We start from the raw sequence: 57,671 nt of genomic DNA, 5'->3' as shown, positions 1-57,671 counted from the left end.
GGACCCAGCATTGCCCGACAGCATTAATAGAAGAATTCATTGCGGAAAGTTTGCGGCAACCGCCCTTGGAGTCCCTAGATGTTTTTATTTCATATTCTCGCGCCGATTCGGATTTAGCCAGAAAGCTCAATAACGAACTGCAACTACAGGGAAAAACTACATGGTTCGACCAAGAAAGTATTGCCTCGGGTTCAGATTTTGCGCGAGAAATCGAGCAGGGAATCCAATCGTCGGATAATTTCTTATTTATTCTGTCCCCCCAGGCGGTAAATTCACCCTATTGCGCGATGGAAGTCGAGTATGCAGCCAAGTTGAACAAGCGGTTTGTGACGCTGCTGCATCGCGCGGTAAATTCAGCTCAATTGCATCCGGAGTTAGCCAAAGTCCAGTGGATAGATTTCAATCAAAACGATGGGGATTTCAATGCCAATTTTAATCAATTGGTCAGAACCCTGGATACAGACAGAGAACACTTACAGAATCATACGAAATGGTCTCAGCGGGCCTTGGAGTGGCAGCAAAAAAATCACACGAAAGATCTACTATTGCGCGGGAGTGAATTGGCGATCGCCGAAGTGTGGTTGAAAGACATTCAAGCACAAAAGAAACAGCCGGTCGCGACGGAGTTACAAAAGACATATATAGCCAAAAGTAGCGCCGAAAAACGCAAAAGTAAGATGCTATTAAGGGGAGCGGTCGTGGGGGCGCTCTCGATCATGACACTTGCCACTATTGCCACAACACTTGGGATAATAGAGGCGCAAAAGAAAACTGCAATTGCCAAGTTAGAGGAAAATGCTGGCCGCGTACAGACTTTGCTCGATGCCGATCCCGTAGAGGCACTGATTCTGGCGATTAAAGCCACAGGTGAAAGCCAATCTGCATCGCCCGATGTTCGCCGGGAGACGTTTGCCCACGTGCAGTCTAGCTTGCGCGATGTCGCCGGAGATGCCAGAGAGCGCAATCTCCTGACAGCAAACGCAGAGGGAGTGGCCTCGTTAGCGTTGAGTCCAGACGGCAAAACCCTCGCGAGTGCGGGTGAAGACGGGACGATTCGCCTGTGGGATACGGACGGCTATCCCATCGGTCAACCGATGAACCCGTTACTCAATGGGCTTACACCCCCCCTCGATTCCGTGGCCTGGAGTCCAGACGGCAAAAAGATCGTCAGTGGCGATGATAAGGGCAGGATTCGCTTGTGGAACATCTCTGGTAAGCTCATGGGCCAAGGCTTCAAAGGGCATCAAGGCCGTGTCTCGTCAATCCGATTTAGCCCCGATGGTAAAACGATCGTCAGTAGCGGCTCTGACGGGACGATTCGCCTGTGGGACACTTCGGGCAATCCCGTCGGTAAACCCTTCCAAGGGCATAAGGGTGGGATTCGATCGATCGCATTAAGTCCCGATGGCAAAACCATCGTCAGTGGCGGCGATGACAAGACAATTTGTTTGTGGACTCGTCAGGGTCAACTCATTGGTCAACCTTGGACGGGGCATGAGAAGGAGGTTGCGTCAGTGGCCTGGAGCCCCAATGGTAAAACCATTGCCAGTGGCGGGGTAGACGGGACGATTCGTTTGTGGAACACCTCGGGGAAACCTATCGGTCAACCCTTCAAAGGCCATGAGGGTGCGCCGATAGGGTCACTCGCATTTAGTCCCACGGGTAGAGCCATTGTCAGTGGGGGGACGGATGGAACCATTTCTCTTTGGGATCTGGGGGGGAATCCTCTCCTGAGTCATCCCCTCATCGGGCACGTGGGTACAGTCTCGTCCGTGGCCTGGAGCGCCGATGGCAAAACCATTTTCAGTAGCGACGATATCGGGACGATTCGTCTGTGGGATACAGGCGGCTACCTCATCGGTCAACCCTTCACCGGGCACGAATTTGGAGTATACTCAGCAGCATTTAGCCCCGATGGCAAAACCATTGTCACTGGTAGCTTTGACAAGACAATTCGCCTCTGGGACACGAATGGCAATCCCATCGGTCAGCCCTTTAAAGGACATACAGATGCGGTCTTTTCAGTGGCATGGAGTCCAGACGGCAAAACCATTGTCAGTGGTAGCGCGGACAAGACGATCCGACTGTGGACTCGCAAGGGCAATCCCATCGGTCAACCCTTTAAAGGACATCAAGGTACAGTCGAGGCAGTGGCCTGGAGCCCCGATGGTAAAACCATTGTCAGCGGTAGCGATGACAAGAAGCTCCGCCTGTGGAATACTTCAGGCAAGCCGATCGGTCAACCCTTTGAGGGACATACAAAGTGGGTCATGTCCGTGGCCTGGAGTCCGGACGGCAAAACAATCGTCAGCGGTGACTATGGCGGGAAAGTTCGCCTGTGGGATACTTCAGGCAATCCCATCGGTCAACCCTTCAAAGGGCATAAGGATGGGGTCTACTCGGCGGCCTGGAGCCCGGATGGCCTCACGATCGTCAGTGGCAGTCGGGACAATACAATTCGCCTGTGGGATACTTTAGGCAATCCCATCGGTAAACCCTTTGTAGGACACGCCAATTCAATCTACTCGGTGAAATTTAGCCCGGATGGCAAAACCATTGCCAGCGGTAGTTACGATAAGACCATTCGCCTGTGGGACACGGATGGCAATGCCATCGGTCAACGCCTGAAGGGACATACGAAAGCAGTCACTTCAGTTGCGTTTAGCCCGGACGGTAAAACCATTCTCAGCGGCAGTATCGATCGCACGCTTCGCCTATGGCGCCTTGGCACTTGGCAAGATTGGCTGAAGATGGCGTGCAACCGAGTAATTTTACATCCCGTTTTAGTCGCGCCCCAAACGCAGTTTGGTGAGGATACGGAAATCCTCTCCGTGGCGAAAGAGGCGGGGAAAACTTGTCAAAGGCTGGCCTGGAACCCGGAGGAAAACGCCCAGTTTTTAGTCAATCGAGGTCGATCGAGCGCGCGGCAAGGCGATTTTGGCCTAGCCATGGAGACGTTCCAACAGGCCCAGAAATTATCGCCCACGATTAAGGTGCCAGCAGAGAAAAAGGTTAAACGGTGGGCTGCTGAAGGTTCGATCGAACAAGGGGAAAAGCTAGTCAAAGAGGGTAAAGTTCAGGAAGCAGTGGATGCCTTCTTGAAAGCAAAGCAGTTCGACGCAACTTGGAAGATCCCTCAAAAGTCTTGGAATACCCTGTGTTGGTACGGTGCGCTGCACGGAGGGGCAAAGACCGCGATCTCGGCGTGCGATACGGCGGTGGCACTTGCACCGGGCAATATCGACTTTCGAGATAGTCGTGGGCTGGCCCGGGCGCGGATGGGGGATACGGCAGGGGCGATCGCAGATTTTCAAGCGTTTATCAAGGGTACGGATTCGCCCGACGAAAAAAAACAGCGGCAAGGCTGGATTGATGCCCTGAAGAAGGGTGAGAATCCGTTTACGGAGAAGGAACTCGCTAAGTTGTTGGGATGAGTTCAGGGGGAACAGTTATCAGTTATCAGTCAACAGTGAATTGAGTTGACTGTTGGCTGTTGACTGTTGGCTGTTGACTGTTGACTGTTGACTGTTGGCTGTTGACTGTTGGCTGTTGACTGTTGACTGTTGACTGTTGGCTGTTGACTGTTGGCTGTTGACTGTTGACTGTTGACTGTTAGATGAAGTCAAAAAAGTTCTCACCAACTACGTCAAGAAGCAACCTGAATTCCCTGGGATGAACCTGTTGTAGAGCCCAGCCTACCAAAAGGATTTAATTGACTTGAAATATGCCTGACAAAACTCACCCTCAATCCGGCTTATAGCAAGGCCGAAATCTTGAATTCCTACTTGTATTCATCCACGCCCCATTTACCTATTTCTGACTATGAAAACCAATTTTGACGCTTTTATCTCTTACGGACGAGCAGATAGTCTAGCTTTTGGCAGAAAGTTATACGAGAGATTGAAAGAACAAGGGTTGAATATTTGGTTCGACCAAAACGATATTCCCCTGGGAGTCGATTTCCAAAATCAAATTGACGACGGCATAGAGAAAGCGGACAACTTCTTATTTATCATCGCACCGCATTCGATCAACTCGGCTTATTGCGGCAAGGAAATCGAACTGGCGATTAGGCGCAACAAACGGATAATTCCCTTACTGCACGTCGAAGAGGTCGATCGAACTCTGTGGCAGCAGAGAAAACCCCAGGGAACCGACGAGGAGTGGGAAGCCTACAAAGCCAAAGGATTGCATTCGAGTTATAACAATATGCACCCGGCTATAGGCAAAATCAACTGGGTGTATTTTCGCGAGGGAATTGATGACTTCGAGAAATCTTTGACCGGATTACTTGAATTATTAAAGCGCCACGCCGATTATGTAGAAAAGCATACGGAATTTTTAGGCAAAGCTTTAGAGTGGGAACGGCAGCAAAAACAACATCGATGGTTGTTAATTGGCGATGAGAAAAAGCAAGCAGAAGCTTGGTTAAAAATTCGTTTTAAAGATGAACAGCGGCCTTGCGTTCCGACGGACTTGCATTGCGAATACATTACTGAAAGCATCAAGAATGGCAATAACTTGATGACTCAGGTGTTTATCTCTTATTCCGAGCACGATCGCGAAACAATGGAGAAAATTCGCAACAGTCTGAGGCGAAAAAGTTTGACCGTTTGGACGAATACAACCGATATTCAAACCGGAGAAGAGTTTCAGAGTGCGATCGATCGCGGCATCGAACAAACCGATAATTTAGTCTATCTGCTATCGCCGGACTCTGTAGAATCCGAGTATGTTCGGAAAGAATTAGACTATGCCGTATCGCTGCACAAGCGAATTATCCCCGTTTTAGTTCGATCGACGCCACCAGACTCGATACCCAAGGCATTGCAGGGCGTGCAGTATATCGACCTCACCGACAACGTAAAAGAAGACGATTACTTGCTCGATGAAAGTCAACTGCTGAAGATTTTGCATCAAGATGAGGCTTACTATAACGAGCATAAAGTTTTGTTGACCAAAGCACTGAAGTGGGAGCGACAGCACAAGAATCCCAGTATTCTGCTGCGAGGCTATAACTTGCGAAGTGCCCAGGCGTGGTTGAAGGTGGCGCAGAAACGATCGCAGCATCCACCTACGCCTTTGCAAGAAGAATTTATTGCTGAAAGTTTGCGGCAACCGCCTGCGGAGTCCCTCGATGTGTTTATTTCCTATTCTCGTGCGGATTCGGATTTAGCGAGAAAGTTGAACGAGGAACTGCAACTTCAGGGAAAAACGACCTGGTTCGATCAGGAAAGTATTGCATCGGGTGCAGATTTTGCCCAGGAGATTTACCAGGGAATTCAAGTCTGCGATAACTTTCTATTTATTCTCTCACCCCGATCGGTCACTTCTCCCTATTGTGCGGCGGAGGTTGAGTATGCCGCTGGGTTGAATAAACGGTTTGTCACGGTGCTGCATCAGCCGATCGCTCCAGCCGAACTGCATCCAGAGTTAGCCAAGGTACAGTGGATTGATTTCAATCAAAACGATCGGGATTTTAATGCCAATTTCAACCAATTAGTGAGAACGCTCGATACCGACAGAGAACACTTACGCAATCATACGAAATGGTCTCAGCGATCGCTCGAATGGGAGCAAAAAAAGAAGACAAAAGATTTATTGTTGCGGGGAAGTGAATTGGCAGTTGCCGAAGTTTGGCTCAAGGAGACTCAAGCACAAAAGAAACAGCCCGCCGCGACGGAGTTACAAAAGGCATATATTGCCAAAAGTGGGGGGCATAAGCGCCAAAATCGGCTGTTGCTAACCGGGGCAGTTGTGAGTGTGATGGGGGTAGTGACGGCTCTTTGGTTGAACGCTGAAAAAATTGCCACCATTGCGACGCTGCGGGAAAATGCCGCCCGCGCTCAGTTATTGCTCTCGATCGATCCATTGGAAGCAGTCATGCTGGCGATTCAAGCCACAGGCGAAAGCAAATCGTCATTATTTACATCACAGACTGTTCTGCCCCAAGTGCAGTCTAGTTTACGAGATGCCAGCGAGGATGCCAGAGAACGAAATCTCTTACAAGGGCACGAGGATGCGGTCTTGTCCGTGGCATTTAGTCCGGACGGCAAGACGATCGTCAGTGGCGGTGAGGACAAGACGGTTCGGCTGTGGGACACCTCTGGCAAAGCGATCGGTCAGCCCTTCAAAGGGCATGAGGGTCAGGTCAGGTCCGTGGCATTTAGCCCCGACGGCAAGACGATCGTCAGTGGCAGTATGGACGGGACGGTTCGGCTGTGGGACACCTCTGGCAAAGCGATCGGTCAGCCCTTCACAGGGCATGAGAATTGGGTCAGCTCAGTGGCATTTAGTCGGGACGGCAAGACGATCGTCAGTGGCGGCTTAGACAGGACGGTTCGGCTGTGGGACACCTCTGGCAAAGCGATCGGTCAGCCCTTCAAAGGGCATGAGGGTGAGGTCAACTCAGTGGCATTTAGTCCGGACGGCAAGACGATCGTCAGTGGCAGTGATGACGGGACGGTTCGGCTGTGGGACACCTCTGGCAAAGCGATCGGTCAGCCCTTCAAAGGGCATGAGGATAAGGTCAGGTCCGTGGCATTTAGTCCCGACGGCAAGACGATCGTCAGTGGCAGTATGGACGGGACGGTTCGGCTGTGGGACACCTCTGGCAAAGCGATCGGTCAGCCCTTAAAAGGGCATCAGGGTTGGGTCACGTCCGTGGCATTTAGTCCGGACGGCAAGACGATCGTCAGTGGCGGTGATGACAAGAGGGTTCGGCTGTGGGACACCTCTGGCAAAGCGATCGGTCAGCCCTTCAAAGGGCATGAGGGTTGGGTCAGCTCAGTGGCATTTAGTCCGGACGGCAAGACGATCGTCAGTGGCAGTTCGGACGGGACGGTTCGGCTGTGGGACACCTCTGGCAAAGCGATCGGTCAGCCCTTCAAAGGGCATGAGGATGTGGTCAGCTCAGTGGCATTTAGTCCGGACGGCAAGACGATCGTCAGTGGCGGTTACGACGGGACGGTTCGGCTGTGGGACACCTCTGGCAAAGCGATCGGTCAGCCCTTCAAAGGGCATGAGGCTCAGGTCACGTCCGTGGCATTTAGTCCGGACGGCAAGACGATCGTCAGTGGTGGCTTAGACGGGAGGGTTTGGCTGTGGGACACCTCTGGCAAAGCGATCGCTCAGCCCTTCAAAGGGCACGAGGCTTGGGTCTGGTCCGTGGCATTTAGTCCCGACGGCAAGACGATCGTCAGTGGCGGTGATGACAAGACGGTTCGGCTGTGGGACACCTCTGGCAAAGCGATCGGTCAGCCCTTCAAAGGGCATGAGGATGGGGTCTTGTCCGTGGCATTTAGTCGGGACGGCAAGACGATCGTCAGTGGCGGTTACGACAAGACGGTTCGGCTGTGGGACACCTCTGGCAAAGCGATCGGTCAGCCCTTCAAAGGGCATGAGGGTCGGGTCTTGTCCGTGGCATTTAGTCCGGACGGCAAGACGATCGTCAGTGGCGGTTACGACAAGACGGTTCGGCTGTGGGACACCTCTGGCAAAGGGATCGGTCAACCCTTCAAAGGACATGAGGATTCGGTCACGTCCGTGGCATTTAGTCCCGACGGCAAGACGATCGTCAGTGGCGGTGAGGACAAGACGGTTCGGCTGTGGGACACCTCTGGCAAAGCGATCGGTCAGCCCTTCAAAGGGCACGAGGGTTGGGTCAGCTCAGTGGCATTTAGTCCGGACAGCAAGACGATCGTCAGTGGCAGTTCGGACGGGACGGTTCGCCTGTTGCCCGGTGGCAATTGGGAAGATTGGCTGGAGGTGGCGTGCAACCGATTAATCGCGCATCCAATCTTAGTTGCGCCCCAAACGCTGCTTTTTGGGGATACGGAAATGCTCTCCGTGGCGAAAGAGGCGGGGGAAACCTGTCAAAAGCTGGCCTGGAACCCTGAGGAAAACGCCCAGTTTTTAGTCAAGCGAGGTCGATCGATCGCGCGGCAAGGCGATGTGGGCCTAGCCATCACGACCTTCCAACAGGCCCAGAATTTCTCGCCCAGCATTAAGGTGCCAGCAGAGGACGAGGTTAAACGGTGGGCTGCGGTCGGTTCGATTGCCCAAGGGGAAAACCTAGTCCAAGAGGGTAAAGTTCAGGAAGCAGTGAAGGCCTTCTTGAAAGCAAAGCAGTTCGACGCAACCTGGAATATCCCTCCAGAGTCTTGGCATACGCTGTGTAAGTACGGTGTGTACAAAGGGGCAAAGATCGTGCTCTCGGCGTGCGATACGGCGGTGGCACTTGCACCGGGCAATGTCGAGGTTCGAGATAGTCGTGGGCTAGCCCGGGCGCTGACGGGGGATACGGCAGGGGCGATCGCAGATTTTCAAGCGTTTATCGAGGCCACGGATTCGGCAGAGGACAAAAAACAGCGGCAAGGCTGGATTGATAGGCTGAAAAAGGGTGAGAAGCCGTTTACGGAGGAGGAACTCGCTAACTTGTTGCTATGAGGACATGGGGAACAGTTATCAGTTATCAGTCAACAGTGAATTGAATGGTTGTTAGAGTGAATGCTCGATCGCATTGTTAGGATTGAGCTCGCCACTCAACCTCATTTTCAATACCCAATAGCTAGGTTGCCGATCGAGCTATTTTTCTATGTAATATCAAATCCGTTAGCATCGGAATAGTAAATTTGAGCCAACAGTCAACAGTCAACAGTCAACAGTCAACAGTCAACAGCCAACAGTCAACAGTCAACAGTCAACAGTCAACAGTCAACAGTCAACAGTCAACATCATTCCGGTGTAACCGGAAATGATACAACGTTGTATTTTTTCCATGCCAGAATCTTTCTCGATCGAATTTTCCAACGGCCTGACGGCAAAAGCTCTCTATTCTCAAGCCAATGCCGACCTCACCTTAACTCTAGAGCAACTGGGACTCTCTAGTCCGCGTCCAGTCTTCGTGGTCGTTGGCGGTGCCAGTAAACTCAGCGAACTCGATCGCCAACGGCTGCGATCGCTCTTTCTCACGGTTCTGGCTGCCCTCGCCGAGTCTTTAAATGCCTGTGTCGTCGATGGCGGGACTGATGCTGGCGTCATGCAAATGATGGGGGAGGCGCGATCGCAAATGGGTGGAACCTTTCCCCTGATTGGCGTTACCTGCGTCGGTTTGGCAACATTACCCAACCAGCCACCTCCTGCAGAAGATGCCTGTGGCTTAGAACCCTATCACACGCATTTTATCCTGGTTCCGGGTTCGCAATGGGGGGATGAGTCTCCGTGGATGGCGCACACCGCCAGTGTCCTATCCGGTGGTTTGCCCTCTGTGACCATTTTAATCAATGGGGGCGAAATTACTTGGAAGGATGCAGCCCAGAGCGTGGAAGCACAGCGCCCGATCGTGGCGATCGCAGGCAGTGGAAGGACGGCGGATATTTTGGTGGCGGCGTTGCATGGAACGGTGAAAGACGAACGGGCCTCGGCCCTCGTGGATTCGGGCCTGCTACAAGCGGTGGATCTGGATAACCCCAAGGCGTTAGACCGCGTTCTCAAGCAAATTGTAGCAACTGGTAGTGGCGCGTCAAGCTTAAACCTGTAGGGTGTGTTGACCAAAGGGAAACGCACCAGCCTTGAAGTTGCAGGTCAAAGTTTTGAGTTTTTGAATTCATCGGCGGCAATTGACTTTTATTGGGCGATCGTGTTTTGGGCTGAATAGCGATCGCTCAAATCTTGTGTTTTAAATTGTCTGCATCTGGCATTGCTGGCAGATTTGGAATTTGTAACCGCAGATGCAAGCAGATAAACGCAGATAAACGCAGATAAATAGAGATATATTTGATATTATCGGTATTTCTCAAAACCTATGACTCAAGCTTTACCTAAACTCGTAAACTTCGAGGAGTTTGTGGAGTGGCTGCCTGAAAATTCGGCGGTTCGCTACGAACTGCATAATCGAAATATTATTGAAATTGTACAACCAGTAGGCGAACATCAAGAAGTTACAGGCTTTCTTACTGTCGAAATTGCTGTTCAAATCGATCGTCTGGGATTACCATACGGTATCCCCAACCAAGTGATTGTTAGGCCTCCTGAAAAAGATTCTGGTTATTTGCCTGATGTGTTGGTGCTGAATCGGGGAAATCTGGTGAATGAAACTTTGTGGCAAAAACAATCTGTCCTCTGTTTGGGTGCGTCGATACCTTTGGTAATTGAGGTTGTGTCAACCAATTGGCGCGATGATTACTATTTGAAATATGCTGATTATGAGGAGATGGGTATCCCTGAATATTGGATTGTGGATTATGCTGCTTTGGGTGGACGTAATTTTATTGGCAATCCTAAACAACCGACTATTTCTGTGTGTAATTTGGTTGATGGTGAATATCAAGTCCTCATGTTTCGAGAGAACGATCGGATTGTGTCGCCAACTTTTTTTGATTTGAATCTGACTGCAAATCAGATTTTTGGAGCTGGTTTAGTGTAAGCTAATATTTTGAAGATTGGGATTTTTTAACCGCAGATGCACGCAGATAAACGCAGATGAGTAGAGTTAGATGTTAACTGGGCAGGGAGATTTTAGGCTGCTATTTTTGACCGAATACGTAAAAAGTGGTGATGTCGTTCCAAATTCCTTGTTCGGTTTGCAATGCTTCTAGTTCTGCTTCAAATTCAGCCTTGGCTTGGGCTAATTGCTCGGTAGAAAGTGTTGATAATGGCGGCGGATATTGTCCGGAGGCGGGATGGGAACTTCCTGTCCACATGGCTTTGGCTTTTTCTAAACTGATATAGCTACCATCTTGCTCTATTTTAACATCTACATCCTCAAATCCTGCTTGTTGGAGCAGTCTGTGGCATTTTTCAACGGTGCCTGTGGGTTTGCTCATATTGAATGAAATGCTGTATTTTTCGGCTACTTTCTGCGTCACAACTCCGCCCACAAAAGCGGTGTCGGCGAAGGCATGAATGCCGATGATTCCCCCTGGTTTGAGAAATGTGTGCCAGTGAGTGAGGGCTGCGTGCAGGTCCGACATCCAAATGAAGGCTGAAGAGCAAAAAATACGGTCGAAAATATTACCTGGAAAGTCGAGATTTTCGGCATCCGCTAGCAAAAATTCTGTGTTGTTGAGACTTAATTCTTGAGCTTTGTTTCTGGCTATATCGAGCATTCCTGCCGAAATATCTACGCCAATAACCCGTCCTTCAGCGCCCACAATTTGAGCGGCTGCGATCGCCACATGGTCGGTTCCAGTTGCAATGTCTAAAACCTGCTGTCCCCGACTAACTCGCCCGTATTCAACGAGACGCTGAGCAATCTGCAAATGCCAATCGCTATTGTCATAATTTTGGCTTCTGCAGGTGTACAAGTCTGCGATTTCTTGCTTGTATTTGTCTAATTTAGGTTGGTTGCTCATCTAGGTTTTTTCTGTTGCAATTCACAGGCGAGACGCTTCTATACCAAGAATCAGGAGTCAGGGGTCCTATCGTTTACGGTTGTGTCTGAATGATTTAACCACAGAGGACGCTGAGTATGCAGAGGAAGAGAGAGATTAATAATTCTGATGCCAAGGGATTTGATATCGGAAGTCAGAAGGAGGATGCTTAACTATTAACGGTTTCAGCAATCCTCAATGTCTTAACACGGGCGATCGCATTTGTTATATAGCAATCCTTGCAGGAGTCGTAAATTTTTTACCCCACCCCAGCCCTCCCCGAACCCGCGGTCCGGGAGTAAGAAATTCACAAATGATTTAGGATTGCTATAGCAATCCGCGATAGCGAATAAATACCAACATCACCGCCCACGATCCTAATGCTACTTTGACTGCAACCAGGATATTGAGCAAGGGGAGAATGCCACCGCTGAAAAGTGTGCCTAACTCTCCGTGGGGTAACTCATATCCTGACAGAGTGATAACCGACAATACAATGAAAACAAGTACCGAAACCTTCTCCAAAGTCGCTGCGTGCCAGCGCTGGTAGATTTCTTGCATCCACTGCGGTGATGAGGTAATCGCCACCAAGCCGATCGCAGTTCCCCCCGCTACACCCGCGGCAAAACCACCCCCTGGACTTAAATGCCCGCGAATTGCTAGTTCGATACCCACCAAGGCGGCAATCGTCGCTCCCAATCGCGCCAAAATAATCGATGGTTGATCGGTAAACTGATATATGGCGCAGGACGGCTGTTCATTTGCTAGCATAAAACTTGCACCCAAGATGGCGATCGTAAATACCACGACTTCAAAGATCGTGTCGTACAGCCGATTTCGCAAAATGATACCGGAAACCGCATTGGGTACTCCACTATCTTGAACAACCAATTCGACGATCGAACTTTGCTGCGATAAGTCCATTGTTGGATTGGCGATTAGCAGCATTTTCACAAACAGCGCTATCCCTGATAAAAAGTAAACCCACTTCATCAATGCTTGTCCTCTGCGTCTGGTGTATTTACATAGGTTAGGGTTGTCCCTGGTGATGAAAGTTCGGTTTGCATGATGTCGTAGACACGCCGAACTCTGATTGCGGTGTTATAAAGTTGCGCTTCGCCGCTGTGTTCTAGTTGGTCTTGTGGCGCACAAGCTGCATGGACTTCTTTTTCGAGCAGCGCCCGCTCCAATGCCTGTGCACTCGCATAGGGAACGAGTTCCAGGCGCATGTGGCGTTTCTGAAAAACTGTGCGGATGTCATCTATCAGTTGCTTAAAATGACCTGCGGTTTTGTCGTTTGGTATAGCATCGCCCTCTGTCCCCTCTTCGATTACACCCAGACGCAGCACGAGGGATGAACGCACCGTCACTGCATAAAGTGTAATCGCGAGCAGGGTGCCCATCAAGGCTTCGGTCAAGCCCACATCCCCCGCGCCTAAAATTGTATACACCAAGGCGGCGATCGCTCCCAATACCCCCCGCAGTACCAATGCGTGGTATGGATTGACCTGAAATACCACCATACCAGCAGCTAAGGGTAGCAGAGCGACGAGGACATAAATGTAGCTATTATCGTTCATAGTCACTCCCTGTTTTGGAACAATAGGCCAACACATATCCCAGCATTGTGTTCCAGATTGCTAAGCAAATGAGCGCCAGAATCAGCAGGGGCCATTTATTGGGTATTTTCAGCAGCAATCCGACGACGATCAACATTGACCCAAGCGTATCTGCTACCGAAAGACTGTGCAGTTTATACAAAACCGATCGCGTCCCAAGTAGGTAAGAAGTACCCCAAAACCAGAAAAAAATCCCTATACCGATGCAGGTATAGCTCAATACATCTATTACGATCATGCTTCAGTGATACGTTTGATTATTTGTGCCAACAACATCAAGCCAGCATTACCCACACTGAGGATAATCGCCGCCACCACACCGATCATCCAATCATCGCGCCATACGGATATGACGAGAGCGATGATTGCCGTCTTCGTCGAAATACTGGCAAACGCCAACATTGTCTGCCAGATATCATGATCTTTCCATACCTCGTACATGGGTATGAGCAAAGCCAAAATCATGGCAATTAGAATCAAGTTGTTTAAGTTGTTCAATTATGTGACCTCCTGATTTTTCTTACTTAGCTCAATCGGAATTCTTCATTTCTCTCTTCTCTTCTCTGACTCTGCGTCAAGAGCGGTTAAATCCTTCAGAAACAAAGTTTAGCTACGTGTTTGATGTCCGTCGCACTAGGTGTACTTCGTAAAAACCCTCTTCGTGATATTTCACGACAATCGTCTTGGGAGTAAAAGTGATCAGGAAGACATCTAGGAAGATCAGCAAGGGCGATCGATGGTTTGGCACTTTTTCCATGATCACATCTTCGTGTCTGTGGGGGCGGAAGATGAGTTCAAAAGCTTCCAGATAAGCTATCGGAATCGCCATGAAGATTTTACCCAACACCCCCAACCATTCCCTCAAAGGTTCCGGGGGTGCGTAGCTGCGCGGCAACAGGAAAGCAATGAGGAAGCCGATCGCAATATTTGCCAAACTAAAATCGGCAGTAAGTAGAAACCAGATCGTCAGTCTTAATATTAGCTGTCCAATCATGTGGGTAATGCCATCCAGAATAGTAGGAGCGAAATCAAGCTCATAAAACCGACCAAATGATCGAATTCTTCAAGCATACGTGGCAGTTTGATTGCCGTGCGTTGAAAAATTAGAAAATAGGCTGACCAACCAACGCCGATGATGGCGATCGCCTTAAGCATATTTTCCAGCGTATAAGCCTGAAGATCAAAAGCATTGGCTCCAATCAGCCCAGCTAGCAACAGCAACACCGCAGGCCAAAAACCGGGTTTGGCTGCTGTTTGTCCGCCACGGGGTAGAAAGATGAATTTAGCAAAAGAGATTGCTGTTCCGACTGCTGCGACATTCATCGCGATCGTTTCCCAGGGTCCCAAATTCTTCACCGTCAACACCTTTGCCCCAAAGCCAACCAACAAGGGAAAGCCAGAGATTGATAAGCTAGCTATGACTAAGGCAATCCAGATCTTGGTATCGATCGGCTTCTGTTTCAATTCTTTCAGATTACGACTCGGTAACGATCCTGCAATCAGAAACAGCGACGATTTGACCAAACCGTGGGCCAGCGCATAAAACCCACCCACGGACGGTGCAGCGAGGATAAAGCCCAACTGCGAAACCGTGTGAAAAGCCAACATCCGTTTGCTATCTTTTTCTAAAACGGCATAGAACACGCCCAGCAGCGCCGTTCCGACGCCAAAGATTTCGACGATGGGTGCCACCTCCTCCACCATCAGCGCACAGCGCACGAGGGGATATACACCCGCTTTGACCACAATCCCTGACAGCAAAGCCGACACAGGCGTTTCTGCTTCCGAGTGAGTTAACGGTAGCCATAACCCCGATACAAACACACCTCCCTTAACTAAGAGTCCCATAAAGATCAGAGCGGTCGCTTCTGGGGGCGCTGCGCCCAAGCCTGCAAAACTAAACGAATGACTTGCCTTATAAACCAGCACGGCACCGACTAGATAAAACAGCATTGCCGTGTTGCTAATAAATAGATAGCGCAAGGCTACCCAAATCGATCGATCGGTGCGAGGATAGGCAATCAAGAGAAACGCCGCAATGCCGCTGACCTCTAATCCCACATATAAACTGATAAAGTCACTAGAGGCAAAGGCCGCATTCAGGCTGCCGTGCACCATCAGAATCTGTGCATAAAAAAATGCCGTCTTATCTGTGGGCCAACAGTAGATAATCACCGCTGCTGTGACTAAGGCATTGGTTAAGATGAAATAGCCGCTCAAGCGATCGACTAGCAAAGTAACACTGAAATTATCCAGTAACTCCAGCGTCACCGCTGACGGCATAGCAAAAAGCTGGAACGCATAGGCAGCGGACGCGATCGCTCCGAATATTGCGAGATACTTGTCAAACTTCGGAATCAAATAAATAGTAAACCCGACAAAAAACGGGAGTCCAATCCAGGCTAGCGTCAGGGTATTCATGGGGTATTATTCATCTCGATTTCGTTACTTTCTAATGTCGGATTATCTCGTGCCAGCTTCATCACACTGACCAGCATTAAAGCCTGAATCGAAAAGCCGATCACGATCGCCGTCAAGATCACCGCCTGGGGAACCGGATCGGCGTAAGCGACATTTTTCCCTTTTGCAATAATTGGTGTCAGCAAGCCTTCTCGCGATGCCACCACCACGTAATAGGCTATAACCCCTGTACTCATGACATCCATACAGACGATTTTCATGATCAGGTTCTTTTTGAAGATGATACCAAAAAATCCGCAAAATACTGTTGCCAATACCAATGCTTCTAACATGGAAATTGCGTGTTGGATAAGGGGTTTTTGTTATTATATTTGAATAAACGTATATTATTTCTAATGGGACTTAGAAATTTTCTCGCCCCTAAAAGACCTAAAACGCAGTCTAGGTAAGGGAAAGAGTTTGTTGACTGTTGACTGTTGACTGTTGGCTGTTGGCTGTTAACTGTCAGTCGAAAAACTACATGATGGTTGAGTGTTGAGTGTTGACTCGATTTTACGCCCGACGATGAAGCGCGGATTTGATATCAGAGGTGAAACCGTTGTCAATCCAAGACTGTTCCCAAAATCTCAAACCCTTTACCTGTCGCCGTTTGCAGCCATTTTTGACGTAATTTTTGTCTGAGTCGCGTTAGCGAATCTGTGGCCGACAACGAAGTGCGATCGTCCATCAAACCCGGTTTCAGACCGCTCGTGCGTCCAGGAGTGTTCAATTTAAAGGGGGCGAACCTCACTAACTTCAATCATTCCGCAAAGCTGCGATCGGATCTAAGCGAGCCGCATTCCGAGCCGGCAATACTCCAGCTAATAAGCCTACAGTAAAGGATAGCCCAAAACCCGCCGCGATCGACCATACAGAAACCACAAACGGAAATTTGAACGCTGTCGAAGCCCCAAAGGCGATCGCAATTCCCAACCCAATACCCGCCGTTCCCCCCACCGTGGAAACTAAAATAGATTCCGCCATAAATTGAATGAGTATTGCTGCATTAGTAGCACCTACGGCTTTGCGAATCCCGATTTCCTTAGTGCGTTCCACAACAGACACCAACATAATATTAGCAATACCGATGCCGCCAACCACCAACGAAATTCCGGCGATCGCTCCCACCATCACCGTAAATAAACCTATCACATTGCTGAAAGTATTAACGATCTCAGTTTGATTTACCACTCGAAAATCATCCGGTTGTGGCGGATAAATATTGTGGCGCAAGCGCATGATATTTTCCACTTGAAATTGAGCATCCGCTAAATCAGCTTCGCTCGCAGTTTCCAACCAAAAACCCGATATCGCAATCCCCGCTAAAGAATTTCTCCCCACAATCCGCGAAGACATATTTTTGAGGGGAATATACACTCGATCGTCCTGATCGGTTCCCCCTACCGATCCCTTAGGTTCCATCACTCCAATGACCTTGTAGCGGTTTCCCTGAATGCGAATATCGGAGGATAGCGCATTAACTCCGGCTCCAAAAAGTTCGTCCCGCACCTTAGAACCGAGGACAACTACTGGCTCAGCAGCATTCAATTCATCCTCGTTAAAAAACCGTCCTTCTTGGGGTTGAATGTTCTTGACATCTGGATAGTTTAAATCCGTTCCCAAAATCGAAGTAAATGAATTTTGTCCGCCATAAACCACTTGCACTTGGCGCTGCAAATAAGCCGAAATCGCCTTAACTGCGGGAGCTTGTTTGCCGATCGCCCTAGCGTCATCCCAAGTAAGGGTAGTAGCAGAACCGCTTCCCTGACTGACACCGCCCGATCGCGAAGCGCCGGATAAAACCAACAGCACATTTGTACCCAAAGCCTTTAACTGTTCTTCAGTTGATTTTTGTACACCCTGTCCCACGGAAGTAATGGCAATTACCGAAGATATCCCAATAATTACGCCCAACATAGTTAAACTGGTACGCAACTTATTATTCCACAGCGCCTCTGTCGCCATGAACGCTAGTTGAACGTTAGAGATTTTATTGGTGCGGGGGCGAGTCTGTAATTTCATTGGCTAATTAGGTAATAGATAATTGGTAATTGTCAAGCACTAATACCAGGCACGATCCGCCGTTCGTTTCAACCCCCGTCTCATAGCTAAAGTCGGTTGAAACCGACTGAAAATTTGTCTGATGATGCAGCCGGAAACGATAGGATTTGTGGCACGGTCTGCCGTTCGTTTCAACTCCAGTCTCATAGCTAAAGTCGGTTGAAACCGACTGAAAATTTGTCTGATGATGCAGCCGGAAACGATAGGATTTGTGGCACGGTCCGCCGTTCGTTTCAACCCCAGTCTCATAGCTAAAGTCGGTTGAAACCGACTGAAAATTCGTCTGAAACTGATGTAGATCAACTTACTCTTCAGTCCTCTTTCAGAGGACTTTCGCTATGAGACAGGGATTTCAATCCCTGTCGGACTGTCGGACTGTCGGACTCACTCGCGGACTAACTCGCAGACTAATGACTGCTAACGCAAGCGCGTTCCCCCACCTGGTTGCAAACCCGGGATTCCACCCGACGATCGATTTTGGGATCTAGGCCGCAATCCCGGGGGGAAACTCATCAGCACTTTTTCATTTCCTTTCAAACCCGATCGCACTTCCGTCTTGTCATCCACCGTGATACCAGTCTTAATCGGCATAAAAGCAGGTTTGCCATCTTGTGGACCGGGAACATAAACCCCCGTTTCCCTTTGTTGGCGGACAATTGCCGCAGTCGGAACTACCAAAACATTTTTGAGTTCACCAGCCTTAAACTCCACATTCACATTCATTCCCGATCGCAGTATTTGTTGATCGTCATTAATAATTGCCGCTTTTACCTCAAAACTTGTCACATTTTGCTGGACGATCGACTGAGGCGAAATTTGAGTGATTTTACCTGTAAAAGTCTTTCCCGCAAAAGCATCGGCTTGAATAGATGCAGCCTGCCCAATCTTAATCTGAGAAATATTAGTTTCTGCTACGTTTGCTACTAATTGATTTTTTGAAGCTAAGGACAAAATTGAAGAAGAAGTCGCCGAAGAAACCGCACTACCTGCCGTAGTGGGAGTCACAAAAGCGCCCGGATCGGCGTACTTGCGGGTGACAGTGCCAGTGAAAGGAGCCCGCAGCACAGTGTCGCCGATCAGCGCTTGAACGCTTTGCAGGCTGCCTCTAGCGGCCAGAACTTGAGCGCGGGCTTGGGCGATGTCTTCGGGGCGGGAACCGGCTTCTAGCAGCGCCAAAGCTTGCTGTTTTTGCTCCACTGCGGCCTGGGCTGCTGCGATGTCTTCCAGGCGTGCGCCCGATCGCGCCAGGGCCAAAGCTTGCCGTTTTTGCTCCACAGCGGCCCGCCCTGCTGCGATGTCTTCCGGGCGTGCGCCCGATCGCGCCAGGGTCAAAGCTTGCCGTTTTTGCTCCACAGCAGCCCGCGCCGCAGCGATTTCTTCGGGGCGAGTACCCGCTTTCAGCAAAGCTACAGCTTGTTCGGCTTGCCTGACTTGCGTTTGAGCTCGATCGCGCGCGGTGCGGGAGTTGTTGGCAACTTGCAAAGCAATGGCTCCGGCATTATAGAGTGCCTGATTTCTCTGAAAGTCTTCCTCAGCTTGGTTTTTGGCGTATTCGGCATCTCTGAGTTTGGCAATTGCTTGGGCGATGTCTTCAGGCCGATTGCCCTTGAGCAATTTTTGTAAATTTGCCTGTTGTTCAGCTAGTTGTGCCTCAGCTACGGCAATATCTTGGCTGCGATTGCCGTTGAGCAATTTTTGCAAAGTTGCCTGTTGTTCAGCTAGTTGTGCCTCAGCCACAGCAATGTCTTGGGTTCGATTGCCGTTGAGCAATTTTTCCAGACTTGCCTGTTGTTCTGCTAACACTGCCTCAGCCGCAGCAATGTCCTGCGTGCGAGTGCCGTTGAGCAATTTTTGCAGGTTTGCTTCTGCGGCTGCGAGTTGTCCGCGAGTTTGGGTAAGTTGGCCTTGGAGGTTGGAGTCGTCCATGTAGGCGAGAATCTGCCCTTTTTCAACTTTATCTCCTTCCTTGACAAGCAAACTTTTGAGCATTCCCGAAGTTTTGGGGCTGACGTTAACGGAACGTTCGGGCACAATTGTGCCGTTTGCCGAAATTGTAATCGGCAGGTTCACCCTTTCGACAGCAACGGTTTTTTCCCTGCGCCTGGTTTCGCGGCTGGATTTGACTGTGAGTTGGCTGTAAGCTGTGTAGCCTACTCCTGCCAGCAGGGAAGCGGCGAGGAGTCCGCTAAGCCAGGGAGTCAGCTCTTTTTTAATCTGAAAATGCTTTACGAAGTACATATCAATTAGACCTGATGGGTCTGTCTTGAATTTAGACCGATCGGGAACACAAAAGGTTCAATTGAAGTCTGCTGAAATTTTTCCCGTGTTTAATGCTTGCGGGCGATCGAGTTTAGATACGAATGCAGATAAAAGCTGTATGGTCGGCTTCGTTGGTAACTGCCGTAAAGCGATCGGCGATCGCGAAGCATAAATAATTGTTAAGCGATCGGGTATAACAAATTATTGGAGCTGACTAACAGCTATGATGTTAGTCAAGCTGAAGTTATCGGCGAGGGCAAAGTATAAATAATTGTTACGCCCTCATTGATGCCTAAGGAATCCTTGGATATGACAAAATCGCAATGTTTTAGGTTTGAGTCAGAGGCGATCGTTTTCCGCTCAGTTTAGACGTTAGGTTGCAGTTATTTCGAGATAAAGATGTTCCTTTAAAGTCATTGGTTAGTGAGATATGGCTGAAATTGATAACAGAAATAAATTAATAGAAATTATTTCTAATTGCTTTGAAGACCAGCTTAAACCTATCGTGCAGTTTTTGATATATTTAAAAGTGCCTCTGACAATTGCAGTCGCATCTGGGTATGTTTTTACCCAGATAGATCAAACCATTGAGGTCTATCGTGTAATTGCTTTCGATAATAATGTAGCTCAGGCAGTTTTTTCTACAGTATTGGTTGCTTTGCTTTCACTTGGTGTGTGGTTCGCGGCACGTTTACTTGAGATATGCTATGAAGCTCGTCTTCCTGAATTCTACAATCCAAAATTCGATTTGTTATACAAAATTGCACCTCGTGGGCTAGGTGCTATACCACTGGCTTGCCTTGCTTATGGCACTTGGGAGACCCAAAAAACATTGCAGAACTTATCGGCTCCTACTCCCAAGATTTTTTTGCTAGTGTGGATGTTTAGCAATATAGTCTTATTAGGAATTTTAGGTTGTTTAATAATTTACCGAATTGAATTTTTAAAAGACTCAAATTTCCTAGGTGCCTTGGCCTCTAACAAGAAAGGTGAAGGTCTATTTGGGCAAGACTTTGAAAATATATTTGTTAATATTGCCTGCTTTGTTTTTATTGTTTTATCTTTCCCTATGCTCGTGGCAGCACAAGATGCACCTTTGTCTTTTGGTTTAGTTGGTGTTTTTTTGTTGCTAGTATTTTTTAATGTGGCGCTGTTTTCTTGGCAGACGGAAAAATCACGAAATACAAAAGTTGTTATTACTTGTTTAATTTCTCTGCTGGGCTCCCTCGCCTTAGGGTTGATATTGCCTCCGACATTTCTTCCAGATCGCCTGGGTTCAATTAGTGTGGTGGCAATATCATTGACGATTCTGGTGATTGTTTTTTCAACTATTTACGACTGGAGTCTGCAAAACAAAATACCTGGGATTACGATTCTAATCGTGTTGATTGTTGTTTCTAGCGCATTTGATTTTAATGACAATCACCGCTTTCGACAATTCAGCAAACCCGAAAAGTCAGTCCTTCCAACTTTAGAATCTAGTTTTCAGCAATGGTTAGCTAATCGCCCCGATCTCGATCGATTCTCAAATAAACCCTATCCTGTCTATATCGCTGCGGCTCAAGGTGGGGGTATCTATGCCGCTTATCATGCAGCGACAGCCTTCACAAAGCTAACAGAATATTTTCCAAGTTTTCCTCAGCATATATTTGCAATCAGTAGTGTTTCTGGCGGTAGCTTGGGGGCTTCTGCCTTTTCAAGTTTGGTGAAATTTGGTGGAATTAGTAGTAAATCCCTTAGCCAAACGGCTAGCAAACTGTTTAGCAGTGACTTGCTTACGCCCCTCCTAACGATGGGGCTATTCCCTGACATGATTCAGCGATTTATGTTTTTCCCAATATACGATTGGGATCGGGGAAGAGGTTTGGAAGTTGCGTTTGAAAAAGCTTGGGATAAGCTGTCTCTTCCAAATCACGATAATCCCTTGCGGCAGTCTTTTTACCAATACTGGCAGCCCCAGGGCATCGCCCCTGCACTGGTTCTCAACACAACTGTTGTCGAAACTGGCGATCGCCTGGCGATCAGCCCCTTTCAGATTAATTTGCCCAACAAAGAAAATATTGCCATTGATGAACCCGATCTAGATTTGAAACTGAGTACAGCGGCCGGCCTCAGTGCTCGTTTTCCCTACTTCACCCCTGTAGGGTGGTACCAACGCAGTAAGGACAAAAGTAAATTGCATTTGGCTGATGGCGGTTATTTTGATAATTCTGGTATTCCTACCGCTTTGGACATTGGGCGCAGCTTACAGCGACTTAAGGGTTACGGAACAACCTTTGAAATTGTCTACCTATCCTTAATTGATGGGCCATTGAACGAGCCTACAACTCAACTCAAGAGTGTAGGACTCAACGAGGTTTTATCGCCAGTTCGTACCTTGTTTAGGGCGCGCAAGTCTCGCAGCAGCAGTGCTGTTGAGTTGTCTACGTTCACGCTCAATGATGGGATTGACGATCCACTCAAATATAAATTCAGAACCTTGTTCCTGAAAAAGTCAGGTGATGGCGTTAAGTTGCCTCTGGGTTGGCTCATCTCTGAGCGCTCAAGGAAATTTATCGATCGGCAGACACCCGATCCCAATGACCCCGCAACCGCCTGTGATATCGAAAAATTCCGACAAGGCTTTGCAAAGGGTCGGCTGCGTATGAATGACAATCATAACCCTTGTGTGATCAGATCGATTGGCAACGATTTGAGTTAGATTAAGCGAATGTCTAGCGATCTACACCTACTGTCTATTTAGCAAAGGCGGGATCGCGGAATCGTTAAGCTAACCGCGCAACCTAACAATTCGGTTGGAGGGGATTGTTGAAAGTCGCTGGTGGTGCTAGGAGTGCTATTTGCAACCGCTCAACCTGAACGTTATACCAGCAGCAAAAAGTTCGTTGAGGTGGTCGGTTTCAGTTCTAGATAATGCCAGCAAGAATAGTTGGCTTTGTTGTTAAGTTTGGAAAGGTTAAAAGCGATCGCAAAGCACCAATAATTGTTAAGCGAAAAGTCTTTTTATCTGCGATCGCCTCGATCGAACTTGTGAAAAGTTCGATCGCCAATTTCCTACTCAACAAACAGCCGCTACACCCAACTCTGCAATCGCCGCCTCCGGGCCGACCAAAGAAATATACGGTTCGATGAAGTATTTCTTAGCAGCATCCCGCGCCTGTGAAGCGGTCACCTGTGCAATTTCTTCTTGAAATTGCTGGTCAAACTGAATTCCCAATCCCAAAATTTCATACCACCCTAAAACTTGGGCAATTTGCGAATTAGTTTGTTTTCCTAAAGCATATTGACCGAGCATTTTATTCTTGCAAGATTGCAATTCTTCCTCGCTTAGTTGGATGCTGATGAGTCGATCGACTTCTGCGCGCAATCCTTCAAAAGCAGTCGCCGTATTTTCCGGCGCCGTACCCATGTACGCGACAAACTGAGCCGTGTCCAAGCGCGTCGCGTAGACTGCGGAAACGTCGTAAGCCAAGCCCCGCTTTTCCCGCAATTCCACAAACAACCGGCTCGACAAACCGTTACCCAAATAAGTATTCAGCAACTTAATCGCTGCATAGTCGGGATTTTTGACAGAGGGTGCGAGGTAGCCCAGCATAATCACTGATTGCTGCGTATCTTGCGCAGTAACGACCGATTGAGGGGAGGGGTATAGGGGGGGGACGGTTAAAGTTGGCAGGGGTGTTAAAGGCGCTTTCCAGGAGCCAAAAGTTCGATCGATCAGGGCGATCGCATCTTCGGTCGATATTCTGCCGGCTACAGCAATAACTACATTATCGGGACGGAAATAGGTTTTGTGGAACTCTTCGAGCTCGTTTCTGGTTAGCTTTGACATCGTAGCTTCCGTGCCCAAGGGAGAGAAAGCATAGGGGTGTTCCTGGTACATCGCGTGCCGCAATTGCTCAAAGGCGATCGCAAATGGCTGTTCTTGCTGCGATCGAATTGCCGATATAGCAATGCGGCGTTCGAGTTCGACTTCAGCTTCCGGGAAAGTGGGCGATCGCGTCAATTGCGCCGCCAACTCCAAAATCTCCTCAAAATCCGCAGAAACCGTCTTCAAACTCACTAAAAAATAGTCTGTAGTAGAGTCGGCACTCAACCTCGCTCCCACCGATTCTACACGCTCGGCAATTTCCAGCGAAGACAGCCGATCGGTTCCCTTAGTCATTACCGCCGACAGCAAGTGACACAATCCTGCTTGTTCCGGCTGCACGTAGCGACTGCCGGCCCGCAGGAATATCCTAGCTGCAATAATATCTGCTGCTGGATTTTCTGCTGCCAAGACAACAATACCGTTGTCTAAAACCGTGCGCTGGATTTCATTTTTCATTGAATTCTTTGTTAACTGTTGACTGTTGACTGTTGACTGTTGACTGTTGACTGTTGACTGTTGGCTGTTAGTCATGATTATTCGTAGGATGGGTAGAGCGTGAGCGTTACCGATCATCCGATTTGAGATTGGCGATTTGAGATTGTAGATTGAGGGACAAATCTCAAATTTCCAATTAATAGACTTGGGTTTCATGTCTCAACCCAACCTAGTTGCTGTTAACAGTGAACAGTCAACAGTGAACAATCAACAGTGAACTATTATTAGATTGGTTTGAGTACCACGGCCGTATAGCGTCTGGGAGAGAGATATTGTTGAGCCAGGCGCTGGAGGTCTAAGGGTCCAAATGATTGAATTCTGGTGGGATAGCTGAGGGCTAATTCCGCAGTGGCGATCGTATTGTAATATCCGTAAAGACCCGCTAGCTGTCCCGGCGTTTCCAGCGAGAAAGCAAAATCGTTGCACAGCAAGCGCTTACAGCGGAGCAATTCTACCTCGGAAACCGGCTCAGACTGTAATTGCCAAAGTCGATCGCAAATCCGAGATTCCACCTGTTCGATATCCTTCGCATCCAAGACTGCACTGATAGTAAATAAACTCGATTCCCGTTGCAGCGAGAAAGTGCTGTCGATCGCCTGTACCAATTGTAATTCTTCCCGCAGTTCCCTGACTAAACGCGAAGTCCGCCCATCTGCGAGCAACACCGACAGCAAATCCAAGCCGCAAGCACTTTGCAAGTGTTCAACTCCCGGGCCCGTCCAGGCCATGATCAGCCGCGCTTGTTCCAATCGGGGGAGACAGAGTTCTTGACGGCGAATTTCTATCAGTGGCGGTTCCGCCTCAGCGGTGAATTGGGGACAATCCCACCGATCCGAAAACTGCTCGAATGCTTTCTCCGTAACATCTCTGGCCTGTTGTTCGTCAATTCCCCCAACTACCACCACAGTCATATTTTCCGGCTGATAGTGCGATCGGTGGAAACAGCGCATTTCGTGGGGAGTTCGCGACATCAGCAGCTCTTCGGTGCCGAGTACCGAGCGCCTGTAGGGATGTCGCTGGTAAACTGTTTCCATCATGGCTTGGAAACCCAGCCAATCGGGATTGTCTTGAGCTTGGCGGATTTCTTCTAGCACCACATCTCGCTCGCGATCGAATTCCCGATCGGGAATCGAAGCGCGCAGCAGCAATTCTGCCAGCGGCTGGGCAGTTTCTGCTAAATAATCGGCTGCTGCGTTGACGAAAAAATGGGCGTAGTCGTGACTTGTAGCTGCATTCGCGACACCGCCGCGATTTTCTATTACTTGGTCAAATTCTCCAGGGGGGATCGAATCCGTCCCTTTAAATATCATGTGTTCTAGAAAATGAGCCATTCCCGACCAAGAATCCGGCTCCAGCGTAGCGCCAGCCCTCACCCACACGTCTAGGGCGACCACGGGTGTGGCCGAGAGCCGCTGGTGAATGACCGTTAACCCGTTGTTGAGCTTCCAGACATTGGCTGGGAACTCTAAAGCAGTGAGCAGTTGAGACAAGCTAGTTATTCTTAAACTTTAGTTAACTTCGGCTGCAACTATGGTAGCGCTTTAGGGCTCTGCGATCGGGATTAATTGATACAGAAATCATCAGTCAGTCTATTTTAGATTTTAGATTTTAGATTTACTGCACAGATGAATCTGGGGGCTGGAACAAGAGTCTAAAATTTTGAGCCGATCGCGACAGGAGTTACGTGGCACGGTATCCGTTTTTGGGCGGAGTCTTCTGCCATTAATCCTTACTCATCAGTTATTTTTTGCTTTTTGCTTTTTTTTAAGCAGTCTCAAATACTTACCATTTTTTTGTTCAAAAGTCAATAGGTTGCGCGGGATATTAATGAATCAGTCGGGAGAAAGAGGGTGTGATCGGAATATTTCCATAAATTAAAAGATGTAAGAACACTAAAGACCTTGAGAGGAGAAACGACAGATGGTAGCTACCTTAGAAGATACCAAGCGCCAAGCGATCGCAACTAAATTAGCAGACATGAAAGCGCTGCAAAACCTGTTGATCGCCAACGAGCAATTGTTCATCAATTCCTGCAACGACTCCGAACTAGCCCAGCGCTTCCGGGATATGCTTGAGGACGATCGCAAAAACCTGGGCGTATTAGAAACCACGATCGTGCAATACGGCATTCAAGCCGAGCCCAAAGAAACCAGCACAAAAATGATTGAAGAAGTTCAGAAACTCATGCAAGGATCTGAACTCACATTGTTTGAAAAAGTCACCCAGCACGAACTGCTCAAACACAAACAAACAATGGCCGGCTTGCTAATTCACAAAGCCGCTCAAGTAGTCGGCGCCGACATCGAAGCTGCTATTACTCCCCTCAACACAGTTAACTTTGAAAACCGCGCTCACCAAGAACAACTCAAAGGAGTTCTCGAAGTTTTAGGTGTCCGCGAACTGACCGGCAAAGACCCCGACCAAGGCGTTTGGGCGCGCGTGCAAGATGCAATGGCAGCCATGACTGGCATCATCGGCGGAGCAGTTACCCGCACCAAAGATGAGATGAACATCACCGAAATCATCTCAATGGATCACCGGAAAACCGATACCCTATTTATGGAAATCGCAAGCACCGACGATCCTCACAAACTGCAAGAATTCTTCGGTCAACTTTACAAAGACCTCAGCGTTCACGCCGAAGCAGAAGAACAAGTTGTTTATCCCGCAGTTCGCAGCTACTACGGCAATACTCAAGAACTGTTCGACGAGCAAGCAGAAATGAAGCAGATGCTTGCCCAAATTAAGGCTCTCAACCCCACTGATTCTAATTTCAAAGAGCAAATCAAAGAGCTCCAAAAAGCGGTTCAGGATCACGTTCGACAAGAAGAAAACGATATGTTCCCTCAAATTCGCCGCAACCTGAGCGAAGCACAAATGGAACAAATGGCTACTCAATTCAAAGAAGCCAAAAGCACGATGCAGCAAGAAATGGCTAGCCAGAGCTAATTCAGCAGTCGGCTAAGTTTCACTCTAGCCAAACTAGAGAATAGCTAAACTGCAACCTATCAATCCCGCTACCAACCTGGTGGCGGGATTATCACATACAACCCGGCTGTTGAGAAGATACGTACATCCTTTCAAAATTCTGAAGTAGCACAACTGAAGGTAGAAGTTTCTAGACTTAAAGAGGAACTGGATGCGGCACAAAAAGTGATTGCCGACCTACACCAGAAAAACCAGGCTCTTCGACAACAGGTGTTAACTCCAGAAAAATGCGATCGCATTTTGACTGAAAGTTTTCGCGTTACTGAATTTCCTTGACTAGCCGTGAATTCCAAGGACACCAGAAACCACCGGGTAAAAATGCTCCACCCACTTCATCAAGGTGGTCTTCGACGTAGCCAATTCTAGCATCACAAACTTCTATCGCGTAGCCAAAGAAGCTGATAGACGCTGGATCTAATTGATAGCTCCATTTTGAATTGTAGGGAGCAGATGTTTTTATGATTCTTCCGAGTACATGGGTGTCATTTGTCTCGGTTCCATTGAGTATATTTCGGGCTTGTTGGATCTTACTCTCATCAGTGAGTTCAATAACGAATTGATCGGAGGCGGGTGGGTACTCAAAGGCAAATCTAGCAGGTGTAGCCGCGTATGCTGGAACACTAAAGCTGATACCAAGCATACCAACAAGAGCCAATACAATTACTACTCGACGTGTCAGAGAAGTTAGTTTTTGAAAGAGATTCATGGTAAATACCTCTACTTGCCAAAAAAATCTTACCACTCTGGTGCAATTATTATTACCCACATTCCGCAAACCTTAATATTAATTGGGGATTTTTTGGTACGAAATGGCTGTAATTCTTTGTCTACACGCATTCCGCTGATATGTAGAAATATGAGTTTTTATTAAGGAGTGTTTATGGGTTTTCAATAGTCATTATTTATCGAGAATATGTTGGCGATTAAATTCCTAGGATGACGTTTTATCGTCAACATATTTTTGACTATGTTAAGAAGTGCGGAATGTGGGTTATTACTGCACCATCCGATCGAGAGTCTTCAATGTGGAAACTAACTATCGCCCTCTCCTGCTTGCCTGCGGCCACCGCGTACCTCTATCAATTGGTTTCTGGCTGCCTGCCCGGATCTGGGAGGCAGCCAGCCAAAAAACAAGCTGAAGCGGGGATAGACTTTGGGAGTTATTGGAGATATCTAAAACACAATAGCGATACGTCCCTGGAAAGATGCGATCGCACTGCTGCCTTCCTAGGATTGTAAAAGTTGAAAAGCCACAGTCACACAGGTTGTCTGGTAGAAAAAAAAGAAAGCTCAGACACATGAGTACGGAGCAGTTACACAGGAGTTTGGACAGTTGTCAACAACCCACCACTAAATCGGAGTACCGATTCTAGTGGGGGCTTGAAACACAGCCCTAGTTGACCAGACTCAGGTAGAGATACCTCAGTTTAAGGCAAGCGTTAAAATTCCTACCTTGGGATGCGTAGCTAGTTCCAAGCTCTAGAACTCAGAAGTTAAACAGCCATTTGGGAGGCAGTGCTTTTGAGATAGTACCGACCTTAAACATTGTCGAAGCTAACATTACCCGCAAGGAGACTCATTCGTGAGTAAAGTTTTCGTTTTAGATACCAACAAACAACCTCTCAATCCTATCTATCCCGGTAGGGCAAGAATGTTGTTGTCTCAAGGGAAGGCTGCCGTATTTCGGCGCTACCCTTTCACCGTGATACTAAAGGATGAAGTTGCCAACCCACAGATAGCATCGCTTCGAGTCAAAATTGACCCTGGTGCGAAAACCACTGGACTAGCACTTATCAACGACAGTACAGGTGAAGTTGTTTGGGTAACCGAACTACAGCACCGAGGGTTTCAGATTCGGGATGCTTTGACTTCACGTCGTCAGTTAAGGCGCTCACGTCGTAACCGTAAAACTCGTTATCGCAAACCTCGGTTCCTAAATCGCACCCGTCTTAAAGGATGGTTGCCGCCATCCCTAAATAGCAGAGTCTCCAACATCTTGACTTGGGTTAAGCGCGTATCATCACTGTGTCAAATTACTGCCATATCCCAGGAGTTAGTCAGGTTTGACACTCAACAGATGGAAGACTCTGAAATTAGCGGGGTTGGTTATCAGCAAGGAACCTTAGCTGGTTACGAGATTCGCGAATTTTTACTGGAGAAATGGAAGAGAACCTGTGCCTACTGCGGTGTAAAAGACACTCCTCTTGAGATTGAGCATATAAATCCTCGCTCAAAAGGAGGTTCTAACCGAGTCAGTAATCTGTGTTTACCCTGTAATCCCTGCAATCAGAAAAAAGGAAACCAAGATATCAAAGATTTTCTCAAGGGTAAACCAGACAAGCTCTTACGAATCTTGTCTCAAGCCAAAAGACCCTTAGCAGATACAGCCGCCGTCAATGCAACCCGATCGAACTTGTACGAAAACCTCAAGAAAACAGGCTTGCCTGTTGAGGTTGCCACAGGTGGACGCACTAAGTACAACCGAACTATCCGAGGATTGGAAAAGACTCACTATTGGGACGCAGCTTGCGTTGGAGCATCGACACCAGAACAGTTAATCACAGCAGCTATTAAGCCTCTACTGATTGCTGCCAAGGGTCACGGCACTCACCAGCAGTGCCGCACTGATAAGTTTGGGTTTCCGGTTTGTTATTGCTCAAGAACCAAATTCCACAAAGGATTTCAGACGGGTGACATCGTTACAGCTGTTGTCACTTCTGGAAAAAAGATTGGGACATATCTTGGTCGGGTAGCCACTCGTGCCACTGGAAGTTTCAAGATCTCAACACCTGATGGACTGGTTCAAGGAATCAGTCACAAATACTGCAAACATATTCACAAAAAGGATGGTTATTCGTATGCCTTCTAAGTGCTGCCCCTCCTTTCCTCCCACCTGCCCCGTGCTGATTACAGCTATGGCGGGGGTCTCCAGGAGGGAAGAAAGATGAACAGTTCCTTGACCCGCCCCTTGGCTGTCGTGACGGGTGCCTCTAACGGCATCGGCTACGAACTAGCCAAACAGTTCGCTCAAAACGGCTTCGATCTTCTAGTCACCTCCACCGGCCCAAGTATCAATGAAGCAGCTATTGCCTTCGAGAAGCTAGGTGCCCGAGTCGAGACGGTGGAGGCAGACCTCGCTACCTACGACGGTGTTGAAACGCTCTACAGCAAGATTAAGGCGACTGGTCGATCGGTGGATGCGATCGCGATTAACGCAGGTGTAGGTGTCGGTGGCGACTTTGCCCGCGAAACTGACCTGAAGGACGAACTCAATCTGATCCAGCTAAACGTCGTCTCCTCCGTACATCTCGCCAAACGGGTACTGAAGGATATGGTCGATCGCGACCAGGGTCGCATCCTCTTCACTTCCTCGATTGCCGCCCTGATGCCGGGGCCGTTTGAGGCAGTCTACGCGGCATCCAAAGCGTTTTTGCACTCGTTCTCGGAGGCGCTGCGTAACGAGTTGAAGGATACGGGCGTCACCGTCACCTCGCTGATGCCAGGGCCAACCGATACCAACTTCTTCCATCGGGCCCAAATGGATGATACTAAGGCGGGTGCCGATCCCAAAGATGACCCGGCTATGGTTGCCAAGCAAGGTTTTGAGGCGCTGATGGCAGACAAGGACAGCATTATTGCAGGATCGCTCAAGACGAAGCTTCAGGGCACGGTGAGCAAGGTCTTGCCTGATACCGCTAATGCCGAACAGCACCGTCAACTTACTGAACCAGGGTCGGCTAATAAGTAATCTGCGCCTACAGATCGATCGAATATGCTCCGTTGACACTCTTGGAAACGACGCCCGAACTTACACATTTAGGATGGCTCCTCGGAGGCATCGTAACAGAGGATTTATGCAAATTCACCATCTCAATTGTGGCTGTATGTGCCCGATAGGCGGGGCGCTCTTTGATGGCTTCAGTCGCGGGCTGACGGCGAACCTCGTCTGCCACTGTCTGCTGATTGAAACGAATCAGGGACTTGTTCTCATTGATACCGGCTTCGGACAGCAGGATATCAAGTCCCCCTATTCCCGGCTGAGCGCATTCTTTATCCACTTTAATAACATCCAGTTCGATCGCCAGTACACAGCGATCGCTCAAATCGAGCAGCTTGGATTTTCTGCAAGCGATGTGCGCCATATAGTGCTAACCCACCTCGATTTCGATCATGCCGGTGGTCTAGAGGATTTTCCTGAAGCAACGGTACACGTTATGCAGTCGGAAATCGATGCCGCGCACGATCGGCACGGTTTCATCACAAAAAGGCGCTATCGTCCAGGGCAGTGGGATGAAGTCAAAAGCTGGAAATACTATTCGGCGGGGGGCGAACCTTGGTTCGGTTTTGAGGCAGTCCGCGATCTTGAGGGGCTGCCACCAGAGATTCTGCTGATCCCGCTTACCGGTCACACGCGGGGTCATGCCGGCATCGCGATCGACACCCCGGACGGTTGGCTGCTACACGCAGGCGATGCCTACTTTTACCGAGACGAGATGGGTTCCTCGAAACGGCGCTGCACGCCCGCACTGCGCGCCTACCAGTGGATGATGGAGGTAGACCGCAAGGCTAGGTTGCTCAATCAAGACCGGCTGCGCGCATTATCAGTCGATCGAAGTAGCAGCGTGCGCCTCTTCTGCAGTCACGACGCCCTTGAGTTGAAAGCGTTCGCTGGCAAGTCCAGCAGTTCTCACAACTAGACATTTCATCATTTACCGAAAATTTGGGTAAACGCCCCGTCGTTCACGACAGCTTTATTTGGAATTTTGCCAGATAAAAAGTGATTAGGCATGGTATAAGAATTCCATGATAGTAAGAGAAGCAAAGCTAAAAAACGGAACAGGAGAGCAGTATTCAGCACTCGATGAAGCCATCCAGACGGCGCAGTTCATTAGAAATAAAGCTGTGAGATTTTGGATGGATAACGAGAAGGTTGGCAAGGCAAACTTGTATACACTATGCAAAGATCTCGCTAAAGAGTTTCCTTTCGCCCAAAAATTGAACTCAGCAGCTAGACAAGCTAGCGTAGAACGTGCTTGGGCGGCAATTTCTAGCTTTTATACTAGGTGCAAACAAGGAGCGAAAAAAAAGGGTTTTCCTAAGTTCAAAAAACATTGTCGCTCGGTAGAATATAAAGTTTCCGGCTGGAAGCTGTCTGAAGATTGCATGAGCATTAACTTCACGCTCTGGTTTGGGAATTGGAACTCTATCTCTATTTTGCAACAATGAAACGCGAGAAGATCTCCATACCTTGAAAATCAACCGTGTGCGGGTGGTGAGACGAGCAGATGGGTATTATGCTCAATTTTGCTTTGATGCCACCCGCAAAGAGGAAGGAGTGTACACAGGTAATATTGTGGGATTGGATCTAGGATTGAAGTATTTCACCTTCATACCAAAATGATAACGCTGTCATCTATCCTCAATTCCTCAGAAAGTCTGAGCGTAAATTTAAAAAAGCTGCTAGACGGTTGAGTAAAAAGTTTGTTAAAGGTGCAAAGCCTCAGTCAAACAACTACCATAAAGCACGGAATAGATGTGGAAGAGTTCATCTCAAAATTCAACGCCAGCGGAAAGATTGGGCGATTAAGCTTGCCCGAAACTTAGTGATGTGTAGCGATATCGTGGTGTATGAAGATTTGCAGATTGCGAACACGGTCAAAAATCATCATTTGGCTAAGTCAATTTCCGATGCTAGTTGGTATCAATTCAGTCAATGGTTGGAATACTACGGGAAAATCTGGGATAAAGCGGTAGTGGCTATTAGTCCTGCCTATACATCTCAAGATTGTTCTAATTGTGGCCAGAGAGCGAAAAAATCACTCAGCACCAGAACTCATTCATGTGCTAATTGCGGAGTAGAGATTTGCCGCGATACAAATGCCGCGAGAAATATCCTCAAGAAGGGCAGGAAAATGTTGGGTGTTGAATGGCAACACGGTACCTCTGGGCAAGAGGAATCCGCCTTGAAAGAGGGAAAGCGTGGGGAGAAGAACACCTCTGCTATTGATGGGCAACTTGAAATAGTAAGTGGACTTCGATGAACCACGAATTAGAATCCTCGTGCGTTCACGCGCCCGGAGTATGTCAAAACACCTCTGCCAGTAAGACCGATTCAGGAACGAGAACTTATCCCTGTTACCGGCTTTTCAGACAAATCCTTGCTTTGACTTCCTAGAGGTGTTTATGTCTTTTAAACGCTTGGCGTTAGTGCTTTTGTATTCATGAGCTTATATATAGCAAGTCTAAATCATTTGTGCAAAAGCATCATATTTTTTTTGTGAGGAGGAGTGAAAAGTTTAAACTTAAATAAAAATTAAAATAGTTTCTTAACCATGCTAAAACTTTTACATACATCGTAAAAACCTCTAATAAAGTATTTAGCTTGTAGCCAAATACTTTCTACTGGATTTTATTCGGAACCCTAGGGGCAAAATAAACAACACCTTATATAATGTCCGATCGATCGCCCATAATACAATTGCCGGGGCCCGTTTGTGCGATGGTCCGTTTTTGGCAAATATTATTGGTGAACCCGCCCCTACAGCAATCACAGTAATCGACCGGACATGATATTATTGAACATTCTGACGGTAATATCTAATCCGTTGACATCGGAATTATTATCTCTCTCTTCTCTTTCTCTGTGCCCTCTGTGGTTTAATCATTCCGATACAACTGGAATTGATATGATTTACCCTCGTTTTTCCTACCTTTTAACTGACACTCATCTCAGGCATACACTAGCTATTCTCCATCTGCTATTTCTGGTTGGTGATTTGAGATAATATCTCGCCAAGTATAGCGTTTTTTATTGAATAATATATTGCTGTTTACCCCATTCTTCTACAATAGCTATTCTACCAGTTTAATAGACTAGATTTCCACATTCAATAGTAACTTTCCCGCGAGTTAAATATTACATTATAATTGGATTAAGTATCTTTTTAGTTCTGATAGATTCCGGTTTTCCGGTTGAGATTGCCCCTAGATAGTTGCGGATAGCTGTTCCTTAGTTAAATAGCTCTTTAAACCGGGATATTGTAACTTTAATGCCGCGACTCCCCCGGCTAAATATTTTCTGTTAGTTCGTGCAAGAAAATTCGTTGAAAATTCTAATTTTTTTTCGATTTCTCAATAACTAAATCCTTTAAACCTGGGCTTAACAGCCTGTGATATTTTCCACTCGGTGATATTTTTAGTTGGAAAAATAAAGTTTGGCAACTCTTCTAATTCTCTCTCCTATTTTTTTTTATCGTTTAACATTTTTTTCTCCTTTTTGTGTTCCGACTTGCGATTGCCAGCGCTCACGGGCGCCCGCACATTCGGTGTTCGATCGCCTCCTGTCGCGAGTGGGAGCGTCCGCTGCTGGGACTAACTACTTGTCTACCCCCTTTTTTTCTGGAATTTGAGCTTACCACTTTTCTTTTTACACAAATCATTCAGATGCGCTATAGAAGTGATGGTTAGCAAAACCCACCCCTACAAGATACTATTGTTTATTGCAATGACTTACTTACCAAAGCAATTACAACAGTATCTACCGGAGTGGCAACGTTCTGAAACCTTACAGAATGGGAGCTCACGATTATCCCTATTTGACTGGTACTTTATTTCTACGCAAGTCCTTTCTATCCGTTAATCACAGAGCCGCCGTTGGGATGCAAAATTTGACCAGTCATGTAAGACGAATCTTTTGAAGCTAAAAACACGTAACTCGGGGCAACTTCATCGGGTTGACCGGGGCGTCCCAAGGGGGTGTCTGCACCAAATTTCTCAACTTTTTCTTCGGGGAAAGTCGAGGGAATTAGAGGCGTCCAAATCGGGCCGGGAGCTACTCCGTTGACGCGAATTCCTTTCTCAGCTAAACTTTGAGACAAAGAGCGGGTAAAAGCAACAATCGCTCCTTTTGTGGAGGAGTAATCTAGCAATTGTTGATTGCCTTTGTAAGCGGTGACAGAGGTAGTGTTAATAATTGCACTGCCTTCTTGTAGGTGTTTTAGAGCCGCTTTTGTTAGGAAAAACATTGAGAAAATGTTGGTGCGGAAGGTGCGCTCTAATTGTTCGGCGGTGATGTCTTCAAGGCTTGGTTGGGGGTGCTGTTCGGCGGCATTGTTGACGAGGATGTCGAGATGGCCGAATTCTTTAACTGTTTGTTCTACAAGGTTTTGACAGACACTTTCTTCGCCGATGTCGCCGGCGATCGCAATGCAGCGGCGGCCTTGTTGTTCGATCGCCTCTTTGGTTTTGTTAGCATCTTCATTTTCGTTGAGATAGCTGATGACCACGTCTGCGCCTTCTTTAGCAAAAGCGATCGCCACAGCGCGCCCGATACCGCTGTCTCCGCCAGTAATTAAGGCTACTTTGTCCCGCAATTTGTCGGTACCGCGATACCCCTCCATAAAGGATTGAGGTTGCGGCGTCATTTCGGATTCAATACCGGGTCGCTGTTCTTGATGTTGAGCCGGATTGGTTTGTTGTTGAGTTGGCATAAAATATTCCTCTAAGTTCTATAACTCTATAAATAAAGGTTTTCTTGGGGTAGCGAATCATTCTTTTTGCCGATCGCGCCCTACGACTAAAGACAGTAATTAAAGAGATAAATAAACCCGCCTTCCGAACCCATGATTGTGGCGCGCGGGTTTATATTAATTGTGAGTTTTCCTCAAAGATTGTCGGTAAAACCCGCCCCTTGCAGCATCGAGATATATTTGTTGTAGAGGCAGGTTTCACGAAAAATATTTCCGGTAATTAAAGAAATCGATAAACCCGCCCCGCGAGCCTCTAATTATTTTCAAAACAGCAAAAAGCACGCCAAAACATGATTTGACGTGCAGTTTAAACAAGCTAGTTGCTAATTGCTGAGTCTCGAACTAGAAACCCAACCTAATATTACAACCAGGCACCCGAAGTATTCTGAGTAGAAGCGCCCAAGATTAATTTAGCGTCCTTGTCGTTGAGACCGTTGTTGTCGAAAAACTGTTGAACCAGCGAACTCACCTCTTCTGCGAGGTTGGAGACAGGAATAAAGCTGCTAACACCTACACTCTCAGGAGCGATCAAGATATCGGCGCTGGGCACAGCCGCGGGTGAACGGCCGGGGTTTGTCAACGGATCGATAGGAGCCGGTGTAGCCGTACCCCCAGTGGCCGTCGGTACAGCAGTAGGCACTGTAGTGGGGCCAGGCACGGTAAAGTTAACAGGATTAGGCCCCGTTGGGATCGGGAACGGGTTGGGAACACTCGGATCGAAGACTTCCAAAACCGAGTAAGTCCCCGGGTTCAAATTTGAAAACCGAGCAATCCCATTAGCGTCCGTTCTGACCAGAGGTTCAGTTGCAGGATCGTAGCGACCGTTCCCGTTCAAATCCAAAGTAAATGGGATATCGGCAAGAGGCGGTTCGCCTGCATCTTGTATGCCGTTCCGGTTGTCGTCTCGGAATTTGGGTACTGGCAAATCATAGCGCCGAGAGTTGCCAACCAAAGCGCAAGTAAAAGTTTGATTGGGGCCCAGAACGATATTCAGCGGTTGAGTCGTCTGGAAGAAACCAGCAGGAGTTGCCTCTCGAAGGTTATAAGTACCGGGAGCCAAATTGTTGAACGCAAAGGTACCAAACTGATTGCTAGTGGTACTGGCTTCCCCTGAATCCAGGACGCCGTTGTTATTGGTATCGAGATACACAGTAACGCCACTAATAGCCGGTTCATTTCCGTCTCGATAGCCGTTGAGGTTAAAGTCCTCGAATTTGCAACCAGTTATGTTGCTGTTCGGGGTATTAGCAAAAGTAACGTTAGCGTCCTGAGTGTTGAGAGTCAACGGAACGACAGCAGATGTAGAAGGCGAGAAACCACCGGGTACTACTTCCCGCACCGTGTAATTGCCCGGTGCCAAGTTGGTAAATGCTCCTCTCCCTTGGGCATTAGTCTGTAGTTGTGGTTCTCCGGCGTCGGCAGCCCCATTATTGTTGGTGTCGAGGTAGACAGAGACACCGCTAAGGGGTGCTTCACCCTGAGTTGGCTCGTAGCGACCGTTTGCGTTCAGGTCATTGTATTTGAATACAGTGATGTTAGGTCTAGTGTTTCCCACACCAGTATTCCCTCCTGAAGCATTATTAGCTGACACAGGAGTAAAGGTAAGTGCTGGTGAGGGGTTAGTGGCTGGGAAAGGCAAAGGAGTGTTTGCAAAAATCGGTCGTACACCCGTTGCTGCAATAGAAACTTCTCCTGCTTGTTGGATGCCGTCGCGGTTGGTATCTACGAATTTAGGGTCGTTTGGTTTCAGCGTGTAGGTTGCGTCTGTTACTAAGATTGGTTGCTCTCTGCTGATCGTACCCTGGAAGCGTGCCTGCGGCCCTGGCGCTGAAACCAGAGCGGGGTTGGGAGTGGTGGATACTGGAGCATTCAGGTTGCCTGGGGTACCGCCACCTACTGCAGCAGGCAGTACAGATGGAAAAATTTCCAATACGGCATAATTGCCAGCTCGCAAATCCCGGAAGGTAACTATTCCGTTTGCATCCGTAATTGCGATCGGTTCGGAGCCTTGATCCCAACCACCGTTCCTGTTCAAATCTAAAATGAAAGGTACGTTAGCAATGGGGGGTTCCAAAACTCCATTGACCAGATTTCGCGTGCCGCTGCGGTCTATATCCCGAAATTTGTTAACTTCAATTTGATAAAGCGGAGTGTCGCCAACTTGAGCGCAGGCAAAGGTTTGACCGGCGGCTACCGTCACGTCCAGTAGGGGAATGTTTTGGGGTGGGGTGCTTTGCGGGAAATCTCTTTCTAGGGGTTGTCCGTTGATACCGTTGACTCGTTCTTCCCGAATCTTGTACGTGCCTGGTGCTACATTAAACGACCACGCACCATTTTTGTCTGTTAGGGTATTCTGTTCCCCTGCATCGCGTTGGCCGTTGCCATTTGAATCAATATATATCCTGACATTTTTAATCCCCGGTTCATCACCATCTCGAAAGCCGTCCCCATCTAGGTCTAGGTATTTGCATCCTACAATCCGGCTGCCTGTAACTGCTGTGTTGCCAAAGAAAACGTTGACGTTTGTGTTGCCGACAGTGACTGCGAGGGGGTTGGGAGTAGTAGCCCGGAAACCAGAAGGTATTGCGGTTTCCGTGAGTACGTAGTTGCCAGGAATAAGATTTATGAATGAGAACGCGCCGTTAGCGTCCGTCGTGGTTGTGAATTCGCCAGTACCAGGATTAAATACACCGTTGCTGCTTGTGGCTGATTCGAGGAGGATCGGGATATTTGCCAGACCTGGTTCATTGGTCTGTCTGATGCCATCCGCGTTCAGGTCATTGAACTTGATTCCTAAAATTGCCGGACCAGTATTCCCAACCACAACTGGCTGTAATTGCTGGGCACTGCGATTATCTGAAGCCATGATTTCTCTCCTTCACACCTAAATCCACGTAAATTACAGACTACTGTATGGGTTGTAACTTGCTGAGTAGTTTTTACTAATAGCTGACAACCGCTACTCGATTTTACATACGTCTGCTCTTGAGGTAATGTTCCCCATCTAACACAACAATGCCTCAAGCTTTGTCGCTGGCAAGTATATCAGGTTTTGAAGAACCCTGGCAATTTGAGGCCAACATCTTTAAGATTTGCACGCCTTCTCTGTCCGTAGATACTTGCTGTTTCGAGCTTTAAAAGCCTAAGACTGACTTCCCCCTCCGATCGAGTCCGGCCTCGTTCTTGTTTGTCTTGGGAAAGCTGCGCTTGGCGATCGCAGCCTCGCTCGCTCGCCCAGCACAGCGATATGCAGCACCGATCGAGCTACCGGACTCGATCTGACTTGCTTTGCCTGTCCATAGACCGATCGGGGTAGGGGGTATTGCCTGATAGTTTCTCACTTACAGATATGCTACTGCCTCTGCATATTGCACCCAATATACAAGCCAGCTTCGGAGTTGCCGGAACTTAGGCTTGAGTGTTGGAGGTTGCCAACAATAGGGTATCACGCGATCGCCCTTTCACCTCTTCCTTATTTTTATCTGCGGTTTGGGATTCCCGGCGATCGAGCGAATGTGTCACCCTAAAAAACCGAGAAATCTCTCGCGCCCACAGTGCTGACCGAGTTCCCGAGCGCCCCTTTTATTAATTCATTTTTCTTGACAAATTCACCGATTTGTGAATTAGTATCCCGACCGAGATTCTGTGGCCCAAAGTTGGGAATATTGCCTAAATTGGCAACAGGTCGATCGACCAAAAAATCACTAATTCGATAACTATCACGAGCCTCGCTCAAAAGCAAGCTATCCGCCCCCATATTACCCGCAGGTTCGGCATAGTTGCTGGGATCCGTCAGGGGGTCGCCACTCCAGGATTTAGCCGACCAACCGTCAGCATCTGCCGTCACCAAATCGATGCTGCTAGCCCGAATCTCTGGCGATACAACAACCACCGTAGGCGGAGTCGTTAGAAGGAAACCCGGCGGCAGAACTTCGCGGACAACATAACTACCTACCGGAACGTTGCGGAAACTGTAATTGCCTTGAACATCGCTTAAGGTACTCGCTTCACCCGGATCTAAACTGCTGTTGTTGTTGAGGTCGATGTAAATTGTAGAGTTGGCGATCGGCGGTTCCCCGGGATCTAGGCGGCCGTTGGCGTTAAAATCGTTAAATTTGACACCGCGGATCGTGCCTGTTACCAATACATTACCAAAGCTGAGATTAGTGGCATTTGTGCCGTTACCCACGGTGATGGGAGTCGGATTTGGCGTGGTTTGTCGAAAACCGGGCTGCGGGACTTCCCTGACCAAATAGGTGCCTTGAGGCAAATTGATAAAAGAGAAATTACCTTGAGGGTTTGTTAAAGTCGAAGGTTCGTTGGGATCTGGGGCGCCGTTGTTGTTGAGGTCAAGGTAAATCGGCCAGTTGGCAACTGTCGGTTCCGTCGGTTCCTTGATACCGTCAGCGTTGAAGTCGTTGAACTTGAAGCCGCTGATGCTGCCGGTGGGAAAATTGTTGCCGAAAGCGACGCCGACAGCGTTGGTATTGCCGGTTATGTCGATCGGGCCTGGATTTGGCGTAGTCTGTACCCATCCCGGTTGCTGGACTTCCCTCACCAAATACCTGCCCGGGGAAACATTCGCAAAAGTGTAGTTGCCTTGCGGGTTTGTGATTGTGTTGGGTTCGCCCGGATCGAGGCGGCTGTTGCCGTTGAGATCGATGTAAATTTGCCAGTTGGCCAGAGGCGGGTCTGTTGCGTCTCGGACGCTGTTGGCATTGAGGTCGTTGAACTTGAAGCCGCTGATGCTGCCGACAAAAAAGATATTGCCAAAATTGATGTTGTTGACAGTGGCGTTGGAAGTAACGTTAACCGGGCCCGGGTCAGGCGTGGTTTGGCGAAAACCCGGTTGCTGGACTTCTCTCACCCAATATGTATTTGCGGGAATATTGACAAAAGCGTAATTGCCTTGAACATTTGTAAAAGTAAAGGGTTCGCCGCCGTCGAGCCTGTTGTTGCGGTTGAGGTCGAGGTAAATTTGCCAGTTAGCTAGCCCTGGTTCCCCGGGATCTGGGCTGCTGTTGTTGTTGATGTCGTTGAATTTTGTGCCTGCGATCGTCCCTGCGTTGAAGTTGTTGCCAAAATTGATATTGCCAACGTTTGTCCCGCTGGTAATGGTTATGGGTGCTGGATTTGGGGTAGTTTGGCGAAAGTTTGGCTGCTGGACTTCCCTAACTTGGTAAGTACCCGGGGGCAGGTTGGCGAAGATGTAGTTGCCTTGCGGGTTGGTGAGGGTAGAAGGTTCGTTAAACTCTAGCTGGCTGTTGTTGTTGAGGTCGAGGTAGATTTGCCAGTTGGGAATGGGGAATTCTCCCGGATCGGGGCGGCCGTTGGCGTTAAGGTCGTTGTATTTGGTGCCGCTGATGCTGCCGACTTGGAAGTTCCCGATGTTGACGTTGCCGATGTCTATTTGGCTGGCGGTTCTGAATTCGGACATGGTGTTGCTGGGGCCCAATGAACGCGGTTCAATGTTTTCTGTAGGGCAATCTAGCAGTTTTTTTGCCAATTGCAGCTATTTGAGAGGCATAAATTTTTTTTAGGAAAAGGAAGGGGAGGGGGAAGGGGAGAGGGGGAGAGGGGGAGATGGGGAAATGGGGAGATGGGGAAATGGGGAGATGGGGAAATGGGGAGATGGGAGATGGGGAAATGGGGAGATGGGGAAATGGGGAGATGGGGAAATGGGGAGATGGGGAAATGGGGAGATGGGGAAATGGGGAGATGGGGAGAGGGGAAAATGGGGAGAGGGGGAAATGGGGAGATGGGGAGATGGGGAAAAATCTGCACGCTTGACTTCTGGGCTTAATATCGATCCGTTAAATTGGCCCTTGCCATCCGTTGCCGAACTTCACGCTTGACTTCTGGGCTTAACATCCATCCGTTACATCCCCTAGATTGCTCGTTGCCGAAATTCCCAATTTTTTCCAGATTTGATGTACGATCGCTACCAGTTTTGCAGAGTTCGAATTCCCAATGTCCCAAAACTTGACAGCAAGCTGGAATGACGCCCGCGAGGTTCCAAGTTGGCTCGGAGGCTGGAGTTTGTGCGGTTTATTGCTAATGGGATCGATCGCCTCTACTCCTGCTGCCGCACAGCTACCTACCTCCGAACAAGCTAACATTAATAGCCCGATCGCTCAAACAGGTGCGATCGTCCGTCCCGCACTCAAATTAGGCAGCCGCGACTCGGCAGTGATCGAACTCCAAGCTGCTCTTAAATTGTTGGGCTTTTACGCTGACACTGTAGACGGGATTTTCTCCCAAAGCACGGCTAGAGCTGTGTCTCAGTTCCAGGAAGCAGCAGGGCTCGCGGCCGACGGCATAGTCGGTCAAGATACTTGGAACCGGCTATTTCCTGCGGCTGGGAGTGCGATCGAAAACCCGATCGCCAACGCTCCTGTAACTGCCGACAACTCAGAGATTAACCCCCAAGCCCAGCCAACCAATTTTCCAGTTTTAAGAAGACGAATGCGCGGCCCGGCCGTCAGAGATTTGCAAGAACGGCTGCGGGCCAAGGGATTTTTGCGCGTGAGTGCTGACGGCGTGTTCGGCCCGGAAACTCAAGCTGCTGTCAAGGCGGCTCAGCGACAATACCAATTGCCAGCAGACGGCATTGTCGGCCGCGCCACTTGGGAAGCTCTGCTGCGTTGACGGTTGACGGTTGACGGTTGACTGTTGACGGTTGACTGTTGACTGTTGACTGTTGACTGTTGACTGTTGACGGTTGACTGTTGACTGTTAACAGTCAAAGACTGCTTGCTACTTCAAAATTTCAATATTTTAGGGCCTAGCATAGTCGATGTAATGCCGTACTTTGGTAAAACAACCCGGTTTCTACCTAAGTCCTAGATTTTATTGACCCAGTGCACATTGTGCGACCTACTAATTTTACAAATTGTTAATAATTGGTTTCCGGAGTATTTCTGCTGGTCAAAAAGTGTCAAGTTTGGTAAACAAAGTGTTGTCATGCGCGCAGTTGGTGTTAACTTAATAACATGAGGGGCAAAACCAAGAAGCACAAAAACTTGGATAAAAAATTTGGAATTAGAGTATTTGTCCCGATCGGCTCTAGTTCGCAGGCAACGCCTGAACCGTGTAGCTTATTAGCAAAGAAAGGTTGACATTGCGCTTGAAAGAAAGGTTGACATTGCGCTTGGGATTTGTTAAATAGCTTGAGGCTATGGAATTAATCAAAAGTTGCGATCGCACAGTCAAACACAGAAGTCTGAATAGACTCCGCTAGTAGCTAGCTCGCAAGCAGAGTAGTTGCCAAAAAGTCCACCTTAGTTGTAGTTTGCTGAAACTCAGCATAGCTAAAAACCCACTTGAATCAACTTAATTTACAAATGTTTTAGGGTCTGGCATCCAATATGCTAGGCCCTAAAATTTTGATTTTTTTTTGAAGTAGTCAGCAGTCTTTGACGGTTGACGGTTGACGGTTGACGGTTGACTGTTAACCTTTGGCTTTTTGTTGGAGTGAATTAAGATAGGCATTCAGTTTTGGTGAAAGTTCATTTAATAAGGGATGCAGTCGATCGATCTGTTCTTGAGTTAAAAGATTGCGGGTGTAGGCAAGTCTTAACCAGTGTCTTGTTTCGTTTAATGAACCTCGGGCAATTTTCACAAAACGCTGATTATCTTGGCAGCTATAGCGTCCATGTCCTTCTGCAATATTAGCACCAACACTATCAGCCGATCGCACTATTTGTTTGCCCATCGTATCCTTCGTAAACTCGTCCCATTTTTTAACAATAAACCATATTTGGTTTGATATTTTTTCAGCTAGTTGATAAACTTGTAGGTGTTGAAAGCTTTCCATATTAGCTTGTTTAAATAATTAATAGCCAACAATTAATTAATTATCGATACAAGTCAACAGTCAACAGTCAACAGTCAACAGTCAACCGTCAACAGTCAACAGTCAACAGTCAACAGTCAACAGTCAACAGTCAACAGTCAACAGTCAACAGTCAACAGTCAACTAATGACCATTTCATTTAATGTCCTCAATTCGAGCATTAAAACCGTTAAGGGTGAGCATTTGTAGCAATTCCTCAGCTTTTTCGCGTTCCCGAAAAGCACCGGCTTGCATTACCGCTCGCCCCCTGGAAAAAGAGCGAAAAGCACCGGGAACCAGGGATTGCATTTTTTGTCGATCGCCAGGCCTGTCGGTATCCACCACAACTCGATAGCGCAAACCCAAAGCCAACGGTCGATCGAATGACGGCGAAATCTCCCGGGAATCGGGCAAAGAATTCCCCCCTAAAGCTGCAGGTACATAGCCGCCCCTTCCTAGAGGAATGTTGCGGTCCGGAACCGGCAATCTCCCCTCGGAAGAAACCGAACTCGAGCTATCAAAATAGGGAGGAATTATTGATTGCTGTACCGAAATTTCCGCAAGCGATCGAGAATTCGGCTCGGGTACCGGAATTGCGATCGCCCCTGGGGCTACGGGTGAATCAGCCGCATTCCTCGGAGAAATATCTTGGCGCAACTGAGGGCTTGGCGGTGCCGATAGATTTTGCACCGTTCGCCTGGAAACCGGCTCCGGTGGCGAAATTGGCCCTCTTTCTACTCTGGGACTTAGCCGCCCGGGAGTGTAAACAGGGAGAGAAGTGTCTGGACCACCGGTTCTGGGGGGTCGATCGATCGTTAGCTGCAAAGCACTTCCTCCAATTGGCGCCGGAGGGCTAAAAGTTCCCGCCACATCCACCGAGCCCGTCGTTCGGCTGCTCAACAATTGATTCCCGTAAGCTGGGATTACTTGACCTTTGGCCGCATTGTTGACATCGTACTGGCCGTTGTTGCGAATGACATTGCCCCCCGGTTCGGCTGTTGTTCCCAAATCCGGCAGAGCTCTGGCGATCGCCACAATTCCGTCCCGCTGGTTTTTCTCGATATAATTGTTGCGCAGCACAGGTCTGGCATCAGCTTGCACCACCACGCCGTCCTTGTTGCGAGTAATTTTGTTGCCGATCAGCAGAGGCTCCGCGTTCTGCGCTACATTCACCCCAAATCCCGTATTTTCAAACACATTATCTCGAACTTCCGGCTGGGAACTGCCAAAAATGGTAATGCCGTTAGCTCCATTTTTCGAGAAAACATTCCCGCCAATCGTCGGCCTGGCAGTACCCACTACCGAAATTCCGTCGTGAGTGCTCCCAGAAAAAGTATTGTTAACAACCGTCGGAGAACTCGATTCGATCCACAAAGCGTAGCCGCGATCGTTGGTATTCGTCACCGTCACCCCGCTGAGTCCCGCCCCATCTGCGCCTAAAATCGCAATATTTTGACCCGCCGAAGTCGGACTGATAAAATATCCTCCGCCTTTGATGACAATATTCTGACCGCGAGTGTTGGGATTTCCCTGAACGGTCACGTTGGGCCTGAGCATTAATGGAAATTTTTCGCCGGTTTGCTCGCTGTAAGTACCGGGCGCTAGCAAAATCGCTGTTTTGGGCGGGGCCACGCTTAAGGCGTAGGTAAGGGTTTTGAAGGGAGCTCGATCGCTGCCGTTGCCCCCCGTGTCGCTGCCGCCGATCGAGCTGACGTACAGTATGTTAATGTCGCTCTCCAGGGTCTGAGAAAGTAGCTGCTCTCCGGGTATCCCGGCAGCGATAACTGACGCTTGAGGGTTGCAAAAGGCGGTCATGGCAAAGACGAGCAGAAGGCAAGAACTCAAATAAGATTTTGGCGATCGCTTTTCTTTGCACCGGGTCTGTTGTGAGTAAATCAGCATAAAAAAACGCAACTTATCTGCGATCCGAGTTTCGCCTCCGATGTTTTGTGTCAGGTTTTCGCGATCGAAGTTTAAATACCCCCGCCTGTTTGGTTTTTTTTCTGTTAATCTTTGGTGTTGTTCTGCTAACCTCACGGCTCTCCTCCGAAGTGTGGTATGCAGCTTAACGATTCCACTCTGATCAATTTTGATCTATTATGATTCGTTTTCCAGAAATTCAATAAAACTTAAAAATTTGTCTAAATTAAATCGGTCGATGCCAAAATTAAGCCGATCGCTGTACTAGAATCTATACGGCGTGGGACAATGTAGCGGTTTGACAGGTAGGATTATTGACATCCTCACGCCCGCTTACGCCACAGTGATTCCAAGAATCACTTCTTAGATCTTTCTGCTTCATCGCAACTGCCATCAGACTTATGCCTATCCGGTCTTACGTTCGCTCCACAGACTTTCACCGCAAGCCCTGCGGCAAGAATGTTTTGTGCGGCGTTGATATCTCGGTCATGGTGTGCGCCACAATTCGGGCAGTCCCATTCACGAATATTCAACGGCAGTTTTTCAACGATGTGACCGCACTTGCCGCATCGCTTAGAACTCGGAAACCATCGGTCAATCTTGACCAAGGTGCGACCGTACCAGTCACACTTGTATTCAAGCTGCCTGACCAACTCACCCCAACTTGCGTCACTGATAGAAAGAGCAAGCTTCCGATTCTTGACCATATTCTTCGCAGCCAAATCTTCGACGGCAATCGTTTGATTTTCACGTACCAATCGAATCGTGAGCTTGTGAAGGAAATCCTTTCTGGCATCAGCAATTTCTTGATGCACCTTTGCGACGAAGAGCCGTGCTTTGTGGCGATTGTTCGACCCTTTCTGCTTTCGACTCAATGTCTTTTGAGCTTTCTTGAGTTTGCGGCGTTTTGCATTAAAGCCTTTGGAATTGGCAATCTTTTCACCGTCACTCAAAGCAACCAGACTTGTGACACCCAAATCAACCCCAATCTCATTGGAGCAGGTCGGCAATGGTTCAATCTCAACATCCACCAGCAAGGAAACTGTCCATCTTCCAGCAGGCGAGAGCTTCACCGTGATAGTTGTTGGTTTTGCGCCTTTGGGCAACTCTCGACTCCAGCGAATCGGCAACGGCTCAGAACACTTGGCAAGGAACCCTTGCCCGTTTCTGAACTTGAATGCAGATTTGGTAAACTCTGCACTCCCACCGTTTCGTTTTTTCTTGAAGGTCGGATATTTCGCCCGTCCGTCAAAGAAATTCGAGAACGCTTTCTGAAGATGTCTCAATCCTTGCTGCAATGGTACACAGCTAACCTCAGTGAGAAATTGCAAGTCATCTTGCTTTTTCCATTCAGTCAACAATGCCGAAGTATCGCTGTAACCGACTCGTTTTTTCTCGTCGTACCAAGCCTGTTTTCTCACAGCAAGGGCGCGGTTGTAGACCAAACGAGTACAGCCCATCGTGCGTATGAGCAAGGTTTCTTGCTCAGGCGTGGGATAGAAGCGGTACTTAAAGGCTCTCTGTGTCATGTCTCACATGATAGCAATTATTCCGTGAGATATTTAGGTTCTAATGTAAAGCCGTGCTTCTAGCACGGGGTTTCCACCCACAATTTTCGATGACCGACAAACAAAACAGAACTTTACCTGCACAGCCAGCCCTCTGCCGGATTTTAGATGCCAATCTAGATCGATCGCGCGAAGGGTTGAGAATTATTGAAGAATGGTGCAGGTTTGGTCTCAACAGCGCCGATTTAGCTGGCGAGTGCAAGCAACTGCGTCAAGAATTGGCGGCTTGGCACGTCGCAGAACTTCGCAGTGCTAGGGATACGCCGGCGGATCCGGGTACGGAGTTGACTCACCCGCAGGAAGAGGAGCGTTCGAGCATTCAGCAGCTACTGGAGGCGAATTTCTCTCGGGTGGAAGAAGCTCTGCGGGTACTCGAAGAGTATGGCAAAATTTACGATCGGAATATGGGCGCGGCTTTTAAGCAGATGCGCTATCGGGTTTATACTCTCGAAAGCAATTTGCTGGCTTACCGGCGCTTCCAGCAGTTACTTCGATCGCAGTTATACCTGGTAACTTCGCCGAGAGACAACTTGTTGGGAGTCGTGGAAGCTGCTTTGCAAGGCGGACTGACTTTGGTGCAGTACCGCGACAAAACCTCACAGGAGGGCGTAAAATTGGCGACCGTGCGCCAGCTTTGCGAACTTTGTCACCGCTACGATGCTTTGCTGATTGTGAACGATCGCGTGGATTTGGCGATCGCAGCGGATGCCGACGGCGTACACTTGGGACAGCAAGATTGGCCTGTGGCGGAAGCGCGCAAGTTGCTCGGCCCGGGACGCATCATCGGTCGTTCGACTACGAATGCCGAGGAAATGCAGCGAGCCGTTGAAGAGGGAGCAGATTATATTGGAGTTGGGCCGGTTTACTCCACTCCTACTAAACCTGATAAACAGGCGGCGGGTTTGGATTATGTGCGGTATGCTGCTGAGAAGTCGCCGATTCCTTGGTTTGCGATCGGGGGAATTGATATCAACAACCTCGATGAAGTATTGGATGCCGGAGCTCAAAGGGTTGCCGCAGTACGCGCAATTATGGAAGCAGAACAGCCTACTTTAGTCGCGCAGTTTTTCATCTCGCAGTTTATTCGGATGCAGAATCTGAAAGCTCAGAAAGTTTTGCACGGCAAAAGCTAGGTTTAAGTAACCTAGGACTTACACACGGGTAGTCAAAAACCGGGTTTTTTTGCGAGAAGACGCCATGCAGCCCGCAAATTCGGTAAAAACCCGGTTTCTCTGGTAAAAGTGCATCGAGGTCTGTTCTTGAAGAAGTCGGGCATCTAACTAATAACTAATAACTAATAACAAATAAGTAATAACTAATGATAAATCAAATTGTGCTGCAAGTTAACGGAGAAAGCCGCAGATGTGCGATCGGCACACCGTTACCAGAATTACTAAAACAATTGGGATTAAACCCGCGCTTGGTGGCTGTGGAGTACAACGGCGAAATTCTGCACAAACAATTTTGGGACATTACACTAATGCAAGAAGGCGACATCTTAGAAGTTGTCACAATTGTCGGAGGAGGCTAACCGATTCGTAGTGAGGACTTCAGTCCTTACTCGTTACCAGGCATAGCCTGGTAATGCTAATTCGGAGGCTCTGGCTCCCTGATCCTGTGTCGAGGCAGAGCCTCTAGATATGGGTTCCCAGGCAGAGCCTTGGACCGAGTTAAAATAAGTTCTTCAGTCCTCTTTAGAGGACTTTAGCTTTGAGGCAGGGGTTTCAACCCCTGCCGGACTATAGGTTTTAGGTTAAGTTGTCAGGAATCGGCAGAACCTAGGAACGAGGAAACAAATTACAAAAAGCTCTGCCTCCTGTAACTTTCTAATAACATAGAAAATCAGGAGGCAGAGCCTCGCTTATATGCCTTCCCAGGCCGAGCCTAGGAACTAGGAATAACACAGAAAATCAGGAAGCAGAGCCTCGCTTATATGCGTTCCCATCCGGAGGCTCTGCCTCCCTAATTCTGTGTCGAGGCAGAGCCTCTAGATATGGGTTCCCAGGCAGAGCCTTGGACCGAGTTAAAATAAGTTCTTCAGTCCTCTTTAGAGGACTTTAGCTTTGAGGCAGGGGTTGAAACCCCTGCCGGACTATAGGTTTTAGGTTAAGTTGTCAGGAATCGGCAGAACCTAGGAACGAGGAAACAAATTGCAAAAAGCTCTGCCTCCTGTAACTTTCTAATAACATAGAGAATCAGGAGGCAGAGCCTCTAGATATGCGTTCCCAGGCAAAGCCTAGGAACCAGGAAAAATGAGTTCTTCAGTCCTCTTGAGAGGACTTTAGCTTTGAGGCAGGGGTTGAAACCCCTGCCGGACTATCGGTTTTACCTTAAGTTGTCAGGAATGGGCCGAGCCTAGGAACGAGGAACTAAACTGCGACAGCTTCAGCCACCGGTTCAGCCACAGGTGCTGCTACAACAGGATAAATGCTGACTTTCTTTCGAGTTTTGCCTTTTCTTTCAAAAGTCACCACACCGTCAATCATGGCAAACAGAGTATCATCTCTGCCGATACCAACATTATTACCGGGGTGAACTTTAGTGCCGCGTTGGCGGATCAAAATGTTGCCAGCTTTGACAACTTGACCGCCGTACTTTTTGACACCCAGACGCTGGGAATTAGAATCGCGACCGTTGCGCGTGCTGCCTGTACCTTTCTTGTGGGCCATAATATCCTCAACTGTATTTACTATGTTTTATTCTGATGCAGTTTCGGCGGTTTGGGGGGTTTCGACAACTGCTTGAGTTAAGTCTCTGGCGGCCAAGACTGTACCGTTGACGCTAATCGAGTCAATCATAAAGCGAGTTGTTTCTTGACGGTGCCCTTTTTTCTTCCGAGTTTTCTTTTTCGGCTTCATCTTGTAGACGAGGACTTTGCGGCCCCGGAAATGCCGCAGAACCGTTCCTTCTACTGTGGCATTTTCTACTAGAGGCTGACCGATATGAACCTCGCCTTCGTGCTGGATCAGAAATACTTTGTCTATGGTGACTTTGGATTCTGCTTCAACGTGAAGCAGTTCGATGTCGTAGAAGCGGCCTGGTTCTACCCGAAATTGTTTGCCGCCGGTTTCAATGATTGCGTAAGTCATGGGATGGTGGTTGAAATTGCCGTACAGGTAGCTGATGAGTCATTGGTCATTGGTCGTTGTGGACTTTTGACTGCTGACTGCTCTCCAGCTTTTGGAATGTCTTAACCTGATCCGAGCCGGATTTAGACAGACAATCTACTATTATTGCGGATTGTTGGAGTTTTGTCAAGGTAAAATAAACTTAATCTTTTCTAAGTGTTAGTTTGAGAACAGATTTGTGGCGGCGAACTACGGAATGCTTACAGAGTTAAATGTAAATTTTCTCAGCTTCTCTCTTGTGAAATAGGGTAGGTAAAAATGGCAAATCGCATCTGGAAATTCTTAAATACTGATATCAAAGAACTGTGTTCCGCCGAAGCAGCAGAGGGAATCGCAGAAGCTGGGAAAACAGCCGCCGAATTGGCAAAAATGTTCAAAGAACAAGGGCTGGACAATAGCAACTTGCTGCTGGAGGTTTTGAACTCTCCCTTAGCTCAAGTTGTGGGAACTGGATTGCCATTTGTCGGGATGGCGGCGAAACTGCTGGCGTTTTTCATTGAAAAAACTCAACAGCAGCCGACTTTAGCTGAGTGCATTTTCCTCGTCAGTCAGGCGGCTTATCTGGAAAGTTTTAAGGATTTTCTTGGACAAGACGAGAGTCTGTTAAATCGCATCGGGCAAACTCCGGTTTCCGATAAAGTCAAGCAGTTGCTTAAAAATTTGGCCGATTTAGAATTGACCGATAAAGAAGCCAAAGACACTGTTATTTGCTTCCGCGATTCGATGTTAGCCACGGAATTTAACCCAGTGCTATCAGAACGGCTGCAACAAGCCGGACTGAAGGCCGATGAAGCTCAGATTTTGACAAAGAGAGTTGCGGCTAATACTCACCGCTATTTGATCGAAGCTTGGGCAGTTTCCGGCGAAGCAATGAAACATCTTGGACAGCCTTCTATCAGCGAATGGCGGGAGGAACAGGAGAAATATCAAAGTATTGACGCTTACTTAGAAGAACAAATCGCCTCAAAACCCAAAGAAAAAGTATTTGCGGAAAACTTTACGTTTAAAGATATCTACGTGCGGCTGAAGGCAAAGCCAATTGATAAAAATGGTCGTGTGGCTGAAGATGCAACAGCTTTCGATTTGGAAACTTGGGCAAAAGAATTACTGGCAGATGAAAAGAAACAAAATCAAGTAATGTTTGTCGAAGCAGGACCCGGACGCGGTAAGAGTGTTTCTTGTCGGATGTTTGCTGACTGGGTGCGGCAACATTTTCATCCAGTTTGGACGCCCGTGTTAATTCGACTGCGAGATATTCCTATATTGCAAAAGAGTTTTCGAGAAACGCTAAAAGAAGCAGTTAATGCGGGTTTTGCTAGCGATGACGGCTGGTTGACAGATCGAAACACGCGATATTTGTTTTTCTTGGATGGTTTTGACGAGTTGCTGATGGAAGGGAGAAGCAGCGGCGGTTTAGAGCAATTTCTCAAGCAAGTAGGGCAATTTCAGCAGGACTGCGATCGGAATTCGGAAATGGGACACCGGGTTTTGGTTACTGGCAGAACTTTAGCTTTGCAAGGGATTGAAAGGCAAATGCCGGACAACCTAGAGCGAGTCGAAATTCAGGTAATGGATGACGGACTACAGCAACAGTGGTTGAGCAAGTGGGAAGCCAAATTTGGGGCGGAAAAAACCTCTGCTTTTCAGCAGTTTTTGCAAGATGAATGCTGTCCAGAGAATGTAAAATCAGAACTGTCGCGAGAGCCGCTCTTGCTTTATCTGTTAGCCGCAATGCACCGGGACAAAATCTTGAAAGTTGAGGATTTTCAAGGAACTAACAGCACTCAAGCAAAAATTTGGATTTACAACCAAGCTGTGAATTGGGTACTCACAGAACAGCGGTCTAAATTGCTCAATCGCAATTTGACCGAACTGGAGACAGAAGATTTGCGGCGCATCCTTACAGAAGCAGGGTTGTGCGTGGTGCAGTCGGGAGGGGAATGCGCTCCTGTAGCGATGATTGAGAAACGATTGAGAGAAGACAACTCGGTTAAAGCCTTACTTGAAAAAGCACAAAAACCGATTGGCGACAATCCTTTAAGAAATGCTTTGGCGGTTTTTTATCTTCAGCCAGGCAGCAAAGAAGGTTCTGTAGAGTTTGTACACAAGAGTTTTGGTGAATTTCTGTGTGCGGAACGGTTGAAACAAAGTCTGGAAGAGTGGACGGAACCGGGAAAGAAAGGTAGAGGATTTAATACTCAAGATTCTCAGATGGACTGGGAGATTTATGATTTGTTGGGTTATGGGCCGCTGACAGAAGAAATTGTGGAATATTTGATGGGGTTGTTAACAACTCCGGCTGGTTCAGGCGAGGAAAATCAGTTTCGTCTTGTGGAGTTATTCCAGCGTCTGGAAGATTTTTATCTGCGTTGGTGCGAGGGGGAATTTATTGATATGCTGCCGGAAAGTTTGCCTCAGAAGAAGATGCGCTTACTGCGAGATCAATTGAAAACCCAAGATTTGGGACAACGACAAATAGATATTTATGCTGGTTTGAATGTGATGATTTTGCTGTTGGAGTTGCACCGTTACGGGCAGCAAATAGATGAATTGAAAGACAAAATGGTGTTTTATCCTTGCGGGAAGCCTAATGATGAAGGCAAGCTTGACGATAGCAATCGGTTATTGCGTCTTATCAGCTATAGCTATTGTGTTGGGGATTCTGGGTTTCTCCAAATTGTTGGGCTATTTCTCAGCGGCGCAAACCTCAGTGGCGCAAACCTAGGTGGCACAGAGCTCTGTGGCGCAGACCTCTATGGCGCAAACCTTAGTGGCGCAAACCTCAACGGCGCAGAATTCAGCTATGCAGACCTCTTTGACGCAAATCTTAGGGGCGCACACCTCAGTGGTACATATCTCATTGAGGCAGACCTCAGCGGCGCAGACCTCAGCGGTGCAGACCTCAGCCGCGCAGACCTCAGCCGCGCAAACCTCAGCGGCGCAAACCTCAGCGGCGCAAACCTTAGTGGCGCAAACCTAAGCGGCGCAGATCTCAGCCGCGCAGACCTCAGCCGCGCAGACCTCTATGGCGCAAACCTCAGCGACGCATACCTCAGTGGCGCAAACCTCAGCGGCGCAAATTTCAGGGGCGCAGACCTCAGCGACGCAGACCTCAGCGACGCAGACCTCAGTGGCGCAGACCTCAGGGGCGCAGAGATCAGGGGCGCAGACCTCAGCGACGCAGACCTCAGCGGCGTACACTTCAGCGGCGTACACCTCAGCAGCGCAGACCTCTTGGACGCAGACCTCAGGGGCGCAAACCTCAGCAGCGCAGACCTCTTGGACGCAGGCCTCAGCGGCGTAAGCCTCAGCGATCGCATTGGCGATGTCAAATGGAACGAAAACACAAACTGGGACAATGTTCGAGGTTTGGATACAGCCGTTAATGTTCCAGAAGCGTTAAGGCAACAGCTAGGAATGCAGTAGAAACATTTTTCCAGGGTTGGCGTATCATTTTTATGAACAGGCTTTCCGGCCTGTTCCACAAAGAGTGAATTTTCTTGTAGCGTGGGCCCTCCTAGCCCGCGCCCGATCGACCGATCGACCTTCCTATGCCGATCGCACTTATTCTCTCCAAAAGGTCGATCGCAGTCGATTCAAGCAATCGCAGAACATTTGCGCGATCGTAACAATTCCAAAGCTTGCTGTTTCACCCTACCTTCCATCACCTCTTTTTGCAAAGTAATAAAAGCGTCAAAATCTTCTAAACCGTACTTAGTCATCTGCAACTGCTGCCGCAACAGTTCTTCTGCCTCAACCGTTAAATAACCCGTTGCCAAAGCTTTTCGGACAATTTTACAGATTAAAGTCATAATACATTCACTCCGAAGACGTACAGGTTCAAACAATGGAGTTTTGTCATTAGACATACCCCGCTTTTAGTTTATTTCCTAATTACCCTTCACCTACATTAAATTTACCTTAATTCATATTTAAATGTAGTTACTTTGGATACATACATGAAACTATAGCTCTTTTAAATGAGTGCGATTAAATGGATCTATTTCGTTTTGGTCAGACCACATTATTGATCGAGTATGTTAAATCTACCTTAAGGCATAATTTCAACATAGCGATTTGTAACATTGGAAACTGTAGCGCTTTTAAGTGTAGAGTGCGATTAAATGGGTATAGCAATCCTAAATCATTTGTGAATTTCTTACTCCCTCCCCAAGGCATCGGGGAGGGCTGGGGTGGGGTAAAAAATTTACGACTCCTGCAAGGATTGCTATATATTTAGTTTTTATCTAACAACAGCCGCCATTCTCTGACAGCAAAAGGAGGAACCAGCAATTTTATTTCATTTTGATTTTTCACGGGCAAATTCAACAGCAAAGGTCGATTACTTTCCACTTGTGTCATTATTGATTTGAAATCGTATTCTCCCACATTAATTGGCAAATCCGACTCCATCCAAATATCATTTGCCTTGCCAATTTCCAGCTTTCCCGCAGCAACTTTCAGCGGCACGGGGTGCTGCAACTCTGTCCCCGGGAACCCTACTAATCTCAGGTTTAAAGAGTTGACTACTCCCGACTTTACGCGCTTGTACAAAACAACTTGCCATGCTTTATCCTCAGTATCGCGCAGGCTTTGTACCGAGCGGAACATTACTCTGTCGGCTGTTTCTGGATATTTGTGAATCGACGCGAAAGCAGGCGGGTTAACCGCGAAGATTAGATACAAGCACAAGCTAATAATAGTTAAAGTTTTACGCCAAGAATAATGTCTTTTCAATTTGCAATACTCCGATGATTTACATTTACAGCATTTTTTAGGTAAGCAAAGATAGAGGACACGGCAGTGCCGTTTCCCTACAGCGATCGCTTGATGGGTGTACTTCATCAACGTGGAATCTGCTGTATTCTACTCGTTACCAGGCTCTGCCTGGTAACGCAGATCCCGAGGCTCTGCCTCGATTGTAGCAGGCGAGGCAGAGCCTGGGGACATTGATTCCCAGGCTAAGAGCCTTGGAACCAGCTAAACCCGGTTTCTCGGAAAAATATTGGTTGAGTAACTAGGAAGACAGGAAGAAACCGGGTTTTCGGAGGCACGATTGCGTAACTCATAAACAATCTACCGAGGTGCTATTTCCAATCGGTTTCGGCTTGGGATAGCACGTAAGCTGAAACATCGATAATTTGTTGTTCCGACAAACGATCTTTGTAAGCGGGCATAATACCTTTGCCGTTGGTTACTAAGTTGGAAATGTTGGCGATGGAATCCATGCCGTATTTTTTTAATGCTTTTTGTTTCAAGTTTTTGCCGCGCCTGATAATGTTGCTGCCGTTGATGTGACAGCCTGCACAGTTGGCGCTGAAAACTTCGGCTGCGGTGGGATTTGTCGCTGTATCTGCGAGGGCGATTTGGGAATTATTGGCGATTTCTACAAATGCCAGTGTCAGTATCAATAGAAAGGCGGTGAGAAATTTTTTTAAGTTTTTTAGCGAAATCATCTATTGGCAACTTGAAAAATAGTGCTGGATTTAATGATATCACTAAATACGCATTTTCGGGTCAACTCAGCCATTCATTCTTCCCAATCGAAAGTGCGGGAAACTGCTTTTTTCCAAAAGCGATATTTTTGCTCGCGAAGTGCGATCGGCATTTTCGGTTCCCAAGTACAATCCACCGCCCAATTCTCCCGCAATTGGGCTAGCTGAGTCCAAAAACCCACCGCCAAACCGGCCGCATAAGCCACACCGAGTGCAGTAGTTTCTGCTACCACAGGCCGCATCACAGGCACTCCCAAAACATCGCTCTGAAACTGCATCAGCGTGTGATTTACCACCATACCTCCGTCTACTTTTAGAGACAAAAGCTGCACACCAGAATCCTGATGCATCGCCTCCAATACTTCTCGCGTTTGCCACGCTGTAGCTTCCAATACTGCGCGGGCAATGTGTGCCTTAGTCACGTAGCGAGTTAAACCTGCAATTACTCCCCGGGCGCTGTCTTTCCAATAGGGTGCGTAGAGTCCAGAAAAGGCCGGGACAACGTAAACTCCACCGCTATCTTCAACTGTATTTGCTAATGTTTCTACTTCCGCAGATGTGTTGATGATCCCCAAATTGTCCCGCAGCCACTGCACTAAAGCTCCGGCGAGGGCAATACTGCCTTCCAAAGCATACACAGCGGGCGATTCCCCCATCTTGTAGGCGACTGTTGTCAGCAACCCGTTTTTTGAAGGGACGATCGCCTCACCGGTATTCAGCAGCATAAAACAGCCCGTACCGTAAGTATTTTTCGCCTCCCCGGGACTGAAACAAGTTTGCCCGACGAGGGCGGCTTGCTGATCCCCCAAAGCAGCAGCAATCGGAACACCTGCAAGCAATCCTTTTGCAGTTCCAAAAACTTGACTCGAAGGGCGAATTTCTGGCAGCATCTGGCGGGGAATTTCCATTATTTCCAAAGTTTCCGCATCCCAATCAAGGGTTTGCAAATCCATCAGCATCGTGCGGCTGGCGTTGGTAACATCGGTAACGTGCGCGCCGCCAGTCAGGTGCCAAATCAGAAAAGTATCGACATTGCCAAAAATCGCATCCCCTCGATCTGCAGCTTCGCGCAATCCTGGAATATTGTCCAGCATCCACTTAATTTTCGGCCCGCTGAAATAAGTTGTCAGCGGCAAACCGCATCGTTTTCGAAATCGATCTTTGCCCTCAACTTCAGCGAATTGATCGCAAAGAAAGCGAGTGCGGGTATCTTGCCAAACAATTGCATTGCCGTAAGGCTTGCCAGTATTTCGATCCCAAACAATTGTAGTTTCGCGCTGGTTGGTAATACCGAGAGCAGCAATATCTTTCGGGTCGATATTGCCGATTTCGAGGGCATTTTTAATCACGCTTTGGGTGCGCTGCCAAATTTCCTCGGGATTGTGTTCAACCCATCCTGGTTGCGGATAGATTTGCTGGTGTTCTTGTTGGTCCCTGCAAATTATCTGTCCCTGGCGATTGAAGACGATAAATCGGGTGCTGGTGGTTCCTTGGTCGATCGCTGCTACGTATTTTTTTGCCAATTGTCTAAAATATTTTTAGTAATGAGGTCTTGAACGTATATGATACTATATCTAGAAGTCAAATTAATGTCAAAAACTTTAGCTTACGGAATTCCCCAAGTTGAAACTGGCAGATTTGCTGAGGCTCGATCGCACAATTAAGGTTATTGGCTTTGACGACGCTCCGTTTTCTCGTAAAAGCGGCAGTCTGGTGTCGATCGCGGGCATAGTCTGCGGGGGAACTCGATTTGAAGGAATGGTGTGGGGACAAGTCCTCCGAGACGGATTAGATGCCACGGATGCTATTTCTGGGCTACTCCTCGGAGGCAAATTTTTGCCGCAATTGCATCTGGTTTTGCTAGACGGAATCCCCAGCGTTATAAGTTTCATGAAAAGAGCTGATGCTGCTTTGTGCTAACATTAGAGATAGAAACTCATTGGTCTGTACAAGACCTAAACTGGGAAATAGACAAGCATTTCTAGTAAAAGCTAGGGATGCTTGTCTGCTATAAAAAAGCAACTGCTTTACGCGGCAGCGTCTAGGCCCGTTACTCCCTAAATCCCTACCAGG

At 48.1% G+C, this 57,671-nt stretch carries 50 protein-coding genes (1 of these 50 running past the window's edge); 21 read left to right on the top strand and 29 right to left on the bottom strand.

Going from position 1 to position 57,671, the window contains the following annotated elements:
* Positions 1-3,434: part of a TIR domain-containing protein coding region (locus QUB56_RS22305; protein ID WP_332958197.1), annotated on the top strand (this coding region is incomplete at its 5' end). Its footprint begins 682 nt before the window's first position; the window shows 3,434 of its 4,116 annotated nt.
* An 18-nt stretch (positions 3,435-3,452) separates the two neighbouring features.
* Here QUB56_RS22305 and QUB56_RS22300 read toward each other — a convergent pair.
* Positions 3,453-3,626, bottom strand: a complete 174-nt coding sequence (locus tag QUB56_RS22300) for a hypothetical protein (RefSeq protein WP_332958195.1) — start codon at positions 3,624-3,626, stop codon at positions 3,453-3,455.
* Positions 3,627-3,822: 196 nt separating this feature from the next.
* Between QUB56_RS22300 and QUB56_RS22295 the strand changes: the two genes are divergently transcribed.
* The 4 genes from QUB56_RS22295 to QUB56_RS22280 all read left to right on the top strand — a co-directional run bounded on the left by QUB56_RS22295 (position 3,823) and on the right by QUB56_RS22280 (position 10,426).
* Complete coding sequence (locus tag QUB56_RS22295) at positions 3,823-8,448, top strand: TIR domain-containing protein (protein ID WP_332958193.1); 4,626 nt, start codon at positions 3,823-3,825, stop codon at positions 8,446-8,448.
* Positions 8,449-8,633: 185 nt separating this feature from the next.
* On the top strand, positions 8,634-8,759 hold the full coding sequence (locus tag QUB56_RS22290) for a hypothetical protein (RefSeq protein ID WP_332958191.1): 126 nt from the start codon (positions 8,634-8,636) through the stop codon (positions 8,757-8,759).
* Between the two features lie 20 nt (positions 8,760-8,779).
* Positions 8,780-9,541, top strand: a complete 762-nt coding sequence (locus QUB56_RS22285; RefSeq protein WP_332958190.1) for a hypothetical protein — start codon at positions 8,780-8,782, stop codon at positions 9,539-9,541.
* A gap of 264 nt (positions 9,542-9,805) precedes the next feature.
* On the top strand, positions 9,806-10,426 hold the full coding sequence (locus QUB56_RS22280; RefSeq protein ID WP_332958189.1) for a Uma2 family endonuclease: 621 nt from the start codon (positions 9,806-9,808) through the stop codon (positions 10,424-10,426).
* Positions 10,427-10,526: 100 nt separating this feature from the next.
* Here the strand turns inward: QUB56_RS22280 and QUB56_RS22275 are convergent, their stop codons facing one another.
* The 11 genes from QUB56_RS22275 to QUB56_RS22225 form a co-directional block, all read right to left on the bottom strand.
* Positions 10,527-11,354, bottom strand: coding sequence for a methyltransferase domain-containing protein (locus QUB56_RS22275; RefSeq protein ID WP_332958188.1), 828 nt, complete (start codon positions 11,352-11,354; stop codon positions 10,527-10,529).
* Between the two features lie 345 nt (positions 11,355-11,699).
* A complete protein-coding gene (locus QUB56_RS22270; protein WP_332958187.1) occupies positions 11,700-12,365 on the bottom strand; it encodes a Na(+)/H(+) antiporter subunit B in 666 nt (221 codons plus the stop codon).
* Positions 12,365-12,952, bottom strand: coding sequence for a DUF4040 domain-containing protein (locus QUB56_RS22265; RefSeq protein WP_332958186.1), 588 nt, complete (start codon positions 12,950-12,952; stop codon positions 12,365-12,367). Before QUB56_RS22265 ends, QUB56_RS22270 begins: the two co-directional genes overlap by 1 nt.
* Positions 12,942-13,229, bottom strand: a complete 288-nt coding sequence (locus tag QUB56_RS22260; RefSeq protein WP_332958185.1) for a monovalent cation/H(+) antiporter subunit G — start codon at positions 13,227-13,229, stop codon at positions 12,942-12,944. The genes QUB56_RS22265 and QUB56_RS22260 overlap by 11 nt, the downstream gene beginning before the upstream one ends.
* Complete coding sequence (locus QUB56_RS22255; protein WP_332958202.1) at positions 13,226-13,456, bottom strand: hypothetical protein; 231 nt, start codon at positions 13,454-13,456, stop codon at positions 13,226-13,228. Before QUB56_RS22255 ends, QUB56_RS22260 begins: the two co-directional genes overlap by 4 nt.
* Positions 13,457-13,601: 145 nt before the next feature.
* Positions 13,602-13,985, bottom strand: a complete 384-nt coding sequence (locus QUB56_RS22250; RefSeq protein ID WP_332958184.1) for a Na+/H+ antiporter subunit E — start codon at positions 13,983-13,985, stop codon at positions 13,602-13,604.
* Positions 13,982-15,412: a cation:proton antiporter gene (locus QUB56_RS22245; RefSeq protein WP_332958182.1), complete on the bottom strand. Its 1,431-nt coding sequence runs from the start codon at positions 15,410-15,412 to the stop codon at positions 13,982-13,984. Before QUB56_RS22245 ends, QUB56_RS22250 begins: the two co-directional genes overlap by 4 nt.
* A complete protein-coding gene (locus QUB56_RS22240) occupies positions 15,409-15,744 on the bottom strand; it encodes a cation:proton antiporter subunit C (RefSeq protein WP_332958181.1) in 336 nt (111 codons plus the stop codon). The genes QUB56_RS22245 and QUB56_RS22240 overlap by 4 nt, the downstream gene beginning before the upstream one ends.
* 269 nt (positions 15,745-16,013) lie before the next feature.
* Positions 16,014-16,181 carry a hypothetical protein gene (locus QUB56_RS22235; RefSeq protein WP_332958179.1) on the bottom strand — a complete coding sequence of 56 codons (168 nt, stop codon included), beginning with the start codon at positions 16,179-16,181 and terminating at the stop codon, positions 16,014-16,016.
* A gap of 26 nt (positions 16,182-16,207) precedes the next feature.
* Positions 16,208-17,473, bottom strand: coding sequence for an ABC transporter permease (locus QUB56_RS22230; RefSeq protein WP_332958176.1), 1,266 nt, complete (start codon positions 17,471-17,473; stop codon positions 16,208-16,210).
* 456 nt (positions 17,474-17,929) lie between these two features.
* Positions 17,930-19,750, bottom strand: a complete 1,821-nt coding sequence (locus QUB56_RS22225) for an efflux RND transporter periplasmic adaptor subunit (RefSeq protein ID WP_332958174.1) — start codon at positions 19,748-19,750, stop codon at positions 17,930-17,932.
* 61 nt (positions 19,751-19,811) lie between these two features.
* Between QUB56_RS22225 and QUB56_RS22220 the strand changes: the two genes are divergently transcribed.
* Positions 19,812-19,943, top strand: coding sequence for a hypothetical protein (locus QUB56_RS22220; RefSeq protein WP_332958172.1), 132 nt, complete (start codon positions 19,812-19,814; stop codon positions 19,941-19,943).
* Between the two features lie 258 nt (positions 19,944-20,201).
* Positions 20,202-22,472 (top strand): patatin-like phospholipase family protein, encoded by a 2,271-nt coding sequence (locus tag QUB56_RS22215; RefSeq protein WP_332958171.1) that lies wholly within the window; start codon positions 20,202-20,204, stop codon positions 22,470-22,472.
* 205 nt (positions 22,473-22,677) lie between these two features.
* Here the strand turns inward: QUB56_RS22215 and QUB56_RS22210 are convergent, their stop codons facing one another.
* The 3 genes from QUB56_RS22210 to QUB56_RS22200 all read right to left on the bottom strand — a co-directional run bounded on the left by QUB56_RS22210 (position 22,678) and on the right by QUB56_RS22200 (position 25,627).
* A complete protein-coding gene (locus QUB56_RS22210; RefSeq protein WP_332958169.1) occupies positions 22,678-22,833 on the bottom strand; it encodes a hypothetical protein in 156 nt (51 codons plus the stop codon).
* Positions 22,830-24,098 (bottom strand): pitrilysin family protein, encoded by a 1,269-nt coding sequence (locus tag QUB56_RS22205; protein WP_332958200.1) that lies wholly within the window; start codon positions 24,096-24,098, stop codon positions 22,830-22,832. The genes QUB56_RS22210 and QUB56_RS22205 overlap by 4 nt, the downstream gene beginning before the upstream one ends.
* A 263-nt stretch (positions 24,099-24,361) precedes the next feature.
* On the bottom strand, positions 24,362-25,627 hold the full coding sequence (locus QUB56_RS22200; protein ID WP_332958168.1) for a pitrilysin family protein: 1,266 nt from the start codon (positions 25,625-25,627) through the stop codon (positions 24,362-24,364).
* Positions 25,628-26,057: 430 nt separating this feature from the next.
* On the opposite strand from QUB56_RS22200, the gene QUB56_RS22195 reads away from it, so the two are divergent.
* On the top strand, positions 26,058-27,086 hold the full coding sequence (locus QUB56_RS22195) for a hemerythrin domain-containing protein (RefSeq protein ID WP_332958167.1): 1,029 nt from the start codon (positions 26,058-26,060) through the stop codon (positions 27,084-27,086).
* Positions 27,087-27,384: 298 nt separating this feature from the next.
* Here the strand turns inward: QUB56_RS22195 and QUB56_RS22190 are convergent, their stop codons facing one another.
* Positions 27,385-27,831: a BP74-related protein gene (locus tag QUB56_RS22190; protein ID WP_332958166.1), complete on the bottom strand. Its 447-nt coding sequence runs from the start codon at positions 27,829-27,831 to the stop codon at positions 27,385-27,387.
* Positions 27,832-28,061: 230 nt separating this feature from the next.
* On the opposite strand from QUB56_RS22190, the gene QUB56_RS22185 reads away from it, so the two are divergent.
* The 7 genes from QUB56_RS22185 (at position 28,062) to QUB56_RS22155 (ending at position 33,166) form a co-directional block, all read left to right on the top strand.
* Positions 28,062-28,364, top strand: a complete 303-nt coding sequence (locus QUB56_RS22185; RefSeq protein ID WP_332958165.1) for a hypothetical protein — start codon at positions 28,062-28,064, stop codon at positions 28,362-28,364.
* 343 nt (positions 28,365-28,707) lie between these two features.
* Positions 28,708-29,994 (top strand): RNA-guided endonuclease IscB, encoded by a 1,287-nt coding sequence (gene iscB / locus QUB56_RS22180; RefSeq protein WP_332958163.1) that lies wholly within the window; start codon positions 28,708-28,710, stop codon positions 29,992-29,994.
* Between the two features lie 75 nt (positions 29,995-30,069).
* Positions 30,070-30,873: an SDR family NAD(P)-dependent oxidoreductase gene (locus QUB56_RS22175; RefSeq protein ID WP_332958162.1), complete on the top strand. Its 804-nt coding sequence runs from the start codon at positions 30,070-30,072 to the stop codon at positions 30,871-30,873.
* Positions 30,824-31,822, top strand: a complete 999-nt coding sequence (locus QUB56_RS22170) for an MBL fold metallo-hydrolase (protein WP_332958161.1) — start codon at positions 30,824-30,826, stop codon at positions 31,820-31,822. Before QUB56_RS22175 ends, QUB56_RS22170 begins: the two co-directional genes overlap by 50 nt.
* Before the next feature lie 106 nt (positions 31,823-31,928).
* Positions 31,929-32,351, top strand: a complete 423-nt coding sequence (locus QUB56_RS22165; RefSeq protein WP_332958160.1) for a hypothetical protein — start codon at positions 31,929-31,931, stop codon at positions 32,349-32,351.
* Positions 32,352-32,373: 22 nt separating this feature from the next.
* Complete coding sequence (locus QUB56_RS22160; protein ID WP_332958159.1) at positions 32,374-32,526, top strand: hypothetical protein; 153 nt, start codon at positions 32,374-32,376, stop codon at positions 32,524-32,526.
* Entirely contained in the window at positions 32,504-33,166 is a 663-nt protein-coding gene (locus QUB56_RS22155; RefSeq protein WP_332958199.1) for a transposase, read from the top strand. The genes QUB56_RS22160 and QUB56_RS22155 overlap by 23 nt, the downstream gene beginning before the upstream one ends.
* A 1,587-nt stretch (positions 33,167-34,753) precedes the next feature.
* On the opposite strand, the gene QUB56_RS22150 is transcribed toward QUB56_RS22155, so the two are convergent.
* The 4 genes from QUB56_RS22150 to QUB56_RS22135 all read right to left on the bottom strand — a co-directional run bounded on the left by QUB56_RS22150 (position 34,754) and on the right by QUB56_RS22135 (position 41,090).
* Positions 34,754-35,614 carry an SDR family oxidoreductase gene (locus tag QUB56_RS22150; protein ID WP_332958158.1) on the bottom strand — a complete coding sequence of 287 codons (861 nt, stop codon included), beginning with the start codon at positions 35,612-35,614 and terminating at the stop codon, positions 34,754-34,756.
* A gap of 400 nt (positions 35,615-36,014) precedes the next feature.
* A complete protein-coding gene (locus QUB56_RS22145) occupies positions 36,015-38,519 on the bottom strand; it encodes an SdrD B-like domain-containing protein (RefSeq protein ID WP_332958156.1) in 2,505 nt (834 codons plus the stop codon).
* A gap of 268 nt (positions 38,520-38,787) precedes the next feature.
* A complete protein-coding gene (locus tag QUB56_RS22140; RefSeq protein ID WP_332958153.1) occupies positions 38,788-38,994 on the bottom strand; it encodes a hypothetical protein in 207 nt (68 codons plus the stop codon).
* A 182-nt stretch (positions 38,995-39,176) separates the two neighbouring features.
* Entirely contained in the window at positions 39,177-41,090 is a 1,914-nt protein-coding gene (locus tag QUB56_RS22135) for an SdrD B-like domain-containing protein (protein ID WP_332958151.1), read from the bottom strand.
* 154 nt (positions 41,091-41,244) lie between these two features.
* Here QUB56_RS22135 and QUB56_RS22130 point away from each other — a divergent pair, with 154 nt between their 5' ends.
* The gene (locus tag QUB56_RS22130; RefSeq protein ID WP_332958150.1) at positions 41,245-41,508 is read left to right on the top strand and encodes an isopentenyl pyrophosphate isomerase; all 264 of its coding nucleotides are present in this window, start codon (positions 41,245-41,247) and stop codon (positions 41,506-41,508) included.
* Between the two features lie 115 nt (positions 41,509-41,623).
* Positions 41,624-42,301, top strand: coding sequence for a peptidoglycan-binding protein (locus QUB56_RS22125; protein WP_332958148.1), 678 nt, complete (start codon positions 41,624-41,626; stop codon positions 42,299-42,301).
* An 802-nt stretch (positions 42,302-43,103) separates the two neighbouring features.
* On the opposite strand, the gene QUB56_RS22120 is transcribed toward QUB56_RS22125, so the two are convergent.
* The 3 genes from QUB56_RS22120 to QUB56_RS22110 form a co-directional block, all read right to left on the bottom strand.
* Positions 43,104-43,469, bottom strand: a complete 366-nt coding sequence (locus QUB56_RS22120; RefSeq protein ID WP_332958146.1) for a four helix bundle protein — start codon at positions 43,467-43,469, stop codon at positions 43,104-43,106.
* Positions 43,470-43,643: 174 nt separating this feature from the next.
* Entirely contained in the window at positions 43,644-45,524 is a 1,881-nt protein-coding gene (locus QUB56_RS22115; protein WP_332958144.1) for a DUF1565 domain-containing protein, read from the bottom strand.
* A 239-nt stretch (positions 45,525-45,763) separates the two neighbouring features.
* The gene (locus QUB56_RS22110; RefSeq protein ID WP_332958141.1) at positions 45,764-46,936 is read right to left on the bottom strand and encodes an RNA-guided endonuclease TnpB family protein; all 1,173 of its coding nucleotides are present in this window, start codon (positions 46,934-46,936) and stop codon (positions 45,764-45,766) included.
* 89 nt (positions 46,937-47,025) lie between these two features.
* Here QUB56_RS22110 and QUB56_RS22105 point away from each other — a divergent pair, with 89 nt between their 5' ends.
* Both QUB56_RS22105 and thiS read left to right on the top strand, forming a co-directional pair.
* Complete coding sequence (locus QUB56_RS22105) at positions 47,026-48,108, top strand: thiamine phosphate synthase (RefSeq protein ID WP_332958138.1); 1,083 nt, start codon at positions 47,026-47,028, stop codon at positions 48,106-48,108.
* A 185-nt stretch (positions 48,109-48,293) separates the two neighbouring features.
* Entirely contained in the window at positions 48,294-48,506 is a 213-nt protein-coding gene (gene thiS / locus QUB56_RS22100) for a sulfur carrier protein ThiS (RefSeq protein WP_332958137.1), read from the top strand.
* A gap of 838 nt (positions 48,507-49,344) precedes the next feature.
* Here thiS and rpmA read toward each other — a convergent pair.
* Together rpmA and rplU are read right to left on the bottom strand one after the other, a co-directional pair.
* Positions 49,345-49,644, bottom strand: coding sequence for a 50S ribosomal protein L27 (gene rpmA / locus QUB56_RS22095; RefSeq protein ID WP_190738131.1), 300 nt, complete (start codon positions 49,642-49,644; stop codon positions 49,345-49,347).
* 27 nt (positions 49,645-49,671) lie between these two features.
* A complete protein-coding gene (gene rplU / locus QUB56_RS22090; RefSeq protein WP_332958133.1) occupies positions 49,672-50,064 on the bottom strand; it encodes a 50S ribosomal protein L21 in 393 nt (130 codons plus the stop codon).
* A 297-nt stretch (positions 50,065-50,361) separates the two neighbouring features.
* Here rplU and QUB56_RS22085 point away from each other — a divergent pair, with 297 nt between their 5' ends.
* Positions 50,362-53,529, top strand: a complete 3,168-nt coding sequence (locus tag QUB56_RS22085) for a pentapeptide repeat-containing protein (RefSeq protein ID WP_332958131.1) — start codon at positions 50,362-50,364, stop codon at positions 53,527-53,529.
* Between the two features lie 170 nt (positions 53,530-53,699).
* On the opposite strand, the gene QUB56_RS22080 is transcribed toward QUB56_RS22085, so the two are convergent.
* From QUB56_RS22080 to glpK, 4 genes are all read right to left on the bottom strand, one after another.
* Complete coding sequence (locus tag QUB56_RS22080; protein ID WP_332958130.1) at positions 53,700-53,915, bottom strand: hypothetical protein; 216 nt, start codon at positions 53,913-53,915, stop codon at positions 53,700-53,702.
* Positions 53,916-54,339: 424 nt separating this feature from the next.
* Positions 54,340-54,840, bottom strand: a complete 501-nt coding sequence (locus QUB56_RS22075; protein WP_332958128.1) for a DUF3122 domain-containing protein — start codon at positions 54,838-54,840, stop codon at positions 54,340-54,342.
* Between the two features lie 350 nt (positions 54,841-55,190).
* A complete protein-coding gene (locus tag QUB56_RS22070) occupies positions 55,191-55,559 on the bottom strand; it encodes a c-type cytochrome (RefSeq protein ID WP_332958127.1) in 369 nt (122 codons plus the stop codon).
* Between the two features lie 74 nt (positions 55,560-55,633).
* On the bottom strand, positions 55,634-57,121 hold the full coding sequence (gene glpK / locus QUB56_RS22065; RefSeq protein ID WP_332958126.1) for a glycerol kinase GlpK: 1,488 nt from the start codon (positions 57,119-57,121) through the stop codon (positions 55,634-55,636).
* A gap of 100 nt (positions 57,122-57,221) precedes the next feature.
* On the opposite strand from glpK, the gene QUB56_RS22060 reads away from it, so the two are divergent.
* Entirely contained in the window at positions 57,222-57,518 is a 297-nt protein-coding gene (locus tag QUB56_RS22060; RefSeq protein ID WP_332958125.1) for an endonuclease dU, read from the top strand.
* Positions 57,519-57,671 lie beyond the last annotated feature (153 nt).

The organism is Microcoleus sp. AR_TQ3_B6, assembly GCF_036702785.1.
In the GTDB taxonomy this organism is placed as follows: Bacteria; Cyanobacteriota; Cyanobacteriia; order Cyanobacteriales; family Microcoleaceae; genus Microcoleus.
Note: the sequence above shows the minus strand (reverse complement) of the source record. Positions and strands in the feature narration are given on the sequence as shown.

Coding starts and splice junctions, on each gene's coding strand:
- QUB56_RS22295 (WP_332958193.1), top strand. CDS start 3,823: ATGAAAACCAATTTTGACGCTTTTATCTCTTACGGACGAGCAGATAGT.
- QUB56_RS22285 (WP_332958190.1), top strand. CDS start 8,780: ATGCCAGAATCTTTCTCGATCGAATTTTCCAACGGCCTGACGGCAAAA.
- QUB56_RS22280 (WP_332958189.1), top strand. CDS start 9,806: ATGACTCAAGCTTTACCTAAACTCGTAAACTTCGAGGAGTTTGTGGAG.
- QUB56_RS22275 (WP_332958188.1), bottom strand. CDS start 11,354: ATGAGCAACCAACCTAAATTAGACAAATACAAGCAAGAAATCGCAGAC.
- QUB56_RS22270 (WP_332958187.1), bottom strand. CDS start 12,365: ATGAAGTGGGTTTACTTTTTATCAGGGATAGCGCTGTTTGTGAAAATG.
- QUB56_RS22265 (WP_332958186.1), bottom strand. CDS start 12,952: ATGAACGATAATAGCTACATTTATGTCCTCGTCGCTCTGCTACCCTTA.
- QUB56_RS22260 (WP_332958185.1), bottom strand. CDS start 13,229: ATGATCGTAATAGATGTATTGAGCTATACCTGCATCGGTATAGGGATT.
- QUB56_RS22255 (WP_332958202.1), bottom strand. CDS start 13,456: ATGATTTTGGCTTTGCTCATACCCATGTACGAGGTATGGAAAGATCAT.
- QUB56_RS22250 (WP_332958184.1), bottom strand. CDS start 13,985: ATGATTGGACAGCTAATATTAAGACTGACGATCTGGTTTCTACTTACT.
- QUB56_RS22245 (WP_332958182.1), bottom strand. CDS start 15,412: ATGAATACCCTGACGCTAGCCTGGATTGGACTCCCGTTTTTTGTCGGG.
- QUB56_RS22240 (WP_332958181.1), bottom strand. CDS start 15,744: ATGTTAGAAGCATTGGTATTGGCAACAGTATTTTGCGGATTTTTTGGT.
- QUB56_RS22230 (WP_332958176.1), bottom strand. CDS start 17,473: ATGAAATTACAGACTCGCCCCCGCACCAATAAAATCTCTAACGTTCAA.
- QUB56_RS22225 (WP_332958174.1), bottom strand. CDS start 19,750: ATGTACTTCGTAAAGCATTTTCAGATTAAAAAAGAGCTGACTCCCTGG.
- QUB56_RS22215 (WP_332958171.1), top strand. CDS start 20,202: ATGGCTGAAATTGATAACAGAAATAAATTAATAGAAATTATTTCTAAT.
- QUB56_RS22205 (WP_332958200.1), bottom strand. CDS start 24,098: ATGAAAAATGAAATCCAGCGCACGGTTTTAGACAACGGTATTGTTGTC.
- QUB56_RS22195 (WP_332958167.1), top strand. CDS start 26,058: ATGGTAGCTACCTTAGAAGATACCAAGCGCCAAGCGATCGCAACTAAA.
- QUB56_RS22190 (WP_332958166.1), bottom strand. CDS start 27,831: ATGAATCTCTTTCAAAAACTAACTTCTCTGACACGTCGAGTAGTAATT.
- QUB56_RS22185 (WP_332958165.1), top strand. CDS start 28,062: ATGACGTTTTATCGTCAACATATTTTTGACTATGTTAAGAAGTGCGGA.
- QUB56_RS22175 (WP_332958162.1), top strand. CDS start 30,070: ATGAACAGTTCCTTGACCCGCCCCTTGGCTGTCGTGACGGGTGCCTCT.
- QUB56_RS22170 (WP_332958161.1), top strand. CDS start 30,824: ATGCCGAACAGCACCGTCAACTTACTGAACCAGGGTCGGCTAATAAGT.
- QUB56_RS22165 (WP_332958160.1), top strand. CDS start 31,929: ATGATAGTAAGAGAAGCAAAGCTAAAAAACGGAACAGGAGAGCAGTAT.
- QUB56_RS22150 (WP_332958158.1), bottom strand. CDS start 35,614: ATGCCAACTCAACAACAAACCAATCCGGCTCAACATCAAGAACAGCGA.
- QUB56_RS22145 (WP_332958156.1), bottom strand. CDS start 38,519: ATGGCTTCAGATAATCGCAGTGCCCAGCAATTACAGCCAGTTGTGGTT.
- QUB56_RS22135 (WP_332958151.1), bottom strand. CDS start 41,090: ATGTCCGAATTCAGAACCGCCAGCCAAATAGACATCGGCAACGTCAAC.
- QUB56_RS22130 (WP_332958150.1), top strand. CDS start 41,245: ATGGGGAGATGGGGAAATGGGGAGATGGGGAAATGGGGAGATGGGAGA.
- QUB56_RS22125 (WP_332958148.1), top strand. CDS start 41,624: ATGTCCCAAAACTTGACAGCAAGCTGGAATGACGCCCGCGAGGTTCCA.
- QUB56_RS22120 (WP_332958146.1), bottom strand. CDS start 43,469: ATGGAAAGCTTTCAACACCTACAAGTTTATCAACTAGCTGAAAAAATA.
- QUB56_RS22110 (WP_332958141.1), bottom strand. CDS start 46,936: ATGACACAGAGAGCCTTTAAGTACCGCTTCTATCCCACGCCTGAGCAA.
- QUB56_RS22105 (WP_332958138.1), top strand. CDS start 47,026: ATGACCGACAAACAAAACAGAACTTTACCTGCACAGCCAGCCCTCTGC.
- thiS (WP_332958137.1), top strand. CDS start 48,294: ATGATAAATCAAATTGTGCTGCAAGTTAACGGAGAAAGCCGCAGATGT.
- rpmA (WP_190738131.1), bottom strand. CDS start 49,644: ATGGCCCACAAGAAAGGTACAGGCAGCACGCGCAACGGTCGCGATTCT.
- rplU (WP_332958133.1), bottom strand. CDS start 50,064: ATGACTTACGCAATCATTGAAACCGGCGGCAAACAATTTCGGGTAGAA.
- QUB56_RS22085 (WP_332958131.1), top strand. CDS start 50,362: ATGGCAAATCGCATCTGGAAATTCTTAAATACTGATATCAAAGAACTG.
- QUB56_RS22080 (WP_332958130.1), bottom strand. CDS start 53,915: ATGACTTTAATCTGTAAAATTGTCCGAAAAGCTTTGGCAACGGGTTAT.
- QUB56_RS22070 (WP_332958127.1), bottom strand. CDS start 55,559: ATGATTTCGCTAAAAAACTTAAAAAAATTTCTCACCGCCTTTCTATTG.